At 59.9% G+C, this 57,671-nt stretch carries 45 protein-coding genes and 1 tRNA gene (1 of these 46 running past the window's edge); 25 read left to right on the top strand and 21 right to left on the bottom strand.

The annotated features are described in order from the left end of the window. From LBK75_09165 to LBK75_09135, 7 genes are all read right to left on the bottom strand, one after another. Positions 1 to 1,015, bottom strand: the 5' portion of a protein-coding gene (locus LBK75_09165) for an ABC transporter ATP-binding protein/permease (protein ID MDR1158450.1). The gene continues 710 nt to the left of window position 1, outside the view; the window shows 1,015 of its 1,725 coding nt (coding positions 1-1,015); its start codon is at positions 1,013 to 1,015; its stop codon lies off the left edge, out of view. Continuing rightward, positions 1,008 to 1,418, bottom strand: a complete 411-nt coding sequence (locus LBK75_09160; GenBank protein ID MDR1158449.1) for a YbaN family protein — start codon at positions 1,416 to 1,418, stop codon at positions 1,008 to 1,010. Before LBK75_09160 ends, LBK75_09165 begins: the two co-directional genes overlap by 8 nt. Positions 1,419 to 1,430: 12 nt before the next feature. Beyond that, on the bottom strand, positions 1,431 to 2,204 hold the full coding sequence (locus LBK75_09155; protein ID MDR1158448.1) for an ABC transporter ATP-binding protein: 774 nt from the start codon (positions 2,202 to 2,204) through the stop codon (positions 1,431 to 1,433). Continuing rightward, positions 2,194 to 3,183: an iron ABC transporter permease gene (locus LBK75_09150; GenBank protein ID MDR1158447.1), complete on the bottom strand. Its 990-nt coding sequence runs from the start codon at positions 3,181 to 3,183 to the stop codon at positions 2,194 to 2,196. Before LBK75_09150 ends, LBK75_09155 begins: the two co-directional genes overlap by 11 nt. After that, positions 3,180 to 4,187: an ABC transporter substrate-binding protein gene (locus tag LBK75_09145; GenBank protein ID MDR1158446.1), complete on the bottom strand. Its 1,008-nt coding sequence runs from the start codon at positions 4,185 to 4,187 to the stop codon at positions 3,180 to 3,182. The genes LBK75_09150 and LBK75_09145 overlap by 4 nt, the downstream gene beginning before the upstream one ends. Then, positions 4,184 to 5,233: a hypothetical protein gene (locus tag LBK75_09140; protein MDR1158445.1), complete on the bottom strand. Its 1,050-nt coding sequence runs from the start codon at positions 5,231 to 5,233 to the stop codon at positions 4,184 to 4,186. Before LBK75_09140 ends, LBK75_09145 begins: the two co-directional genes overlap by 4 nt. Before the next feature lie 87 nt (positions 5,234 to 5,320). Further along, a complete protein-coding gene (locus tag LBK75_09135; GenBank protein ID MDR1158444.1) occupies positions 5,321 to 6,151 on the bottom strand; it encodes a MarR family transcriptional regulator in 831 nt (276 codons plus the stop codon). Between the two features lie 696 nt (positions 6,152 to 6,847). On the opposite strand from LBK75_09135, the gene LBK75_09130 reads away from it, so the two are divergent. Next, positions 6,848 to 7,375, top strand: a complete 528-nt coding sequence (locus tag LBK75_09130) for a hypothetical protein (protein ID MDR1158443.1) — start codon at positions 6,848 to 6,850, stop codon at positions 7,373 to 7,375. Between the two features lie 131 nt (positions 7,376 to 7,506). Next, a complete protein-coding gene (locus tag LBK75_09125) occupies positions 7,507 to 12,759 on the top strand; it encodes an S-layer homology domain-containing protein (protein ID MDR1158442.1) in 5,253 nt (1,750 codons plus the stop codon). Positions 12,760 to 12,851: 92 nt separating this feature from the next. Here LBK75_09125 and LBK75_09120 read toward each other — a convergent pair whose 3' ends face one another. Genes LBK75_09120 through prfA form a run of 4 tightly spaced genes read right to left on the bottom strand, consistent with a single transcriptional unit; the run spans position 12,852 to position 16,996 of the window. Further along, complete coding sequence (locus tag LBK75_09120) at positions 12,852 to 14,249, bottom strand: aminopeptidase (GenBank protein ID MDR1158441.1); 1,398 nt, start codon at positions 14,247 to 14,249, stop codon at positions 12,852 to 12,854. Between the two features lie 22 nt (positions 14,250 to 14,271). Continuing rightward, positions 14,272 to 14,865, bottom strand: coding sequence for a dephospho-CoA kinase (gene coaE / locus LBK75_09115; GenBank protein ID MDR1158440.1), 594 nt, complete (start codon positions 14,863 to 14,865; stop codon positions 14,272 to 14,274). A 32-nt stretch (positions 14,866 to 14,897) separates the two neighbouring features. Then, entirely contained in the window at positions 14,898 to 15,926 is a 1,029-nt protein-coding gene (locus LBK75_09110; protein ID MDR1158439.1) for a threonylcarbamoyl-AMP synthase, read from the bottom strand. Then, positions 15,923 to 16,996, bottom strand: a complete 1,074-nt coding sequence (gene prfA / locus LBK75_09105; protein MDR1158438.1) for a peptide chain release factor 1 — start codon at positions 16,994 to 16,996, stop codon at positions 15,923 to 15,925. Before prfA ends, LBK75_09110 begins: the two co-directional genes overlap by 4 nt. Before the next feature lie 324 nt (positions 16,997 to 17,320). Between prfA and LBK75_09100 the strand changes: the two genes are divergently transcribed. The 3 genes from LBK75_09100 (at position 17,321) to LBK75_09090 (ending at position 19,406) form a co-directional block, all read left to right on the top strand. Continuing rightward, positions 17,321 to 17,409 (top strand) — tRNA-Ser (locus tag LBK75_09100). Beyond that, the gene (locus LBK75_09095) at positions 17,382 to 18,857 is read left to right on the top strand and encodes an AAA family ATPase (protein ID MDR1158437.1); all 1,476 of its coding nucleotides are present in this window, start codon (positions 17,382 to 17,384) and stop codon (positions 18,855 to 18,857) included. Before LBK75_09100 ends, LBK75_09095 begins: the two co-directional genes overlap by 28 nt. A 3-nt stretch (positions 18,858 to 18,860) precedes the next feature. Beyond that, on the top strand, positions 18,861 to 19,406 hold the full coding sequence (locus LBK75_09090; GenBank protein MDR1158436.1) for a DUF4276 family protein: 546 nt from the start codon (positions 18,861 to 18,863) through the stop codon (positions 19,404 to 19,406). On the opposite strand, the gene LBK75_09085 is transcribed toward LBK75_09090, so the two are convergent. Further along, positions 19,365 to 19,673, bottom strand: a complete 309-nt coding sequence (locus LBK75_09085) for a hypothetical protein (GenBank protein MDR1158435.1) — start codon at positions 19,671 to 19,673, stop codon at positions 19,365 to 19,367. The two genes, LBK75_09090 and LBK75_09085, sit on opposite strands and share 42 nt — an antisense overlap. Between LBK75_09085 and LBK75_09080 the strand changes: the two genes are divergently transcribed. Further along, positions 19,665 to 19,937, top strand: a complete 273-nt coding sequence (locus LBK75_09080) for a hypothetical protein (protein MDR1158434.1) — start codon at positions 19,665 to 19,667, stop codon at positions 19,935 to 19,937. The genes LBK75_09085 and LBK75_09080 overlap by 9 nt on opposite strands. Here the strand turns inward: LBK75_09080 and LBK75_09075 are convergent. Genes LBK75_09075 through LBK75_09060 form a run of 4 tightly spaced genes read right to left on the bottom strand, consistent with a single transcriptional unit; the run spans position 19,859 to position 22,854 of the window. Next, positions 19,859 to 20,143, bottom strand: coding sequence for a DUF1294 domain-containing protein (locus LBK75_09075; GenBank protein MDR1158433.1), 285 nt, complete (start codon positions 20,141 to 20,143; stop codon positions 19,859 to 19,861). The two genes, LBK75_09080 and LBK75_09075, sit on opposite strands and share 79 nt — an antisense overlap. Positions 20,144 to 20,157: 14 nt before the next feature. After that, the gene (locus tag LBK75_09070) at positions 20,158 to 21,348 is read right to left on the bottom strand and encodes an RtcB family protein (protein MDR1158432.1); all 1,191 of its coding nucleotides are present in this window, start codon (positions 21,346 to 21,348) and stop codon (positions 20,158 to 20,160) included. Beyond that, positions 21,345 to 21,524 (bottom strand): hypothetical protein, encoded by a 180-nt coding sequence (locus tag LBK75_09065; protein MDR1158431.1) that lies wholly within the window; start codon positions 21,522 to 21,524, stop codon positions 21,345 to 21,347. Before LBK75_09065 ends, LBK75_09070 begins: the two co-directional genes overlap by 4 nt. A 37-nt stretch (positions 21,525 to 21,561) precedes the next feature. Continuing rightward, positions 21,562 to 22,854, bottom strand: a complete 1,293-nt coding sequence (locus LBK75_09060) for an AAA family ATPase (protein ID MDR1158430.1) — start codon at positions 22,852 to 22,854, stop codon at positions 21,562 to 21,564. Between the two features lie 417 nt (positions 22,855 to 23,271). Here LBK75_09060 and LBK75_09055 point away from each other — a divergent pair, with 417 nt between their 5' ends. The 6 genes from LBK75_09055 (at position 23,272) to LBK75_09030 (ending at position 29,736) form a co-directional block, all read left to right on the top strand. Continuing rightward, positions 23,272 to 24,330 (top strand): Fic family protein, encoded by a 1,059-nt coding sequence (locus LBK75_09055; protein ID MDR1158429.1) that lies wholly within the window; start codon positions 23,272 to 23,274, stop codon positions 24,328 to 24,330. A gap of 197 nt (positions 24,331 to 24,527) precedes the next feature. After that, positions 24,528 to 25,403: a sce7726 family protein gene (locus LBK75_09050; GenBank protein MDR1158428.1), complete on the top strand. Its 876-nt coding sequence runs from the start codon at positions 24,528 to 24,530 to the stop codon at positions 25,401 to 25,403. 5 nt (positions 25,404 to 25,408) lie between these two features. Then, positions 25,409 to 26,341, top strand: coding sequence for a sce7725 family protein (locus LBK75_09045; protein MDR1158427.1), 933 nt, complete (start codon positions 25,409 to 25,411; stop codon positions 26,339 to 26,341). Next, a complete protein-coding gene (locus LBK75_09040; GenBank protein MDR1158426.1) occupies positions 26,338 to 27,471 on the top strand; it encodes an RES family NAD+ phosphorylase in 1,134 nt (377 codons plus the stop codon). Before LBK75_09045 ends, LBK75_09040 begins: the two co-directional genes overlap by 4 nt. A gap of 199 nt (positions 27,472 to 27,670) precedes the next feature. Then, complete coding sequence (locus LBK75_09035) at positions 27,671 to 29,155, top strand: hypothetical protein (protein ID MDR1158425.1); 1,485 nt, start codon at positions 27,671 to 27,673, stop codon at positions 29,153 to 29,155. Then, complete coding sequence (locus tag LBK75_09030; protein MDR1158424.1) at positions 29,152 to 29,736, top strand: DUF6320 domain-containing protein; 585 nt, start codon at positions 29,152 to 29,154, stop codon at positions 29,734 to 29,736. Before LBK75_09035 ends, LBK75_09030 begins: the two co-directional genes overlap by 4 nt. 186 nt (positions 29,737 to 29,922) lie before the next feature. On the opposite strand, the gene yfbR is transcribed toward LBK75_09030, so the two are convergent. Then, positions 29,923 to 30,510, bottom strand: a complete 588-nt coding sequence (gene yfbR / locus LBK75_09025; GenBank protein MDR1158423.1) for a 5'-deoxynucleotidase — start codon at positions 30,508 to 30,510, stop codon at positions 29,923 to 29,925. A gap of 166 nt (positions 30,511 to 30,676) precedes the next feature. Between yfbR and LBK75_09020 the strand changes: the two genes are divergently transcribed. Continuing rightward, a complete protein-coding gene (locus LBK75_09020; protein MDR1158422.1) occupies positions 30,677 to 31,861 on the top strand; it encodes an iron-containing alcohol dehydrogenase in 1,185 nt (394 codons plus the stop codon). A gap of 59 nt (positions 31,862 to 31,920) precedes the next feature. Here the strand turns inward: LBK75_09020 and LBK75_09015 are convergent, their stop codons facing one another. Further along, complete coding sequence (locus LBK75_09015; protein MDR1158421.1) at positions 31,921 to 36,060, bottom strand: glycoside hydrolase family 97 catalytic domain-containing protein; 4,140 nt, start codon at positions 36,058 to 36,060, stop codon at positions 31,921 to 31,923. A 191-nt stretch (positions 36,061 to 36,251) separates the two neighbouring features. Further along, entirely contained in the window at positions 36,252 to 37,454 is a 1,203-nt protein-coding gene (locus LBK75_09010; protein MDR1158420.1) for an MFS transporter, read from the bottom strand. A gap of 357 nt (positions 37,455 to 37,811) precedes the next feature. On the opposite strand from LBK75_09010, the gene LBK75_09005 reads away from it, so the two are divergent. The 7 genes from LBK75_09005 to LBK75_08975 all read left to right on the top strand — a co-directional run bounded on the left by LBK75_09005 (position 37,812) and on the right by LBK75_08975 (position 44,929). Continuing rightward, complete coding sequence (locus LBK75_09005) at positions 37,812 to 38,186, top strand: nuclear transport factor 2 family protein (protein MDR1158419.1); 375 nt, start codon at positions 37,812 to 37,814, stop codon at positions 38,184 to 38,186. 212 nt (positions 38,187 to 38,398) lie between these two features. Further along, on the top strand, positions 38,399 to 39,256 hold the full coding sequence (locus tag LBK75_09000) for a helix-turn-helix domain-containing protein (protein MDR1158418.1): 858 nt from the start codon (positions 38,399 to 38,401) through the stop codon (positions 39,254 to 39,256). 185 nt (positions 39,257 to 39,441) lie between these two features. Then, a complete protein-coding gene (locus LBK75_08995; GenBank protein MDR1158417.1) occupies positions 39,442 to 40,821 on the top strand; it encodes an aldehyde dehydrogenase family protein in 1,380 nt (459 codons plus the stop codon). A gap of 5 nt (positions 40,822 to 40,826) precedes the next feature. Continuing rightward, positions 40,827 to 41,747: a phosphate butyryltransferase gene (locus LBK75_08990; GenBank protein MDR1158416.1), complete on the top strand. Its 921-nt coding sequence runs from the start codon at positions 40,827 to 40,829 to the stop codon at positions 41,745 to 41,747. 134 nt (positions 41,748 to 41,881) lie between these two features. After that, positions 41,882 to 42,952, top strand: coding sequence for a butyrate kinase (gene buk / locus LBK75_08985; protein MDR1158415.1), 1,071 nt, complete (start codon positions 41,882 to 41,884; stop codon positions 42,950 to 42,952). 67 nt (positions 42,953 to 43,019) lie between these two features. Then, the gene (locus LBK75_08980; GenBank protein MDR1158414.1) at positions 43,020 to 43,922 is read left to right on the top strand and encodes an amidohydrolase family protein; all 903 of its coding nucleotides are present in this window, start codon (positions 43,020 to 43,022) and stop codon (positions 43,920 to 43,922) included. A gap of 95 nt (positions 43,923 to 44,017) precedes the next feature. Beyond that, positions 44,018 to 44,929 carry an amidohydrolase family protein gene (locus LBK75_08975; protein ID MDR1158413.1) on the top strand — a complete coding sequence of 304 codons (912 nt, stop codon included), beginning with the start codon at positions 44,018 to 44,020 and terminating at the stop codon, positions 44,927 to 44,929. 155 nt (positions 44,930 to 45,084) lie between these two features. Here LBK75_08975 and LBK75_08970 read toward each other — a convergent pair whose 3' ends face one another. Beyond that, entirely contained in the window at positions 45,085 to 46,152 is a 1,068-nt protein-coding gene (locus tag LBK75_08970; protein ID MDR1158412.1) for an ABC transporter substrate-binding protein, read from the bottom strand. Positions 46,153 to 46,478: 326 nt separating this feature from the next. Between LBK75_08970 and LBK75_08965 the strand changes: the two genes are divergently transcribed. From LBK75_08965 to LBK75_08950, 4 genes are all read left to right on the top strand, one after another. Then, complete coding sequence (locus LBK75_08965) at positions 46,479 to 47,783, top strand: S-layer homology domain-containing protein (GenBank protein MDR1158411.1); 1,305 nt, start codon at positions 46,479 to 46,481, stop codon at positions 47,781 to 47,783. 551 nt (positions 47,784 to 48,334) lie between these two features. Continuing rightward, positions 48,335 to 52,111, top strand: a complete 3,777-nt coding sequence (locus tag LBK75_08960) for a glycoside hydrolase family 3 C-terminal domain-containing protein (protein MDR1158410.1) — start codon at positions 48,335 to 48,337, stop codon at positions 52,109 to 52,111. A 104-nt stretch (positions 52,112 to 52,215) separates the two neighbouring features. Next, positions 52,216 to 53,640, top strand: a complete 1,425-nt coding sequence (locus LBK75_08955) for an S-layer homology domain-containing protein (protein MDR1158409.1) — start codon at positions 52,216 to 52,218, stop codon at positions 53,638 to 53,640. A 294-nt stretch (positions 53,641 to 53,934) separates the two neighbouring features. Then, the gene (locus tag LBK75_08950; GenBank protein ID MDR1158408.1) at positions 53,935 to 55,140 is read left to right on the top strand and encodes an XRE family transcriptional regulator; all 1,206 of its coding nucleotides are present in this window, start codon (positions 53,935 to 53,937) and stop codon (positions 55,138 to 55,140) included. Positions 55,141 to 55,764: 624 nt separating this feature from the next. Here the strand turns inward: LBK75_08950 and LBK75_08945 are convergent. Continuing rightward, entirely contained in the window at positions 55,765 to 56,817 is a 1,053-nt protein-coding gene (locus tag LBK75_08945) for a peptidyl-prolyl cis-trans isomerase (protein MDR1158407.1), read from the bottom strand. Positions 56,818 to 57,043: 226 nt separating this feature from the next. On the opposite strand from LBK75_08945, the gene LBK75_08940 reads away from it, so the two are divergent. Next, the coding region (locus LBK75_08940; GenBank protein MDR1158406.1) for a hypothetical protein at positions 57,044 to 57,671 on the top strand (628 nt) is incomplete at its 3' end.

Genomic DNA, 57,671 nt, shown 5'->3' with positions numbered 1-57,671 from the left:
CCGGGTCGTAGGAGAAGGATACGTCCCGCAGTGAGACCGTCAGGGGTCCCGGCGGCGGCGCCTCAGTCCCATTCGCCGGCAGCGGGGTGTCCAAGATCTGGAACATCCGGCCGGAGGCCGACAAACCGTTCATCGCGACGTGAAAGTAGGAGCCAAGCAGCCGCAGCGGCAAAAAGAACTCGGCGGACAGGAGGATCACGGTCAGCGCCCCCGGCAGGTCGAGGGTGCGGTTGGCGCAGCCGAGCACCGCGAGCAGCACGCCGAGCGCCGCGCCGCCGTAGGCGATGAGATCCATGACGGCGATCGAGCCCAGCTGCATCTGGAGCACCCGCATCGTGGAGCGGCGAAAGGTCTCCGCCTCCACTCGCATCCGCGCCTGCCGCGCGCCGTCCGCGCCGTAGACTTTCAGTGCCGTCATGCCCTGGAGGTTTTCGAGAAAGGCGTCGCCCAGCGTCACATAGGATTTCCAGTGCCGTCCCAGCATCTTCTTGGCCATCTGCCGGATCAGCGCGATGATCAGCGGGATCAGCGGGGTGCAGGCGAGCAAGATCCCTGCCACAGAGAGGCTGATCGGAGCGAGGAGACAAAACAGCGTTGGCGGCGCTAGCAGGCTGAAGAAGAACTGCGGGAGATATTTGCCAAAGTAGGCCTCAAGCTGGTCCACCCCTTCCGTCGCCGTTTGCAGGAGTTCGGCGGTGAAGAAGGTCTCGGCGTACGACGGGCCAAATGCGAGCAGTTTGTCGTAGAGCGCCTGCCGCAGTCGCCGCTTCACGCCGGCGGACGCCAAAAACGAGGCCCGGGCGGCCCCGAGGCCGCACAAGGCCCGCAGCCCTGCCGCCCCGGCGGCGGCGGCCAGCGGACTCCACATTCCAGCCGCCGGCGCCCGACCCAGGCACGCGGCGAGGGAAAACACCACCACCGCCCCCAACAGCAGCCCGGCCCATTGTAACAAAACATTGAGAAACACATACCGGTTCGCCCTCTCGGCAAACCGCATCAGGCGTCGGTCAAACATCGGTACCTCCACGGGAATTTTGATTTTTCGGGGTAGGAACCGTACGGATGCGGAAGAGAAAATAGTACCATTTGCCCAGCAAAACGACGGCGATGAGGACGCGGGCGTGCCAGATGGGGGCCAGCCAAATGGCGAGGAGCAGCATGGCGGTGACAGGGAGGCAGATGGCGAGTTTTGTGCGCATCGGCATGGTCTTGTCCTTGATGAAGGTCTCAAGGTGACGTCGGTAAAGGTTGGTGCCGAGAAACCAGTTGTGAAACCGGGTCGAGCCGCGCGCGAAACAAAAGGCCGTCAGCAGCAAAAAGGGCGTCGTTGGCAGCACGGGCAGCACCACGCCGAGCGCGCCAAGGCCGAGGGAGAGACATCCGAGCAGGATGCACAGCGGTTTGATGATCGTTTTCATATTCGTCCCTTCTCACACGGGCAGGACCCACATCCGGCCCTCCTGCGTGCGTACCTCCAGATGAATGCCGTAGAGCGCGAAGATGACGTCCCGATCGATGACGGCGGTGGGCGAGCCTTGGGCGAGCACGCGCCCGTCCTTCAGACCGATCACTTCGTCCGAGTACATGAGCGCCTGATTGATGTCATGCAGCACCATGACGATTGTGAGGCCATGCGCCGCGCCCAGCCGCCGCACGAGCCGCAGCGTCTCTACCTGGTGGCGCACGTCGAGAAACGTCGTCGGTTCGTCCAAAAACAAAAGCTTGGTGTCCTGAGCGAGCGCCATCGCGAGGAAGGCGCGCTGGCGCTGTCCGCCCGAGAGCGTGCCCAGCGCCTGACCGGCGATGTCCGCAACCCCGGTGGCCTCCATCGCCCAGTCGATCCGCGCCTCGTCCGCCTGGGTCCGGCCCCGCAGCGGGACGGCGTGCGGGGCCCGGCCGTACGCTACGAGCGCGCGCACGGGCAGGTCGTCCGGCGCGGCGCTGCTCTGGTGTACGACGGCGGCGCGCCGTGCGAAGTCCTTTAATTGTATCCCCGCGATGTCCCGCCCGTCAAGCAGTATGCGTCCGGCGTCCGGTCGCAGGTGCTTTGTCATCAGCAGCAGGAGGGTTGTCTTGCCGCAGGCGTTCGCGCCCATCAGCGTCGTGACCGTTCGCGGTTTCACGGCGAGCGAGACGCCGCGCAGCACCGGTGTGCGGCCGTAAGAGAAATGCAGGTCTTCGACGACCAGATGATCAGCGGCCAATTCGCTCCCTCCTTCGCAGCAGAACGATAAAAAACGGGCCGCCGGCGACACTCATGACCACCGCCGCCGGGATCTCGCGCGGTGCGGCGGCCAGCCGTCCCACCGTGTCCGCCAGCAGCAACGTGAAGGCGCCGAGCAGCAGGGCAAACGGCGTGAGGATCCGATGGTCCTGTCCGACGATCCGCCGCGCGATGTGCGGCGCCAACAGCGCGAGGAAGGGGACGACGCCGACGGACGCCGTGGCGGCGGCGGCGAGCCACACCGCCGCGCAGGAGACGACAATGCGCAAACGGTCCGCGCGCACGCCCAGCCCCCGCACGGTCCGGTCATCCAGCGCCATCAGGTTGCAGGCAGGGGCAAGCGCCAGCGCGGCGGTGAGGCCCGCGGCGGCATAGCCGGCCAGACGGGTCACGTCCGTCCACGAACGCTGGGTAAGGCCGCCGGCCGACACCGACACGCCGCCGGCGGCGGTCATGCCGTCCAGCACGGCGGTGAGCCCCGAGAACACCGCGCCGATCGCCACGCCGATGAGAAGGATGCGTACCGGGTCGAGCCCACCTTTCCACGAGAGGGCGTAGATCACCAGAAAGGCGAGTACCCCGCCCAAGAAGGCAAAGAGCGGCAACGAGAGATATAGCGCCGGAAAACATGCGGCGACCGCGGCCGCCGCAAACGCCGCACCGCCGGAGATGCCGATGAGTCCGGGGTCGGCCAGCGGATTTTTTAGCGCGGCCTGGAGCAAAAGCCCCGCGCCCGAAAGCATCGCGCCGGCCAGTAGGGCGACCAGAATGCGCGGGAAGCGCAGATCGTAGACCGCCGCTACACGCGCGTCATAGGCCTGAAACAGTCCGCGCAGCAGTTCACTCCAAGTGAGGCGAATGCTGCCGGATTTCATGGCCGCCAGCAGCAGTGCGGCCGTCATCGCGGCGAGGATCAGACAGGCGCACGCACCGGCGGCCTTGCGCAGGCCCGCCCTCATGGGGCCTCTGCCCCGTAGAAGAGGGCCTGCATCCGGGCGACCGCCTCCGGCCAGCGGAAGTTCGCGCTCATGCCGAACACCTCGCTGTCGAGGTCGTAGACGCGCCCTTCCCGCACGGCGCGGAAGTGACGCCAGATCTCGTTTTCCGAAAACTCTTTCGCGAACATCTCCGCCACTTGGTCCGGCAGCGCGTGGGCGGTGCGCAGGATGATGTCCGGGTCGAGCGCCAGCAGCGCCTCGGTGTTCCAGCTCACAAAGGAGTCCGCCGGGTCGGTCACGACATTGACGCCGCCGCCCATCTCCACCAGACTGCCGGCGTAGGAGTGGGGTGTGCACGAGACGTACGCGCCGGGCAGCCCCATCAGAATCAGCACCGTGGGACCCGCCCGATCCCCTTTCGCGGCCGCGAGATCCGCCAGCGAGGATTCATATTCCGTGACCATCGCCTGCGCCCGGTCCGCCTGTCCGTACTTCTTGCCCAGATAGACGGCGCTCTCGTAGAGCCCCGCGACGCTGCGGAGGTTCAAAAAAGTGGCGGGCAGCCCCGCGTTCTCATAGCCGGGCGCCAGGTCGCCCGCCAGGGTGTCGGGGCCGATGATCTCGGTGGGACGCAAGAGCCGGATGGTTTCCAGATCGGGGGCCATCGAAGTCCCCGTCTCGGCGACGTCTGCATAGCGCGCCGGCAGCCCTTCCAGTGCCGGGCGGCCGACGAGCGTGAGCCCCAGCCTGTCGCAGAGCTCCACCGCCGCGCGGGACGTGGCGACAAGTCGGTACGCCGGCGTGTCGGACGGCGCAATGTCCGGCGAGATCTCGGCGAATGCCGTATCCGATGCGGTCGGTGTGAGGACGACCGCCGGGGAGAGAGGTACCGCCCGGTCCGTGTCCGGCGTGACGGCCGGGTGCTGGTCCACACAGCCAGGCAGGAGCATGAGCCCCAGCGCCACAGACAACAATGAACAGATAACAGATAACATGGCCTCGCGCCCGCGTGTGTATTTTGTCATCGAGTTCGCCTCGCTTTCCGCAGGAGGAGTGAGGTCGCGGTCACCGCCGCAAAGACGACCAGCGCGATGAAGATGGCAAGGAACCCTGTGCCGGTTACTGTGTCCTTGGCGCCGGAGTCCGCCGGCGCGGCGGCGGGGACCGTTTCGTCCGGTGCGGCGGCTCCGGGATTGGCTCCGAGGTCGGTCCCAGTTCCGCCCGCCGGGTCTGTTCCACCGCCGAAGGCGAGTGCGGTTTCGCCGGCGGCCTCAGTGTTCTCAGTGTTCTCAGTGTTTCCGGTGTTTCCTGTGTCTCCGGCATTCCCGGAGACTCCGATGTCACCGGAGACCCCGGCGTCGCCGGGAGGGTCTGCTGGTCCGGCAGTATTCGGCGCGGACGTATCGGCTGGCGATGCGGACGCGTCGGGCACCGGGGTTCCGGCGCCGGTTCCGCCGGCCGCCGCCGTGTCCACTCCGTCCGGCGTGTTTGGGGTGTCCCCGGCGGAATTCGCGGCGGATGACGTCTCCACTCCCGCATCCGACGTGTCGGTCCCGGCGTCGGTCCGGCGCGGGGCGACAAAGTCGCCCGTCCCCTCGGTGAGGGCCGTGTCCAGGTTCATGTAGAATTTCACGTCCCGCCCCATCGGGACGACATACATCTCCCAGCACAGGTAGCTGTCGAGCGCGGGGATCTCAAAGCGGTAGTCCGCCGTGTCTTGGGCGGCGTCCTCCTGCATCACGGCGGGTGTGATGGCCGCGTAGGCCCCGCCCGGCGTCTGCTGCGCCGAGAGGCGGAAATCCCGCATGTTGCTCATGAGTTGCAGGCGCACCGTGACGAAGCAGCGTCCGTCCCGGATCTCCGCCAGTGCCTTTTCGTAGACGACGCTGCGGCACATTCCCTCGCCCAGCGCGGCGTTTTGTGTGCCGCCGTCGTCCGTACGGCCTGTGTCGGGGTTCAGGTAATGGGTGTGGGTCGCAGCCAGGTAAGTCCCGTCCGCCGCGGCCCGCGCGGGCACTGCGGCGGACACGCACAGCCACAGCGCCAGCAGACAGATCCGTCTCTTTTTCATGGAAAGCGTTCCCCCTGTTGTGTGGTTTGAAACCTGCCGACGGCCCGAAGGGGACCGGCAGGTTGTCGTCGCAATGATTAGAAAAAACTAACCTCCGGGCGAAAAGAGGTGCTCTTTGAGGTCGCTCTGTTTCAAAAACAGCACGAGATCCGCCTCGCTCTCGGGCATGCCGCAGGCCTCTGCCCGCGCCCGGATACGGACGCTTCCCTCCAGACCGCCGTCGCCGCGGCGCAGACGGATTGCGTCGCCAGGGATCAGCCAGCGTCCATTGTCCTCGCGCACTTCGTGCCAGGTATCCGTCTGATGGAAATAGAGGCGGTCGAGCTGCCCGCGGATCAGGCGGCCGGTCTCGCGGTTTTGGTAGCGGATGGTCCGAGATCGCAGTTCCAGCGCGCAGCATCGGTTGAAGAACAGCAGGCGGGCGGGCTTACGAAAGCCGATGTCGCCCATTGACGTCACCGGTTTTTCCGGCTGGAACACGGTAAAATTCACCCGGTACATGCCGTCCGGGATGTTGGACAGCGCCTCGTGTTTCGCAAACCGGACCCGGCGCGCGGCGTGACGGGCGATCTGGCGGCCGGCGGCGACCCCGGCCAGGTTCTCCGGCACGTGACAGAGGAAGAACAGTGCCAGCGCCCGTGCCTCGCGGTCCGTGTAACACATGTCCTCCCGGAGAAAGACGACGGAGTCCTCATACCGCTCCCACAGGGGCGCGATGGCTTTCTGCCCCGCTGCGGTGAGCCGGATCTCGTTTTCACCCTTGCACACGAGTTCCTTCTTCTCCAGCGCCGCGACGACGTCAAAGGCCGTGCTCCGGCTGACGTCAAAGTAGCCGGCCAGCGCGGCGAGCGTCCGGCTTTTGCCGGGCCGGTTGCGCAGGTACAGCAGATATTGATACTGCCTTGCCGTGATGGACATGTATCTCCTTTCACCTCCGAAAACCGTGGCCGTCTGTGTGACAAAGCCGTTTCTTCCCAGGGCTGCAATCCGTCCATTATCTTACCATCAATGCGTCAAAAAAGCAATGAAAAATGGCCTGAAAATATGGGGAGAAGCGGTGCGCAAAAAATTTTTTCGCACCCCGCGTTAGGCACGCCGAACGCCAAAATTGCTCTTGGGACAGAGGCGCCAAATACATGTGAACAAGCTGTGCCGCAATCGATTCAAAAAATTAATCGCAATTCAAAAATGGAAAAATATGTAATATAAAGAGCCTTGTCGTGCCATTTTGAACGCCCTTGACAAGCGCGAGGGTTTCTGCTATCATATGGACTGTAGTTAGAAACTACTAACCACAGAGGACCACCAGGTCATATCCTCGGTCCAGAGGATATCAAAGGGGCAATATGTTTACTTGGAAGTCAGAAAAATCGGCTGAAATAGCCTACAATATTAGTAAACGCTAACTAAATTCTCCCTATGGGCCGTCGTCTTCCCTTAAGCGCAGGTTGGATGGGAAAGAACGCGGCATGGTTGCTCACCATTGTTCGGCCGAACATGATGATAGAAGTTCTCTTTGGCAGATAACCGATTGGAGGGATACACGGCATTTGTCGGGGGGAAGAAACGATTGCCGGTCCCAACGGACCGGCGCCGGAGAAAGGAGCGTTTCAAATGAAAACCAAAAGCAGAGCCTATGCCCTTGCCCTCGCCGCGGTACTGGCGTTCAGCGTGTTCGCCATCTCCGCCAGCGCCCAAGTTGGCCAGTACGCTAATACCGCGCCCCTCGACGAAAACGATGACCCAGTCTACTTCTACTCGGCGAGCACCGGCAACGCCGCGCCGCACGGCAACAACGTCGTGGACAGCTACGACGTCGATCTGGATGACGACACAGCGACGATCTACTTCAAGCTGGGTCATGTGACGGTCACCAGACCGGGTGTGGGCGTCGTGTTTGATGACGACGTCATCGTGGAAGGATTTACGGTGGATGGTGGCAGCGTCGATTTCAACGTCAACCAGACGACAGGGGTCGGAACGGCGGTCATTTATGATCTGTCGGATTACTTTGAAACAGTGGGAGGTGTCACGGTGGCGAGGATTCCCGTCACCGTCGCGTTCTACTACCCCGGCGAGGATGATCATCCCGGTGGGCAGGACTTTATCTTGCAGTTGAACACCATCCCGGCGGCGGAGTAAGCCGCGCGCGCGTGCGGCGGTGAATTTGCAGAGAGGGGCGATGCCGGCGAAATTCGGCGGCGTCGCCCCTCTCGACCGGTTTTGTGGCAAAGTTGGTCATTTTTAGATTGATGAGAGGGACGTGTCAGCGTATGAAGAAGGATTTCGAGGCCCGCGGCGAGAAAAGGGCGGGGCGTTTGAGGCGCAGGGCGGCAGCCCTGCTTGCCGCATGCGTCATGTTGCTGTCCCTGTTACCGGCAGGCGTGTGGGCGGTTGAAGGAGAGGAAGGGGCGGAGGAGCTCGGTGCAGGATTGACGGACGGCGTATATACCGTGCCGTTGCATTTCTATGACGGTCAGTTCAGCATCGGGGAGAGAAAACTTGGTGCGAATGGAACGGCCCGTGTCCAGTTCAACAGACGCGCGCTGGTACGAAAAAACGGGGACGAATATGAGGTGACGCTGCTTTATAACTCTTACAGTGCCTACGACTTCATCCAGATTGTGAAGCCGGAGAAATTGGCGGAGGTGAAGGCGCTGCTGGCGGCGGAGAATGCCCCATATCCGAATTTCCAATATTTCCCGACCGGCGCGTTCAACTGCCCGGCGTACATCTTAGAGAGTTTGCGCGAGGGCGGAAGCCTGTACGAGAAAATATACATCCTACCCGGTTTCGACGAATACTACCGCACAGACGTGGCAAACACGTGGGCGGATGAAGCCCTCGATACGGGCTATCTCTCGTTCACGGTACCCAATTTGACGGATGAGGTGCTGATCAAAGCATATTCGCGCCTGTTGTCGGAGAACGCGGCATCCGGCGTCGAGTGCGCGCCTTATGCCCTGATCATGTGTTTTGAGCCGGGTTCGGCCCTTCGGCTGCCGGAGGCGCTTGTCCCGGAAGCCGGTACACACACCCTTGGATGGGCGTGGACGAACGTCAGACGGGGAAGACTCACGGCATTCACTGGGACTGTAGCCGTCAGCGCCACCTCAATCGTGCCGATGCCGGACATTTTTGAGGGTGCAGTAGCGGTTACCGCGGCGGAGGACGGGGCCCTGATGGCGGTCTTCACGCTGAAGGCCCCCGCGGGGCCTGAGAATACGGTGCTGACCATCGAAAAAGCTGTAGACCGGGGCGATTTCGAGACGGTCAAGACGGCCTCAGGCATCGGAGCTTATTGGTGCGAAGCGTACAACACCACCTTTGAGACGATATACGCCGCCGCAGGCGCGGAGAGCGACACACTCACCCTCACGTATGAGGACTTGGCATTCGGCGTCTATCTCCGCGTACTGACGGAGGCGAACAACAATGCGGCCCAACCGACGCGCACGGAGTATCTGCACGGGTGGCTCCGGCTTGACCCGGTGCAGGCTGTGCCGCTGGAGCTGCGCGACGAGGGGAGCGGGGTGACGCTGTCCTGCCTGTCGACCGACATCCCGGGCAGCAGCGTGTTCGCGGCGCCGGCGCGCACGGAGTACGCCGGTGTGCGCCACGTACTGCCGGACCGGTTCAGCGGATACACCGCGTTCGCGAGAGTGGGGGCGGACGGGCCTCACTATGCCTTCTACGCCATGTCGCTCACGAGCGGAGGGAACCCCGTGTCGCCCCAGCAGGAGGTGACGCTGCGCTTCCCGATCCCCGACGGGTGGGCGGCGAACCGCGTGACGCTCTACCGCTTCGGCGGCAGCAGTGGCACTAACAACCCCAAATTCACTTTGGACGCAGCGGCCGGCGCGGTGACTGTCGTCACGCGGGAATGGAAAGATTTAAACGCCGATTACCTGCTGCTTGAGAAGGGGATGCCGGACGACCTGCCGGCGGTGCTCACGGAGGACGGCCTCTACCGCGCGCGGGTGTTCAGCAAAAACGCGAATCAGGACGACGTCTCGATGAGCGCCTTTGTCATCCGGGACAACATCGGCTACATCGAGGTGAAGGGCGGCCAAAAAACATTGTATCTCACGCTGCAGTCCACCTCTGTCATGGGCCTGCCCGGGTGGCTGCGCCGGATGTTTTATTATGGTACCGCCGCGCCGGCGGAGGCGGAATACCTCGCGTACCACGCGACTGAGACAGGCAGTCTGAAAGTCGACGTCATTGCGGAACTCTTCGGCGACGTATACGACATCTGCTACCCCAAACGGATGGCGGTGCCCCTGGGGGAGATGACGGAAAATGGGTACTACCGCGTCGCCCTGAACATCCCGATGATGGACGGAATGTCCGGTTCGATCAGCGACGGGACCCGGATTTCCGCCGAGGCGCTGTGGATGATCCACGACGTGCAGCGGGTCGAGGGAGACAACCCGCTTGCCGGGTACGACAGAACCGTCATCCGCGCACAGCTCGACCGGGCCAGCCGGCTGCTGCGGGACCCCGCGCTGACCGGCGCCGCCAAGGCCGCGCTCGGCGGGGCTGTGGCGGCGGCTTGGGCGGTCTACGACGCGGCCGCGCCCACGTCTGCGGACATCAAAGCCGCCGCCGACACGCTGGCGGAGGCGGTCGCGCAGGCGGCTCTCACGTCGGAACCGCCTGCGGTTTTGACGCTGGATGGCGCGCTCGAAGCGGCCCGAGCCCTGCTGACAGGCGGCGACGGGTACCTTGAGACGTCGTACCGGGCGTTGGAACAGGCTGTGACGGCGGCGGAGACCGCCGCGACCGGGAATTTGACCGAAGAAGAGACCGCGGCGCAGGTCGCGGCGCTTGAGACCGCGCAGGCCGCGCTCGCGGCGACGGACGACCTGGCCGTCGCGTTTGCGGACGGCGACTACAGTCTCGCGGACAAGACGGCGCTCTGGCACTACAGCATGAATCAGGCGTCTATGGGGCACCCAGCCGTCGATCACGGGGCGTCCCACCTGGTGGTCGAGGACGGCAAAGCTTATGTGCACCTGTTCTTTGGGCCGATGGTGTTCGCAGGTACGAGCGGATATCTGGCGGAGATCGCCCGGTTTTCGGAGCGGTACATCGACGCCGAAGGCAACCTCGACGTCAACCGGTCCACACTTGTCCCCGCCGCCGTACACGCGGTGTACGAGGGCGTGACGGACGACTACGGCCCGACCAAAAAGGACGACCCGGACAGAGGCGTCTGGTACCCGAAGGAGATCAGCCTGGAGGTCGTGCCCGGAGAGGAATACACATATGTTTATGTGACGGTCCCGGTCATGGGCGACTCCGCAGACCAGCCCGCGCGTCTGCGGATCGACTGGAGCGGGTTTGCCCTGGGCGAGGCGCTTGACATGGCGGCGCTTGAGGCCGCGCTCGACGCGGCCCGCGGTGTGCGTGCCGCCGACTGTACCGCGGCCTCCTACGCCGCACTGACGGCGGGCATTGCGGCGGCTGAGGCGCTCTGGACCCAGCTTGGTGTGACGCAGGCCATGGTGGACGCCCGGGCCGCCGCGCTGGACGCGTCCCGCGCGGCCCTGCGCCCGGCTCTCACGCCGGAGCCGCCGGAGACCCTGGCCGACGGCGTCTATGAAGTGCCTTATACGATCCAAAACGCCTTCCTGAACCAGCCCTCGATGGCGGCCGAGGCCGTGGACGGCCCGGCGACGGTGATCGTCGCCGACGGGCGCGCCACCTATCTGCTGACGTTCAAGGCCCGTGTGACAGAGGGCGGTCTTCGCGGCCACCTGCTGACGCTCTGGAACATCCCCGGCGCCGAACTGCCCACGGGGGCGCCCGCGGACTACGAAAAAGACGAATACAAAGCCGCCGTCGTACAGATGACCGAGGACGAGGGACTAAACGGCCGTACGGACTACCCCAAAGTGTTTGCCATCACGCGCGACACCGCCGGCGAGCCGTACTTCTATGTCCGCGTGGACGTGGACGCGATGGGCGAGAGCCGCCAGGCCGCCAAGATCGTCCTCGACTGGGATGAGGCGCGCCCGACCGTCCTCCCGGACGAGAACGGAGACACACCCATTACGGGCGGCGGCAAGACGCAGACCCCGACGGCGCCCGCGGACGGGACCTACCGCGTGTCGGTGGCCCTTTGGCATCAACAGGCCGCGCAGGCGTCGATGGGCAACGATGCGTTCACGGGGCAGGGCCTCCTGACCGTGTCGGGCGGCGCCTACCGGCTCCAGGCGGTCACAGGCCCGGTCAACAACAGCGGCTACAGTTCCGCCCTCACGGACGTGCAGTACGACATCGGCGGCGGTTGGCGCGACGCACGCACGGTCGAAACCGGCCGTCACACGACGACGATGAAATTCGACGGCGTGGCCCACGAGCTCACCTATCTCAGCATCTTTGAGATCGACCTGAAAAACACGACGGACGTCTATGTCCCCGTCCGGCTGAAGGTGCCCTACACCCCGATGGACGAGGTGACGACGGACGGCTGGATGTATGCCCGGCTGCGGATCGACTGGAGTACGTTGAGCCGGAACACGAACGACGAGACCGTGCTGACGCCTGAGACGCCGCTCGTGGCGTCCGCCGTCGCCGTTGGTTTGACCGACGCGGCGACGGGGATCCGCCTGAAAGCGGCGGAGGGCGTGCTGCCGGCGGAGGCCGCGCTTGGTGTTGCGGCGGTCACATCTGGCACCGAGTACACGCGGGCTTCGAGCGTGCTCGCCGACACCGCGGCGCGCTTTGTCCTCTACGACATCGCCGTGCGCGCCGACGGCGCCGAGGTGCAGCCGGAGGGTGCGATCACCGTGCACATCCCGCTTCCGGACGGCTTTGACGGGCGCCGGGCCGCGCTCTACCGCATCAACGACGACGGCACCGCCACACTGGTTCGGGGCACTGCCCTGGACGGCATCTACACGGCGCCGCTCACGCGCCTCGGCCTCTATGCGCTCGCCGAAGGCCTTCAGGCCGTGCCCTCCCCCGTGGACGCGTTCGCGGACGCGGCGGAACACTGGGCCTACGAGTACATCCGGTACGTGGTGGAAAAATCGCTGTTTTATGGCGTCGGCGCGAACACCTTCGCGCCAGACCGCCCGATGACCCGCGCGATGTTTGTGACGGTGCTCGGCCGGCTCGCGGGCGCAGACCAGGCAGCCTACGCGGACAGCCCGTTTGACGATGTCGCGGAGGGCCGGTGGTATGCGCCCTATGTGGCGTGGGCCCGCGACAAAGGGATCGTCGACGGGGTGGGGGAAGACCGTTTCGCACCCGACCGCGCGGTTACGCGTCAGGAAATGACGACGATTCTGTACCGCTACACTCGTTTCGCGAGCGTCACGCTCCCGTCCGAGACCGCGGAGACCTTTGCGGACGTCGCGGACATCGGCGCGTGGGCGCGGGAAGGGGTGCAAGCCCTCACGGAGGCGGGGCTCATCCGGGGCGCCGGCGAGGGCCGTTTTGACCCCCAGCGCACCGCCACCCGCGCCGAAGCCGCCGCCCTCCTGGCCCGCCTCAGCGTCCACATCGGCTCATAAATAAGATTTTCTTCAGTTCCCAACACACGAAGAAAGCAGGGGCCGGCATACCGACCCCTGCTTTCTTTACGCGGCATATTTGGAAATAATTGTTAATTCATATACACCGTCAAAGCGGCGCGGTAGGTTTCGAAGAGGTCCAGTTTGGAGATGATCTCGAACGGGCTGTGCATCGAGAGCACCGGCACGCCGGCGTCCACAACTTCGATGTCGCGCTGCGCCATATAGACGGCCACCGTGCCGCCGCCGCCCTGATCCACCTTGCCCAGCTCGCCGAACTGGTAACGGATGCCGTCGCGCTCCAGCAGGCCGCGCAGCCGGCCGACGGTCTCCGCCGAGGCGTCGGAGGATCCGGCTTTGCCGCGCACGCCCGTGTATTTCATGAGACCGAGCCCGTAGTTCAGCCGGTGGGCGTTGGTCTTATCCGACACCTCCGGGTAGTTGGGGTCAAACGCGTTGCAAACGTCGGCCGACAGACAGAACGAGGACGCGAAGCACGCCCCGAGCGGTACGCCCTGCCCGGCGCACAGGTCGGTCATCAGGGTGTCGAAAGCGGCGCTGCGCATCCCGGTCACGCCCTCCGAGCCGATCTCCTCTTTGTCGGCCAGCAGGCAGACCGCCGTGTGTTCCGGGGCGCCCTCAAGGTCCAGCAGCGCGCGCAACGCGACGAAACCGCACACGCGGTCGTCGTGCCCGTACCCGCCGATCAGCGAGGCGTCCAGTCCCACGTCGCGGACGGGCAGTGCGGGCACGAGGGAGAGCTCCGCGGAAAGAAAATCCGCCTCTGTGACGCCGTATCGGCGGTGGAGCAGCTCCAACACCGCGAGTTTGACGCGCCCCTCCCCGGTCTCGGCGTCCGGGCGCGTGCCGACGAGCACATTGAGACCCTCGCCGGTGATGGCCTCCCGGAGGTTCTTTTTCATCTGCTCCCCGGCCAGATGAGGCAGCAGGTCGGTGATCGTGAAGACAGGGTCGTCCGGCGCGGCGCCGATGGACACCGGCACCACGGCGCCGTCCGTCTTGACGACGACGCCGTGCAGTTCCAGCGGCAGCGCCACCCACTGATACTTCTTGATACCGCCGTAGTAGTGGGTCTTCAGCAGGGCCGTTTCGCTGTCCTCGTAGAGGGGGCGGGGCTTCACATCCAGCCGCGGCGCGTCGATGTGCGCGGCCACGAGACGCACGCCCTCGTCCAACCCGCGCCGGCCCGCGATGATCAGCGTGACCGCCTTGTCCCGGTTGACCTGGTAGAATCTGTCGCCGGGGCGCACGGCGAGCCCCCGCCGGTAGGCGGAAAAGCCCCGCGCCTCGGCGCGGCGCACCGCCTCCGCAGCCGACAGCCGCTCGGTTTTCCCCACCGTCAGAAATTGTTTGTAATCCTCCCCCAGCGCCCGCACGCGGTCCCACTGGCCGTCCTCCAATGTGTCGAAACCGTTCTTTGGCTGATAAAACAGCGCCTCGCGGCGCGGACTCTTGCTTGTCTCAGACATACTCCGACCTCTTTTCGCAAAATTACCTGTTTCCGGTGAGCTGGCGGTAGAGAACCTCGGCGGCGCGGGCGAGGGCGGCCGGGTCCGCGTTGTTTTCGAGCACAAAGTCGCAGCGGACGCGGTAGTCCTCGTCGCGCCGCCCGGCGGCCGCGCGGGCCCGCGCGTAGGCGACGTCCACGCCGTCCCGCGCGACGATACGCGCCAACCGGGCCTCGAGCGGCGCCAGCACGCACACGAGCGCCGCGCAACGCGCGGCCAGCGGCCCGTCCAGCAGCGCCACGGCGTCCACGGCGGCCACCCGGTGCCCGCCGCGCCGCGCCGCCGCCAGCAACCGTTCGATCTCGCGGATGACGGCGCCGTGGGTGAGCGTCTCCAGAATCCGCCGTCGGTCCACGTCGGCGAACACGATGCGTCCCAGCGCTTTGCGGTCCAACCGGTCGCCGGAGAACGCCGCCGGGAACGCGCGCCGGATGGCCTCCTCCAGGGCCGTGTCCGTCTGTAACAGGCGGTGGTACACCTCGTCGGCGTCGATGCAATACGCGCCGAGGCCGGCCCACACGCCCATCACCGTGGTCTTTCCCGTACCGGACCCGCCGGTCAGCCCGATGACAATCATACGCGGCCGCCCTTCCTGTAAAATCGAGATGATTAAACGTCCAGCGCTTGAAAGCCGGCGGCTTTGCGCAGACGGTTTTGGACAGCGGCTTCCACACCGCCGCCCTCGGGGCAGCGGGCGAAGAGCTGCCGCGCGCCCAGGGCGTCGAGCCGGCGCAACGCGTCGAAGAGCGAACGGGCCAGCGAGAGCGGATCGGCTCGCGAACCGTAGCTCACCCGGGAGAGGCCCGCGAAGTCGTCCCACTCCTCGTCAAAGCAGAGCACGGCAGTGGGTCCGGACTGACGGCGGACGTAGTCCGCGGCCCGACTGACCGGGCCGCACAGGATGGTGAGCGGCGCGCGGGGGGCGTAGTGGCGGTATTTCATACCGGGTGCGCTGGGGGTTTCGCCGTCGGCCAGTGCCCCCTGTACCGCCGGGTCGATCATCAAGTTGGGGATCACGTCGCAGAGCGACTCCCGCGTGACGCCGCCCGGTCGGAGCAGTCTCGGCGGGTGGTGCGCCACACTTACCACGGTGGATTCGATGCCCCACTGGCAGGGGCCGCCGTCCAGAATGGCGTCGATCCGCCCTCCGAGGTCCGCTCGGACATGATCTGCCGTCGTGGGGCTGGGCCGGCCGGCCAGGTTGGCGGAGGGAGCGGCCAGCGGTGTTCCGGCGGCCCGGATGACCGCGCGGGTGGCCGGCAGGGCGGGCAGGCGGACCGCCACGGTGGGCAGTCCGGCCGTCACTACATCGGGCACGACGGCACGCCGGGGCAGCACCAGGGTGAGCGGACCCGGCCAGAAGCGCTGGGCCAGCGTCAGCGCGGCCGGTAGGATTTCCCGGCACAGCGCCGTCAGATCCTCGGGTTCGGCGATATGCACGATGAGGGGGTTGTCAGCCGGGCGGCCCTTGGCCTCGAAGACGCGCGCCACGGCGGCCGGGTCCAGGGCGTTGGCCGCGAGGCCGTACACCGTCTCAGTGGGTACCGCGACCAGCCGCCCCGCGCGCAGCAATCGGCCCGCGGAGGCGATGTCGTCCGGCGAAGAAGCCGTCAGAAGCATGGTGTGGATCCGACTCATGTTTCCTCCTGCGCGCGCAGTCTGTCCGCCTGGTCGGCGGTGATCAGCGCGTCCATGATCTCGTCCAGATCGCCCGCCAGGATGGCGTCAATTTTATAGAGCGTGAGACCGATGCGATGGTCCGTGACGCGCCCCTGGGGGAAGTTGTAGGTGCGGATGCGCTCGGAGCGGTCTCCCGTGCCCACCTGACTCTTGCGGTCGGAGGCGATGAGCGCCTCCTGTTCGGCCCGCTTGCGTTCGAGCAGCCGGGAACGGAGGATCTTCATAGCTTTGTCACGGTTTTTGTACTGGCTGCGTTCGTCCTGACACTCGACGACGAGGCCGGTCGGCAAATGGGTGATGCGGATGGCGCTCTCGGTCTTGTTGACGTGCTGTCCGCCGGCGCCGCTGGAGCGGAAAGTGTCGGTCTGCAGGTCGGCGGGATTTATCTCAAAATCCACCTCTTCGGCCTCCGGCAGCACCGCCACCGTGACGGTGGACGTGTGGATGCGGCCGGACGCCTCGGTGTCGGGCACCCGTTGCACGCGGTGGACGCCGCTCTCAAATTTTAGACGCGAATAAACGCCGACGCCTTCGATCATGAAGCAGATCTCTTTGACGCCACCGAGCTCGGTCTCATTCAGATTCAGGACTTCCGTCTTCCAGCGCCGCCGTTCGGCATACATGGTGTACATGCGCCACAGCGAGGCGGCAAACAGCGCCGCCTCCTCGCCGCCGGCGCCGCCGCGGATCTCGACGATGACGTTTTTGTCGTCGTTCGGGTCGCGGGGCAGCAGCAGCACGCGGATCTGTTCGAGCAGACGGACTCGCTCGACGCGCGTCTCGTCGAACTCCTCCTGGGCCAGCGTCCGCAGATCGGCGTCCTCGGCGCCGTCCAAGATCCCCCGCGCGTCGGCCGCCCGCCGCTCACAGGCGGCGTAGGCCCGGTAGGCCGCGACGACGGGGGCGATCTCTTTTTGTTCCTTCAGCAATTTTGTCATGCGCGGCCGGTCGGCAAAGACCGCCGGCGCGGTCAGCAGCCGCGAGAGCTCTTCATCGCGCTGCGCGAGCAGTTTCAGTTTTTCCAGCATAGGCCGCCCCTCGTAGGCGGGCAGCTCTCGCAAGCCGCTGCCGGTGGCAGCGCAGAGAGACGCCCGATTGTGATGTCCATACAGTATATCACGTCCAGCGCCGCAAGGGAAGGTTTTGTGCAGCTCCGTTCAAACCTTCGCCGTATCATCGGTGAGGACACGAAAGCCGCGACACGGTCTGAGGCAAGGGTGCGGTTGCTCGAAGCCGCCTCTGGGCGGCAGAGGAATTTCGCCCTTGATTTTATGACTGGCTGGGCGTATAATGAAATGCGGAGGCTCCGCGGACGCGGGAGAAAATCCCCGTCGCGGCGGCGTCTTGTATAGGGAGAGGTATCGAAGTGGTCATAACGGGGCTGACTCGAAATCAGTTTGGGAGCAATCCCACGTGGGTTCGAATCCCACCCTCTCCGCCACGGAGCCTGAAATTTCAACGATTTCAGGCTTTTTCTTTCTACCGTTTGTTGCCACGCTTTTTGTTTTTGCTGCTCAAGTTGCCCGTGCTGCCCCGAATTTTGTTGCCCGGCAAAAAAACTTATGCAATATTGTTCTCACTCTTTTGCCGGTAACTGTGACAGGTTGCGGATTTTTTACAGACATCGCGGCAGAGGCGTTGGCGATGTATCCGTTACCTGGTGTGGGACACTGGCAGGATGCTGTTTTTGAACAGGAGGGGCTCATCGTGCGCATTGAGAGCATTCACATCAAAAATTTTCGGGCGCTGCAAGATGTGAGTATAACAGGCATCTCTAATATGACAGTTGTCGTGGGGAAAAATGGTGTGGGGAAGTCCACCTTTTTTGACGTCTTTGGCTTCTTGCGCGATTGTCTTGAGCAAAATGTCCGAAAAGCGCTGGAGATGCGCGGCGGTTTTAAAGAAGTGGTGTCGAGAGGAAAAGAGAACGAGTCCATCTTGTTTGAAATCAAGTTTCGAGCGGAAAAAGACGAGCCACTTGTGACATATATATTGGAGCTGTCTCATTCAACGGGAAGACCCGTCGTGAGCAGAGAAATCTTGCAATACCGCCGCGGAAGTCGTGGCGCCCCTTGGCGCATGTTGGAATTTGCAAACGGAAGAGGGACAGCTGTTTCTGGGAAAGTTTCGTCGTATGAAGATGTAAAAAAAGCGGACCGACGGCGGGAACAGGCGCTGGATTCCGCCGACATATTGGCCATCAAAGGCCTGGGACAATTCTCTGATTTTGAAGCCATTGCAACCTTCAGAAAAATGGTGGAAAATTGGACAGTTTCGGATTTTCGGATTTCAGAGGCTAGGACTACCGAACAGAAATCAGTCTACAGCGAACATTTATCGCGAACGGGAGACAATCTCTCCCAAGTCGCAAAATTTATTTATGAGAATCACCCCGAAATATGGAAGGATATATTGCAGAAAATGCAGGAACGCATACCTGGCGTTGCGGGCATAGAGGCCACGACAACGGAAGACAATCGACTGTTGTTGAAGTTTAAAGATGGCGCGTTTAAAAGTCCATTTTTATCTGTATATACCTCCGATGGAACCATCAAAATGCTTGCCTATCTGGTCCTATTACATGACCCGCAGCCCAATCCCCTTCTTTGCATTGAAGAACCGGAAAATCAATTGTATCCGGAAATACTCGAAATACTCGCGGAAGAATTTCGCGAGTATTCAAAGCGGGGACAGATCTTTGTCTCCACGCATTCGCCAGACTTTCTGAATGCCGTTGCATTGTCGGAAGTAATCGTCTTAGAAAAAGCGGATGGGTACACCACGGCGCGGATGTTGAAAAAGGATGCGACACTTGCAAGGCTGGTTGAATATGGCGACAAATTGGGCTGGCTTTGGAAACAGGGTTACTTCGCGAAGAACGAGGTGTAATGTGTGAAGTATGTCTTTCTGACAGAAGAGAGGTCCATGTCAACATTTCTCAGCGCATTGTTCAAAAACATATTTCCGACGTTGAAGTTCCGAGTTGTACATCATGAAGGGAAAGATGACTTAAAAAAGTCGATCATAAACAAACTGAAAGCTCATTCCGATGCGAATATACGAGTCATCGTTCTCGTGGATCAAGATAGTTCTCCTGACTGCAAGAAATTGAAACAAAACATTGATGACTTGTGCAAAAAATCCGGGAAAGAAAATTATAAAATCCGAATTGTATGTCATGAATTGGAATCTTGGTATTTGGGCGATTTGGCATCAATAGATGTTGCATTTGGGACCAATCTTGCACGCGATAAAGGAAAGAAAAAATATCGAGAGCCAGATAAAATCGCCAATGCGAAACAGATGATTAAACGTATTACAAAACAAGCGGGACAGATATATATAGCATCCAAAATTGGTAGCGCCATGACACCAGAGTCGATAGCGGAAAATAAATCAAAGAGTTTTCAGAGTTTTTTGAATGCTCTTGATTTTTAGCGATGCCTTATCTGCTGCTTTTTCGATGACAGCGCCATGTTTTGGGTCGTTCCATGTATCTGCGCCCGGCAATAACTCTGGAATTCTACGGATCTGCCCCGCTTCGATATGCCGCCCGAGCTCCGCGAGAAAGAACTCCAAAAGTCCCTGCGCCAAGCTGTGAAGTTCCTCGTGGCCAACGGTCTTGTCGCTCCTGGAATAATCGGTGGTGGCTTTTTGAATATAGTGTGGTATACTGGTTTCCAGGAGGCGGTTCATTTGAAGCAACGATTCATTCCGCTTGAGAAGCAAGCCAAGCGCAAACAGCGGGCATACTACACGGCCCAACGCAAAGACTGGGGCGATGTAAATCCAATCACAAGGGCAACACCAAATCCGAAAGCGTATAACCGCAAAAAATCCGGGCAATGGTTTGAACACGAACCAAGCCCGGATTTTTATTTTTCCGATGTTTACAGTGCTGATGCGTACATAATGGCGATCACCGCGACCATTGTATTCAGCACCAAAAGCAGCGGCACGCCAATTTGAAACTTCAGATGCCTTGTTTTGTGGCGGAATATGTACATCCCGAGCAGTGCGCCAGGCCCGCCCATGAGCACCGTCATTGTCAGCAGTGTTTTCTCGCTGACGCGCCGGCCACCGCGTCTGGCTCTGCGTTTATCCCAGCCGTACAAGCAGAAAACCACCGCGTTCCAAATGGCGAGCGCGACGACACCGTATCCGATCCACGTCATAATCCACGCTCCCTCTATTCCGCCGCCTTGAAGTTATACAGCGGGTTGATGGTTTTGACGATCTCCGCCGTGTCGCCAATGTTCGCGATGATCTCATCCATGGGCTTATACGCGAAGGGCGACTCGTCGATGGTACTCTTGTTCACCGTGGAGGAGTAGATACCCTCCATCGACTTCTCAAACTGAGTCAGCGTGATAGCCTGTTTGGCCGCCGACCGGCTCATCAGACGTCCGGCACCGTGCGGCGCCGACTGGTTCCAGTCCGGGTTGCCCTTGCCGACGCAGATCAGGCTGCCGTCCCGCATATTCATCGGGATCAACACGCGTTCGCCGATCTTGGCGGAGATCGCGCCCTTGCGGAGGATCATGGTATCCAAGTCGATATAGTTGTGGACGGTGGTAAACTGCTCGTCAACCTTGAACTTCACTTCCTTGACAATATCACGGACGATAGCGTGGCGGTTCCAGTCGGCGTAGCGCTGGACGATGGCCATGTCGTGCAGATAATCGTCGAACAGCGCGCCCTCGCAGAAGGCAAGATTGCGGTCAACCTTGCGGACGCCCAGCTTTTTCAGTTCCGCCTGAATCTCGGTTTCGCGACCCTGCCGTTTGAGGTCGGCAATTAGGGCGTTCACGTCCTTGGCCTTGCGCTGAAGGTCTTTGGCGGCGGCGTTCTGATAATGCTCGGCCACCTGCTTGCCCAGATTCCGGCTGCCGGTGTGGACGACAAGATAGAGCCTGCCGTCGCCGTCGCGGTCAAGCTCAATAAAGTGGTTGCCGCCGCCCAGCGTGCCTAGGCTCAGCTCCGCCCGTTCAAGATTGACATGTTTCGCGCAACGCAGCTTGGATAAATCCATCTCGCCCATATACTGGTGCGGTGATTTACGCGTATCGAAGCCGGCTGGAATCAGGCGGTGGATTGCCTTGTCTAGTTGCTGCGGCTCCACGCGCTCGTCACGCAGAATCACCGTCTCCATGCCGCAGCCGATGTCCACGCCCACGAGGTTGGGCACAACCTTATCGCTGATTGTCATGGTCGTGCCGATAGTGCAGCCCGCGCCGGCGTGGGTGTCCGGCATGACGCGGATTTGGCTGCCGGCGACGAACCCCTGATTCAGCAGGTTGATGATCTGGGAAATCGCCTCGGATTCAATATTATCGGTAAACACCTTGGCGGTGTTATATTTGCCCTGCAGTTCGATCATTGCGATTCACCGTTGTCCTTGTCATCCATATAGGTATGCGGTTGCTCTTTATAATCAGCTACATAGTATCCTTCAATGGTGGTGTCGCCCTCCGCGCGCCGCAATTCCTCCGCATCTCGGATATTGCCTAAATTGCGGAGAACGTCAATATCGTCAAAGAGAAAAGGGTTCCGCATCGTTACACCTCCGCCAAGTGGTCGAATTCGACCACTTTCAAATCAGTTTCCTGGTGATGCAGGCAAGATACAGCGGGATATTGGTAATACAGCCGTCCTTGACATAGCCTCGCTTGGAGTAGCGGATCGCCATGCGGGGCCGGCGGTTCTTGATGTACGCCTTGAAGCTGGCGGCGGTTTTGTCCTCACCGCCTTTCACCTCCACCGGAATGACCTCCATGCCGTTCTGAATCAGGAAATCCACCTCGCCGCGTCCGTCCGCGAAGAAACGCGGCTCCACTTCAAACTGCCCGGCAAGCTGCTGCAGCACGAAGTTTTCCGTCAGCGGCCCTTTAAACTGATAATCGCTTTTCAAGAGGATAGCGGCATTGTCGACGCCAGCCATATGCTTCAAAAGCCCGGCGTCAAAGAGAAACAGCTTGAAATAGTTCGGTTGCTCAAAGGCTTTCAACGGATGCTCCGGCTTGGATACGTTGTAAACGCGGTTCAGCATACCCACTGACACCAGCCATTCGATAGCTTCCTCAAACTCCCGCGCCCTCGCGCCTTCTTTCAGGCTGCCATAGATGAATTTTTCATTGCCTTTGGCGAGCTGGGACACAATGCTGCGGAACACTAGCAGAATCCTGCCGCTGTTGATTTTGCCGTTGTGCTTGGAGAAGTCGTTCTCGTAGATGGTCACCAACTCGTTCTGAATCTGCCGGATGCGCTGCGGGTCTTTATAGCTTACCCATGACGCGACGCATTCGGGCAGACCGCCTATGATCAGGTAGTTGCTGTACGCTTCAAACAGCCAGTTGTGGAAAATCTCCTCAATGGGCTGATTTTTTTGGATTTGCGTAAAGTAGCCGTAGAGCGGTTCATCAACGGCGGCGAGAAACTCGTCAAAGGCCAGCGGATAGAGGTCAATCAGATTGACCTGACCCACCGGATAGGACTTCGGCTTGGCGAGCAATGTGCCAAGCAAACTCCCCGCCGCGACGACATGATACTCATTGGCCTGCTCCCTGAAATATTTCAGAGAGTTCAGCGCCGCTGAGCATTCCTGAATCTCGTCGAAGACGATGAGCGTTTCACCCGGCAGAATTTTTTCACCTTTCAGAAGCCCCAGCCGCTCAATGATGCGCTGCGGGCTTTTGTTGGTCTCAAAGATGGAAGACAGGTCGTCCTCCTCGTCAAAGTTAAAATAGACATAGCTTTGGTACTGCGTTTCCCCGAACTCGCGCATGAGCCAGGTCTTGCCGACCTGCCTCGCGCCTTTCAAAATCAACGGCTTGCGCTCCGGGTCGCGCTTCCATGCCAAAAGCTGTTCAAATGCGTTTCGTTTCATACAAAGCCCCTTTCATGTTGGGATAGAAATAGTATAACACGTTTTCTGCGGTTTTCAAAGAGTTATTTTACACGTTTTTGCAAACAATTATCCCGATCGATTACACACTATTGCAGAAAGGCGGGTGCAAACCTATGCCAACACGGTACATTCATTTTACCGAATCCCAAAAACAGGCGGCGAAGCAGACCGACCTCGCCGCCTTCCTCCAAAGGCGGGGGCATCCAGTTAAGGACGCCTCCGCCAACAGGAGAGGGTATAGGTTTACTACGTCTTCGGCAAATTTTTTGCATCTTTTTGTCGTATTTAATTGAGATGTTTTGAAAATGACGGGAAATAATCTTCGCCAAGGGCTTGCAATGTCCATCATATTTAGGTATAATGATGGAGTAAAATGATTCGTGAAGGAGATTGCCAATGAAAGTTTTTGATTATAAAGGCATCCCTGGGGCTCTGCTTACACCTGAGATTGTGGCGATGCTGTCCTCCATACATGAACACAAGGGAAAGCAGGAACTCTATGTCGAAGCTCACGCCGACGTTCTGACGACCTTGATGGAGATAGCGAAAATCCAAAGCACGGGCGCGTCTAACGCCATCGAGGGTATCCACACCACTGACAAAAGATTGGAGGAACTGGTCAGGGACAAGTCCGCGCCGCGCAACCGTACAGAGCAGGAAATCGCCGGATACCGCGATGTCCTCGCCGCCATACACGAGAGCTATGATTACATCTACCCGCGTCCGAACATCATCTTGCAACTGCACAAGCAGCTTTACTCGTTCTCCAAGAGCGCGATAGGAGGCTCTTACAAGAACTCTGACAACTTCATCGCCGAGACCGATGCCGAGGGAAACCAGAGCGTCCGTTTCCAGCCTGTACCGGCATTCCTGACCGCCTCTGCAATGGATGACCTATGCACCGCATTCATCGAGAGTCTGGGAAAAAGTGAATATGACCCGCTTCTTCTGATTCCGATGTTCGTACTGGATTTCCTTTGCATCCACCCGTTTAACGATGGCAACGGCAGGATAAGCAGGCTTCTCACCTTGCTGCTGTTCTACCGTGCCGGATACATCGTCGGGAAGTACATCAGCGTGGAAAAGCTCATTGAGGGAAGCAAGGACACCTATTATGAGGCTTTGCAGGACAGCTCCAACGGCTGGCATGAGAACAAGAATGACTACGCGCCTTTTGTCTGTTATTACCTTGGTGTCATAGAGAAATCCTATAACGAGTTTGAGGAGCGTATCGAATACCTTTCCGACAAGGGATTATCGAAGCCTGACCGTATCAAGGCGTTCATTGATCGCAAAATCGGCAAAGTCTCAAAGAAAGAGATTCTGGAAGTCTGCCCCGACATCAGCAAGGTCACTGTGGAGCGTACCTTGACGGCACTCGTCAAGAGCGGATACCTTGTCAAAATTGGCGGTGGCAGGTCAACGGCTTACGGGAAGACCGATAAGCAGGAATGAGATTGGAAGGACTAAGTATGATGACTTTACCGATGAAAGCAAAATGATGGCATATCACTGAGTTTGACGAAAGCATGGCGGAAAGCGTGCATATCAACTCGCGTGATAGTGATGATAATTTTTGCATTTTAGCGGATGAAATGGTTGCATTTTAGCGGATAGTGTGATATATTCATGAGGGGCGGTGATGTAGCGGCGTGGCGGACGACGGCAGAGCGATCCACCGCGTATTCACACGCGGCGTTGTAGGCGGCTTGCTTCGGAACGGTACGAACGCGGTGTTCGACTGCGTTGTGCATCGTTATATTGACGAACCGGAAAACAAAACATACGGGGCGCTTTTCAGCGAGATATACGCGCACCTCGGGCAGGAACAGCGCAACGAGTATTATTACATGAATACGCTGCTGAACAAGCTGCTTGCAGGCATTCACAGCGTCGCCACCACGACGGCCTTGTCGAAGGTGCGTGTCGGGCGGGCCGTCGCCGATTTCATTGTGATCAACGGCGAGGAGAAGATATACGCGCTGGAAGTGAAGTCCGAGCTTGACAACTTCGACAGACTGTATGACCAAGTGAGCAGCTACTACAAGGCATTCAGAAAAGTATCGATTTTGGTGTCGGTACGTGCACTGAAACGGGTTGAGCGAGTGCTTTCCGGGTTTGGCGCTATGGGCGAAGGTGTCGGCATCCATGTTTTGTCCGACCGCGACACCATTTTTAGCAAGGTCCATGGCAGAGAACCGAAGCCGTTTGACGACTGCCTTGACCACAGTTGCATTTTCAACCTTCTGCGCAAACGCGAGTATGAAAATGTGCTGCTGGCATACGGCGGTCATATACCGCAGGTCGCGCCGGTGTTTTACTACCGGGCCTGTCTTGCACAGTTTGGGCAGATCCCCATTCTCACTGCGCAAGCGTTGGCCTTTCAAGAACTCAAAAAACGAAATAAGATCACAAAAACTGCGTTTGAACGCATCCCGCCGGAACTCAAATCCGTTGTCTATTTTTCGGATTTGACAAAGAAACTGCCGGACATAGAGCAGCTCCTTCAAACAACTTACAGGGGGTGACAGGCATGTATTTTCCCTATCTCAGAGGGCGGCAATATGAACTGCTCGCGCTCAGGGACATGGCCAGAGACGGGCTGCTCAGCAAGTCTATAATCCCTGTGGTGGAGCCTGTGAGATTGACGACCACGTTTGATACCGTTCTGCGCACATTTGCCGACGTACAAAATAGGATGGCGCTCGTTTTCAATCCGGCTGTCGGTGAGTACGGAGGCAGCTGCCATTTCATAGACGCCTACTGCGCCAGAGGCGGCGTCGTCGGTCATGTCATGCCTGCTTTGCTGATGGGTTCCAATGTGTCTGTCGTCCTTTCAGCTATGGCGGCGCAAGGCGTGACGCGATCGAATATCATCACAATCCTCGACAAGCGGGATTTCCTGGGGCTCTATAAAGACCAGTTCTCAGACACTGCCCCGCAGTATACACTGTACCCGGATGAACGCCAGATCAAGCGCGCGGTGAAACGGGGGAAGGTTCTGTTTACAGACCGGTTTATCAAGCAGGATAAGAACGCCGATTATGCCAAGAATACGGACGAATTTTTTTCCGACGACCATCTGTTTTTTGAAGAGGAGGGTTGCGTCGGCTTCGGGGACTATTCCATTGTCGGTAATAAATATGATGAAAGCGGATTCGCGCCTACGGCAGTGGCCATTCACATCGTGTATTTTGCGAGTGACGACACATTGCGGATGCGTCATTTTGTTTCCGATTCCAATGTGGGAACGGAGGACGTGGCCGGGAAATATTACGAAGCTGTGACGAAGCTGGTCGGGTGGTATTATGATGGACACCAGGGGCAAAAGACCAGCGCCTTGTCGGCCTTTTTACATCATTATGAAAATGGCTATTACCCGGGGTTGCCCACCATCAAAAAACTTTCCGTCATGCATCACCTGGAACTTGTCGGTCAATACCTCGACGGAGGCACGGCGAGATGAATTGTTGTATTGAATGTTTCTGCGATGCGCATATACGGGCTGCCGTAGAGAACTGGGGGAAGATGGGGGATTGTGACTTCTGCGCTTCGAAGAATGCGGCGGTGTATGGTCTCGGTGCGACGCCCAACCCAATCGCCGAGATGATCATAGGACTAGTACAGACATACTCCGTTTCTGACAGTGAAGACGCGAAGCCTTTGAAGATTGCACTTTGCGACGACTGGGACATATTCAATGCCGAGCCGGAGCTGATACTGACGCTGGTGAAAAAGCTCTGTGAATCTGCCTATGCCGACGGCGATGATATTTTTACGAAACATGTGTTTATTCCACAGCTCGCGGATCGCGATTTTCTCCGCGAGTACGGCGTTGTGCGTGGGTACAGTTGGGGCGAATTCTCAAACTCCATCAAGTACGGCAACCGCTTTCACAGCGGGATGTTCAATGCCAGCGTATTCGCGTCGTTTTTGTCGATCGTCACGAAGATGTATCCTGCGAGGTCCCGGTTATACAGAGCGAGAATTTCCGCAGACAGAGGCGGTTTTTCCAAAGACGATATGGGTGCGCCGTCGAGAGACAAACGGAGCGCCGGACGAATTAACCCCGAGGGGATCGGCGTTTTATATCTGTCTTCGGACGTCAAAACCGTTCTCAACGAAGTGCGCGCCAGTGTGTTTGATTACGTCACCATCGGCACATTTCAAAACACGCGCGACATTCGGGTCGTCAATCTCTCCGGCGTCGCGCAGACGAGTCCGTTTTTGTACGAAGGTGAATTGGAACAATTCGCGGCCAATCGCAAGGTGTTTCAAGAGATCGCCGCCGAGATTGCGAAACCGCTGCGGCGAAGCGACAGCCCGCTGGAGTATCTGTCGACGCAGTACATCACCGAATTCATCAAGAGCGAGAATTACGACGGCGTCGAATACGCAAGCACGCTGAAACAGGGCGGGAACAATGTGGCTGTTTTCGATGAAACACTGTTCGATTGCGTGGACACTCAAACGGTGGAGGTTTCTAAAATTTTCTATGCGACAAACCCGCCGCTTGCGGACGGCTCTGTCGCGGCGGACGGTGCAGGGGAATCACCGCAAGCGGCCCCGCCGCTTTGGCCGGAGACGGCGCCCTGAAATGTTTTGGCGTTCGTAAAAATTGCACTTGTTTGCGCGGGCCGGACAAAAAAGCCCGCGGAAGACTTGACACAGTCCAAACGGCCGTGTTACAATTGCTCCATCTGATAGAGTAATGGGAAGCCCCATCCGGCGGGCTTCACGGACGGCGTCCCGCCGCCCGCAGGGGGCGCCCGAGACGCTGTGAGGAGGATGCTTCTTGTGGGAGATCCGACAGCAGGGCAGGTGGCAGGGGCTGCCGGAGGCGGACGCGGCCGTCATTGAGCAATATCTTGCGGACATCGAACGCCGGATCCGACTCTCGCCGAAGGAGACGGCGGCCATCGTCGAGGACATGGCGCGGCTCATCCGCTTCTATCTGGCGGAGGGGCTGACGGCGCAGGCGGCCACGGTGCGGATCGGCGGCGATATCCTGGGCGATTTTTACACCGAAGCCGCGCCGGAGGAGTGGTACCCGCTGGACAGCGCGGCCAAAGTCTACCCGCTGATGCTCACGCACGCGTCCATGTCGGTGTTTCGCGTCTCGGCCTATTTGTGCCGGCCGGTGGTGCCCTGTGTGCTGCAAGTCGCGCTGCTGTCCACGGTCAAGCGGTTCCCGCTGTTTGCCACCACGGTGCGCAAAGGGTTCTTCTGGCACTATATCGACGCGACGCGAGGCCGGTTTACCGTCAAAAAAGAGGACAACCTACCGTGCGTTCCCATCGACGTGAGCGGTGCGCGGGCGCTCAGTTTCCGGTTGCAATACTACGAAAGGCGCATCTCCCTGGAGGCCTTTCACATCCTGACGGACGGTACGGGCGCGCTGACATTTTTGAAGACGCTGGTGCGGGAGTATCTTCGTCTGCTCGGCCGGGAGATCCCCTACGACACGGACGTCCTGAGCGTCTCCGAGGCGCCGGACGGCGCCGAGCTGCAAAACGACTTTCCACTGGCCGACAAGGCGGACAAAGAGGGCTTCTGGGCCCGGCCCGCCGCGCAGATCCGGGGCTGGCGCACCGGCATCCAGCCCGCCCGGGTGCTGCATTTTCTCATGTCGTCCGGGAAACTGCGGGCGGTGTCGAAGGCGCACGGCACGACGGTGACAGGGTTTCTTGCCGCCGCGTTGTTCGTGGCGGCCGCGGCGGCGCTGCGCCGGCCGGGGCCGAAGCGCCGGCTGCACATACAGATCCCGGTAAACATGCGGCAGTTTTACCCGTCGAAATCGTTGCGCAATTTTTCCATGTATAGCATTTTGCAGTGTACATACGACGAGATCACGGACCTCAAAGCCGTGATCCCCATCGTGAAGGCGCGGTTGCGCGCGGGCACCGGCAAAGAGGCGATGGACCGCATGATGAACCTGACAAACGCCCTTGTCGCGCATCCCATCCTGTGTTTCCTGCCGCTTATGGTGAAGCGCCCCGTCTTTCGCCGGATCGTGAGTTTTTTTGACGCGCGCGCGCTGACGGCGACTTTGTCAAACCTCGGCATGGTGAGGACCGACTTCGGCGGCGAGGTCGATTTTTTTGAAATGGTGTTGTGCGCCAACCGCATCCACGGGGCGTGCTGCGCGATGGTGGGGTACGGAGACAAGAACGTCCTCTCCATCACAAAATCCACGCTGGAAGACACGTTGGAGAGAAAAATGTACGAGATTCTGGTCGAAAACGGAATCGACGTGGACATAGAGGGAGTGAGCCTATGACGGCCGGGTTTGAGATCAAACACACGCTCTACCCTCGGATGAAGATCAAACGCGTCACGCTGAACCGAGTGCGCGGATGGACCGCGCGTGCGCTGCTCGCGGCGCTTGTCGTATGCGGCATCGTCAACTTGGCGGTGGGTGGCCCGCCGTGGAGTTTCCTGGTGGCCGCGGGCGAATGCATCTTGTACCGCGCCTGCCTGGCCAAGGAGCCGATCGAGGCTACCTTGCTGCAAAAGCTGATGTCCGTGCTGTTTCCCGTCTGCGGGCTGCTGCTGCTGACGGACTGGTTCGGCGGCGGCGCCTCCGAGAAGGCGATGCCGCTGACATACCTGGGGGTACTCTGCCTCAGTGCCGGCATCTATTTTTTGGGGTTCAGGAAACAGCGCAAGAATCTGCTGCCGATGTTTCAGATGTTGGCCGTCGCTCTGGTCACGGTGGCCGTCGGTTTCTTTGCGCCCTGGGGGCTCAACTGGCCGCGGATCGTATTGCTCGGACTCACCGGGTCGCTCGTCATACTGGCGCTGGTGGGCTTTCGCCGACCCATCGTGTCCGAACTGAGGAGACGCTTCAGCGCGCGGTGAGCGGCGGCCGGAAAATCCCCAAGCGTCTTGCATCACATCCGGCACAACCGTTCCGGAGTGCGACGACACCACCGCATCTTGTGAAATCCGCAAGATGCGGTGGTGTCGTCGCATAAAGCGCCGCGAAGTGGGCACGCTTGTCAGAAAGATGATCAAGGTTATTTCCCGACGCCCCAATGGGGTCTTTCAGTTGTCCGTCAGTACGTCCAGAGAGAGACTGAAGGAGGGGGCGCAGTGGGTGAGGAACCAGTCGACCTCCGGGCGGCGCATCGCCTGCAGCTTGTCCAGAGACTGCCGGGCGGCCCGGGCGAATTCGTCGTTGCCGGCGCGCAGCTCCTCAAGACATTTGAGGTAAGCCGCCAGTTTGTCGGCGGCCCGCACAGTGTGCAGAAGCTCGTCCTCGCCGCTCTCCGAGACGAGGGGCCGATAGTGCGCGTGCAGCGCCTCCGGCAGCAGCGACAGCAGCCGGGCACAGGCGGAGGTCTCCACCCGCTGGTAGGCCGCCCGGATCTCCGGGTCGAAGTACTTGACCGGCGTTGGCAGGTCCCCCGTATAGATCTCGGCGGCATCGTGAAAGAGCGCCGCCTCCGCCGCGCGGGCCGGGTCGGCGGACGGCAGATGTAAGATCTCGCGCCGGATAAGCGCCAGCGCGTGGGCCAGTACGGCCGTCACAAAGCTGTGCTCTTGAAGATTCTCCGGCTGGGTGTTGCGCATGAGGCCCCAGCGGGCGATGTGGCGCATGCGTGCGATGAGGGCGTAAAAATGGTACGGCAAAGCCGCTCCTCCTGTTCCGATGTGGACTCGGCGCCTCGTCACGCCTGCCGGGTGCGGCGCCCAATGGGACCGTTAAACAGCCCTTTATCCATCATATCATGCGGCCTGGGTGGTGTAAAGCGCCCACGGCGCGAGCGGACACAACACAAGAAGGAGACAAAGGCCGATGACGGACATCACATTTCATCAAAAAGTCAAAGTGATCTATGGAGACGGCGCGGTCAGGTCGGCCGGCGCGGTCGTCCGCGCGATGGGAGGCAGCCGTGCGCTGGTTGTCTTCGACGACGGCGTGCGCGGCGCGGGGCTCCTCGGCAAACTGACCGCCGCGCTGGACGGCGCCGGCGTTGCCTATGTTCTCTTCGGTCGGGTGGAACCGGATCCGCCGGCTCATCTGGTGGACGAGGGCGCGCGGCTGTGCCGCGAGGCCGGCTGCGACGCCGTGATCGGTCTCGGCGGCGGGAGCAGTCTCGACACGGCCAAGGGCATCAATTTGCTGCGGTTCAACCGGGGTCCTATTCTGGCCCTGGCGTACGCCGAGCAGCCGCCGGCGCGCAGCCCGGGGCTGCTTTCCGTCCCCACCACCGCCGGTACGGGCAGCGAGACTTCGGACGGACTGATCATCACCGACACGGAGACGGGGACCAAGGTGCCCATCCTGGCGGTCGACGGCATGTCGGAGTACGCCCTGGTCGACCCGGGTCTCATGGCGGGCATGCCCCCCGTCCTCACCGCCCACACGGGGTTGGATGTGCTGGCGCACCTCTGTGAGACGGCCACCACCGTCCGCCGCAGCCCCTTCACGCTGCCCCTCGCGGAGGCGATGGCCGCGCGGGTGGTCGCCTGGCTGCCGGTGGCCGTGCGCGACGGCGCGCACCGCGAGGCCCGCGCGCAGATGGCGATCGCGTCCACGATGGCCGGCTGTCTGCTGGCCAACCACGGCGCCCATGTGGGGCATTCGATTGCCCACGTACTCGGCGCGCGTTTTCACATCCCCCACGGGGCCGCCTGCGCCTACGCGGAACCGTGGGTGCTGGCGTTCAACGCCCCCGCCGTGCCCGAGGAGACACGCCGTCTCGGCACACTGCTGGGCGCCTCGTTCACCGGGCGGGAAAGTCCGAAAGAGATCGGCGCGAAGACGCGCGACGCTTACCGCGCCTTCGGTGCGCGCCTGGGTCTGCGGCCGCTGGCGCGCTATCTACCGGAGTCCCCCGACATCGCCGCCCTGGCCGCCGCCGTGGCGGCCGAGCCCTTTGCCACGCTCAACCCGCGCCCCGTGGGAGAACCCGAGGCGGCGGGGCTGCTGGAGGCCATATGGTGCGATGCCAAAAACGGATCCGGCGCGACCCTGTGACAGGCCGCGCCGGATCCGTTTTTGATGTCAGTCGGTGGGTACCCGGCCGGCGGAGAGCGTCAGGGGATGGTGTGTCCGTCCGTCAGCGGACGGTATTCCGTATCCCAGACGAAGAGTTTGACCCTGTGGGCGGAGAGGGTTTCGCTGTCGACGGTGAAGACGACGTCGCCGGCGGTGTGAGCGCCGACGGCGGCGTCTTGGACGTCGCAGGAGGCTAGCCGGCCGGCTTCGTCGTACAGCGCCAGCAGGAGGTGCAGCGAGGCGGGCGCGGACATGTCGTTTAGGATCGACGCCGTAACGGTGAGGCCGCCGTCGCCGATCTCCCGTGTCTCGACGTCCACCGAGAGGCCGGCGGCCCGGACGGTGACCGTAAGCCGTGCCTTGACGCCTTTCGTATTCTTCACCGGCCCTTCCGTGTCGTCCAGCGCGCCCTCAAAGAGATACTGCCCGGGCGTGTCGGGATCGTAATCGGAGGAGATCCACGTCACCGGATAAACGCCGCCGCCACCGCCGGCCAAGAGGACGGGAACGGTCTCGGGCAGACCGAGCGCGTCCACGGGCGTGCCCTGGGCCGCCGAGAGCGCCAACGGTTCCGCCGCCAGCACATAGTCCTCCACAAACGACGTAAACGGGAGGACGACGCCGTTGTAAGTGAAATCCTCGAAGGTCACGGGGATGAGCGTTTCCGCGGAAAGCGTGGTGTTGCTGTTTGTCGCCATGACGCCGATCTCCAGGGCCTCCGCCGCCAGACCGTCGAAGGCGGCGTTTGTGAGCGCGCTGATCTGCGTCCAGTCGTCCTCCGCATTCACTTTATAGTAGGCCGTGAATTGGGAGCCGCTCTTCACAAGACGCAGATAGCTGGTCACATGGGTGGCGGAGCCCTTCACCTGCCGCTCGTTGTAGCCGCCGGTGTAGGAGAATAATTGGTAAATATTGGGAGATCCGTCGATGGCTAAACTGCTGTGGTAGCGCTTGATGGCGGCTACGATCCGGGTGGGGTTGGCGACGGGGCGGACCACCAGCGCAAATGACTGGTAATTTATTACAGGCACGCCCGTCACTCTCACGCTGATGTCGAAGTCGGCGTCCGCCGGGGGGCGGAGCACCATGTTGTTGGCCAGATCGGAGGGGCCGAAATCGCCCAGAGACGAGGTGATCGTGAGCGAAGTCGGCGTGTGGTAGACCGGCCCGCCGGCCAGCGGCCGGAGGACATGCCAGCCGTCTGTGGGGGCGTGGCCGAGCTGTAGCGTCACGCGGACCGTGGAGACGGCCTGCACATCGCCCATGGCTGCGCGCGCGGTGATGACCGCCAGACCGGGTGCGTGCGCGGTGACGAGCCCGGTGCTGGAGACGCTCGCCACCGCCTGATCGCTGGAGGACCAGAGCAGGTCGCTGGGGTCGTAAAAAGCGGGCGTCGTCACGGGGACGAAGCGGTAGGTGTCAAACTGCGCCACCGTCACAGTCTTGGGCAGCGAAAGGCTCTCGAAAGCGGTCGGCCGGATGAGTTTCAGCGCGCAACCGCCACCGTCGATCATGACCACGTCGATTGCATCGCCTTTCACGACGCTCCGGGTCTCCACATCCATGTCGTCCTTGCCGCCGCCGACTCTGTCTTTGTAAATCTCGGCCCGGTAGGCGACGCCCTCGTCGAGGAAGTCCAGCGCGAAGGTGACGGTCCGTTGCCCGTTGTTGTTGGCGGCGCCCACGTACCAGAGGCCGCCCCGACGCCGCGCGACGGCGGCGTATTCGTTCGGCCGTCCGCTGAGAAAGAGGGTCTCGTCCCAGGCGGACGGGAGATTTTTGAGGAACGGATAGGCCGGCGTCCGGCGGTAATTTGCGGCGTTATCCGCCATGCAGGGGATGCCGCTCTCCAGCAGAACGTTCAGCGCGAGCTGTTGGCTTGTCGTGATGTTGCTGCCGCTCACCGGGTAGATGCGCGGCGTGAAATCCGTGGGGCCGACAGCACTGCGGGTAAATGGCAGAATGGTGTCCTGCGCCCTGGAATTGCCGTTGGCCTCCTCGCCGCGCACGCCCTCGCGGTTCAGTGCGTTGGGGAAGGTGCGGATCTCGCCGGTCGGTTTGTTGGCGCCGTGGCAGTTGAGGATCAGGCGCAGCTCGGCGCAGAGCGCGTAGAGCTCGCTGTAGAGCTGTATTCTGTCCTGCGACTCCCGGTCGAAGAAATCGGCTTTGATGCCCACGATACCGTCGTTTGCCCACTGTGTCAGGTGTGCCTGGCGCTCCGCTTCCGTGTCGAAGTCGCTCACATGGACCCACACGAGGATGCCGACGCCCTTCTCTTTGGCGTAATCGAGGACATTCTCCTTGAAGTTTGCGGGGTAGCGCCCGTCGTAATTGCCCCGGCCGGCCGACTGCCAGCCCTCGTCGAGGATGAAGTACTGCCAGCCCATCTCGGCGGCGAGGTCGATGTAACGGCGAATCTCGGTCTGGTTGCTCTGGATGCCGGCCCCGCCGACCATCCAGGTCCAGACGGAGACGCCGGGCTTTACCCACTCTTCAAACTGATACTTTGGGTCGGGTGCGGGGCTCAGGTTCTCGGCCATCGTATTTTCTACAACATGACCCAGCGGCCCCGTGACGGCGAAGCGCCAGGGCGACTGAAACGGGGTTCGGCCCGTCGGCGCGCTCGACTGCTGCTGCGGCAAGCCGAGCTCCATCGTCGTCGAACCGGCCGCCGTATCGAGGACAGAGCCGCAGTACGGCTGTGTGATGAGGTCCGCCTCGCTGAGCAGCACCCAGGCGCCGCCGGACGTCTCGTAGAGCAGCGGCAGCGTCTGCTTGCCGTTTAGGTTTTCAATGGTGGTCTGCGCGTAGGTGCCCTCGTGAGAGAAACTGCCGCTGCCGTTCGGCATGGCGAACACGGTAGACCCGGCGGGCGCGGCAAAGGCGCTGGTCTCGTCCGTCAGCGTGATGTCTGCCTCCGCGCCGTCCGCCCGGGCGATGCGGTAGCGAAAGGCGACGCCATCGTCGTAGGCCCGGAAGATGACGTCGAAGTGCGCGTCGCCCTTGGCAAAACGCAACGTCATCTCCTGGGCGCGGTTTGTGTAGGTGGAGGCCTTGCCGGAGAGGACGTCATAGGTCTCGTCGATCGTGCGATCCTCTCGGCCCAGGAATGTGAGGCCATTGGAAAAATCACCCAAACTCGTCTTGAATCCGATGGGCGACGGCTCCACGACGATCTCGGTCTCCTGCACGGCGTAGTAAGACAAAATGCCGCTGTCGTCGAGCCGCGCACGCACGCCGCCGCGTCCGTTCGGGGCGTTCAGCGTCCAGGCTTCGGCGTATGCGATCACGCGGAGTGGGGCGGCGGCCGCCGTCTCCCGGCCGTTTACGACCGCGCGGTAACGGATGATTGCCTCCCCGGCCGCGTGGGCGGTGAGGGCGCCCGTTTCGCTCACGGTGACGACGGTTTCATTTGAAGAGGAAAAATGCTGCTCGCTCGGCGCGGCGTCCACCGGGGCGCCGGCCAGCGTTGAAAAACGGGGCACGGCGAGCGCCGTGCCGCCGGCCTCCAGCGTGGCCGGCAGGTACAACGAAGTGAGGAGACGGTCCGTGTCGTCGACGTACAGCCTGGGTTCTACCCAGATGCCGTGCGCGTGGCTGATCGAATTGCCGCCCTCCGCGACGCCCCGGGTCAGAAGCCGCAGTGTCTGGGCGCCTTCGGGGATCGCCACGTCCGCCGCGCCGCGCACGTCCCGGTCTGTCAGGTAGCCGACCCCGAGGATCGAGCTGTCCAGCAGCAGGGTATCGTCCGCATAGAGAAAGAACTGCACGCGGCCGTTGTTCGCGGCCCGGTCGGGGTCGTTGACGCCGTAAAAGGCAGTGAACCGGGTTGCGTGGAAGCCTTCGACGGCAAAGACCACCTCTGAATTGGCGTGCGCGGCAAAGCCGTACGCATAAGTGACCGTTTGGCCGTCTGGGTCCTTCAGTTTCAGAGCGCCGCGACCGTCCGGCGCCTCGTTGACGCGGTATCTGTCGTAGGTGTAGCTGGTGGAAACAGGCGTGAGCGTCTCGAGCTGCAGATACCCGGGGGCCGCGGCCGCCGGCGGGACCGGCAGCGGCGGGTACAGCCCAAACAGCAGCGCTACGGCGGCGACAAAGGCCGCCAATCGGCCGATCCGCAGACCACCCCGGCGGCCGGCCGAGCGCGGGGATGAGGTGCGCGCGTGAGAGGTAGACATCGTGCTTGCTCCCTTCTTCCGGCGCCTCTCCGTGTTCGTCACTGCCTTTGGCAGAAACGGGGGCGGCCTTTGGCCGCCCCCAGAGGCGCTCAGTTGATCTCTATCCCCTCTAAAATATCACGAAGTGGGGGTAAAGTCAAGCGGATTTTCGCATACAATCTGTGCAAATTACACATGCCAGACGCCCGGCGTCAGACGGCGGGGCGCGCCTCCGGCGCTGGGTTTGGGCAGGTTTTTGTGAGGTAGGCGCTCCAGACGATCTCCAGCGCCAGGATGATGCCGAAGAGAATGGCCGAGGTGGTGAACGCGCCTTTGGCGCCGAGCCCGCCCCAAAGTGCGGTGAGCGCATTGATGAGGATGGGAGAGAGGATGACGCCAAGCGTCATGAAACTCATTGAGATCGAGAGTGTGGGGGCTATCTGGTCGGAGGTGCAGAGGCGCCCGACCACATAGCTGCCGCCGCTGATCTGGACCCCGAAGAAGATGCCGAGCAACACGGCGGAGAGATAGATGAAGAAGATGCCGTGGAAAAGGGCGACGGCCAGCATGCCGGCCAGGCCGAAGAGGGAAGCCAAGGCGCCGACATAGAGCTTCACCCGGCGAATGAGCGGCTGGAACACGACGCCGACGCCCGCGCCGACGACGGTGGTGACAAACATCGCGAGACCGGAGACCGTGGCGTCGCCGAGGCTCTCCGCGCTGATGTACAGAGAGATGTTGAGCGGGAACGTGACGTAACAGACGAACATCAGCACGACGAGGATGCATTGGATCCAGCCCTTCACAGGCACGGGGACCTTTTTGGCGGCGCCGGCCGGGGGCGGGGGCGCCAGTTCACCTTTCGGCAGGCAGAAAAGTGCGACGAGGAACATGGGCACGGCCATCAGGTAGAGGTAGAAGATGTTGACCCAGCCTCTGACGGCCAGAGGGCCCGCGGCCAGCAGCAGCAGCGCGGAGGCGCCCGCGTTGAAGGTGGCGTTGAGACCGAGCAGGGTGTGCTGGCGGCGGTCTTCGAAGTGCTGCATGATCAGTGTGGTGATGAGCGGGAGCATGAAGCCCTGACCGGCGCCCACGAGGAAATTGCAGACGTACAAGACGGCCAGATGTCCGTGGATGAAGAGCGGCGTGAGACCGCCGACGATGATGCACGCGGCGCCGACAAGGAGCATGGACTTGATGCGGAATTTGTGCGTCAGGAAACCGACGAGGAGAGAGATAGGGAACCCGCCTATCATACCCATCTGCATGACGTACTGGATGGCAATCGGGCCGGCGGTGGGGAACGCGGCGTCGAGATCGGCCATGATGACGGAAACCATGTCGTTCATCTGAGCCAGGCAGGCCAGGGCCAGGATGGCGATGATTAGGGCGATGCTGCTTGTTTTCTTCTGCATGCGGCGACAATCCCTTCTGATTATTTTTATGCAATTTGCTTCCAACCGCAAGGAGGTATCCGCACTGAAAAACACACAATCTCACCGTTGTTTTTGTGTATTTTGTGCTATGCCCATAGTGTAGCATCAAAGATGGGGCTCTGATTGCAAAAAGCGGATATTTTCATCATATTTTAACGTAATCATATATAGAAAATGATGAAATCAAAGGGAAAACTGTAAAACACAGGGGATATAAATAAGATATTCCATGCGGTATTGGCACGCCGGCGGCTTCCGTTTTTTGCAATGCCCGCCGAAAACAGTGTGCTATGGTAGAGGAGGAGATGTTACGATAAACATAAGGAGGATATATGAATGAACAACCATGTAGAGACAAAAGCGATCCTGCAAGTAATCCAAAATTACAAAGAGGGCACGTACCGGGCGGATGTGGATCTGCTGAAGGACGTATTCCACGAGAAGGCCGTCATGAACGGGTACCTGGGGCCGAATGTGCTCCTGGCGGATCCCTCCGGCTTCATCGCCGACATTGGCGGTCTTCCGTCGATGGCTTCAAACAAAGACCCCTACCAGGCCGAGGTGGAGCATATTCACATCGAGGGCGGCGTTGCCTCGGTGACGCTGTCCGAGACAGGCTTTCGCAGCGAGGGGCGGCTCGTGGACTTCTTCCACTTGATCAAAACGGATGGGCGGTGGCGCATCATTTCGAAATTGTTTGCAACCGTCTGAGGAGGCAATGGCGAATTTTGGGAAATTTTGAACGTTTTGACTTGATTTTTAACGCCAGATCGGGTAAAATCATAGTGTAGAGGTCGGATCCTGAAGGCCGTCCGTGTATTGTCGCTCGGAGAGGACGATCGGCGAGGCAAGGGCGGACCTTTTTTCCATCACCGCGGGCAGCGTTTCCGGCCTGCGAGATTACAGAAAAAGAGTGACGACGAATGATTGTGGCAGATGTTCTTCGAGATCTTCAGGACAATTCGCCCCCCTTTCAGCCCCTTCTCAACATCCGAGTCCGAGATTACCGGGAGAAGGCGATCAACTGGAACGGCGTCGGTATTAAAAAGGGCGCGCTCTGTTATCAGTTTCGGTCCAGCCCGGATCCGGAACTGTGTCAGATTCGCATCCTGCCGGACGCGTGCTCGAATGTCTTTATCGAGTGCGGTTTTCAAAATCCCGACGCGATCTTCTCGGGGGCGTTCTTTGAGCCTAAGATGCTCACCGTCAAACCGGACACCGAGTATTTCGGGTTCAAACCGTACTCAAACCTCGGACTCAAGTGCGAGAAATTCAAACTGAGCGAACTCGCCGATTCTGCCGTATCCTTTTGCGAGGCCTACCCCATGACGGAGGAACTGCTGGCGCAGATGCGTGCAACCGGCGATTTTGAAGAACGGATTCGTCTGTTCTGCACGTTTGCCGACCGACATATGACAAACCACGACTACGATCCTACCTTCATCGATTACTTCACCGTAATGATCTGCTCCTCCAGGGGCAATGTCCTGTTTAACAACATGCGGCAGGTGACGGGCTACTCCGAGCGGTACTGCCGGGAGCGTTTCAAAGAAGTGCACGGCTGTTCTCCCAAACAGTACAGCGGCGTCATGCGCTTCCAAAGCGTGCTCAAGGATCTTCTGAAAGAGAAGGATGTCGGGGTCTCGTCCCTTGTGTTCAACAACGGGTATTTTGACCAGGCGCATCTGATACGGGACTTCAAGCGGTTTGCCATGATGCCGCCGGACAGGTTCCGCCGGACATTCCGTTCAGCCCGCGCGCGCGCGGCGGCCCTTTCGTGAGGACATGCACGGCTCCCAGCGCCCCGGAGGCAATGCGGACCGCTTTGGCCGCTTTTCCTCCGGGGCGTTTTCGATGGAGAGGCGCCCTGAGAGAGGCGCCTTTAAATACAATCGCGCATATACAAAGCGTGGTACGATGAAGGGGCCAGAATGATGCAAATACCACGAAAAGGAGCTAAAAAATTATGGATAACGAACAAATTGTTGCCGGTATGCTTCACAGGGCGCGTACGGCGCTTGCGGCCTTCTCCGTCTTTGATCAGGCGCGCGTCGACGCCTGCCTCAGGATGATGCTCCTCGCCTTCAAAGCGCATGCGGAGGCGCTCTCCCGCGAGGTTGTCGAGGAGACCGGCCTTGGGGACTACGCGTCGAAACTCGAGAAGAACACGACTTCCCCCGACGGCATCTGGTATGCGCTGAAAAGAAAGCGGTCGGTGGGCGTCATCGGCTCCGATCCTGAGAAGCGCCTGACCTACGTCGCTTCTCCCAAGGGCGTCCTCTGCTCGGTGGCGCCCACGACAAACCCAAACATCACGGTGCTCTTCAACGCGGCCTTCGCCCTCAAGGGGCGCAATGTGCTGATCGTGGCGCCGCACCCCCGGGCCAAGCGGACCACGCGCCACACCGTAGAGATCCTGACCCGCGCGCTGGCGGAGGCGGGCGCGCCCGAACACCTGATCCAGTGCGTCGAGGAACCCTCGATCGAGTGCACGCAGCTCCTGATGCGGCGCTGCGATGTGATCATCGCGACAGGCGGCGCTGCGATGGTGCAGGCGGCGTACTCAAGCGGCCGTCCGGCCTTCGGCGTAGGACCCGGCAATGTGCAGACCATCCTCGACAAAGACGTTGACTACGCGCAGGCCGCCGCCCAGATCGTCCTCGGGCGCAGCTTCGACAACGGCCTCATCTGCGCCGGGAACCAGTCCGTCATCCTGCCGCGGACGGACCAGGGCGAGGTCGTTGCGGCGCTGCAGGCCAGCGGAGCCCACTACGTTGAAGATCCGAACGAGGTGGAAAAATTCCGTACGGCGCTGTTTCCAAACGGCGGACCCATCAACCGGCGCCTTGTCGGTCAGAATGCCCAGGCCATCGCCCGGGAGGCCGGTGTGGAGATCCCGCCGGAGACCGCCGCCATCCTGCTGCTGGGAGATTCCGAACGGATCGGCGCGGCCGACCCGCTGTGCGGCGAAAAGATGTGCCCGGTGCTGGTGGCTTTTCCCTATGACACCTTTGAGCAGGCGGTGGAGATCGCGAAGACCAATTTGCGCTATGAGGGCGCGGGTCACACCGCCGTCGTCCATACAAACGACGAGAAAAAGGCCGAGTACTGCGGCACGCAGCTCCCTGTGAGCCGGCTGCTGGTGAATCAGCCCGGCATCTTTGCCGCAAACCCCGCGCTGGCCAACGGCTTCAACCCCACCAGTACGCTGGGCTGCGGTTCCTGGGGCAACAACTCGATCTCAGAGAACCTGACGTTTGAACATCTGATCAACATCTCGCGCATCGGCTGGATGCGCCGGGAAGAGGACATCCCCACCGTCGAACAAATTTGGGAGGAGGCGTGAGCGGCGTGACAATCAAATCGTTTTCAGAAGTGGCGCGGCGGGTAAAAGCCGCGCCGGCGCGGCGGACGGTAGCGCTTGTCTGCGCGGCGGACGAACACGCGCTGGCGGCGCTGTTCCAGGCGGAGGCGGAGGGGCTGCTGGGTTCGCTTCTCGTCGGCCGCGCCGCAGAGATCCGCGCCGCGGCCGAACGGCTGGGCCGCACGGTCTCCGACGATCGGATCCTCGATGCAGAGACCACGGACGCCGCCGCGCAGGCGGGGGTCGCGCTGATTCGTGAGGGCCGGGCGCAGGTTCTGATGAAAGGCCATATGGAGACCAGTGAACTGCTGCGCGCGGTGCTGCACAAGGAGGCGGGGCTCTCTCTCGGCGGTGTGATGTCGCACCTCTCGGTAAACGAGATCCCCGCGTACCACAAGCTGCTCATCACGACGGACGGCGGCATGCTGCCGTATCCGACGATGGAACAGAAGAAGCACATCATCGACAACGCCGTGCGCGTGATGCGCGCGTTGGGCAACGACACACCGAAGGTCGGGATCCTGGCCGCGGTGGAGAAGGTGAATCCGCGCATGCCCGAGACGGTGGAGGCGGCGGCGCTGAGAGAGATGAACCGGGACGGCGAGATCCGGCACTGCATTGTGGAAGGGCCGATCTCCCTGGATCTCGCCTTGGTGCGTGCGCGCGCCGAAACAAAAGGATATCGGAGCCCCTGTGCCGGCGACGCCGATATCCTTGTCGTGTCGAATATCCACACGGGCAACATCCTGGGCAAGAGTCTGGTGGAGATGGCCGGCGCCCGGATGGCCGGACTCGTAATGGGGGCGGTCTGCCCCATCATCGTCACATCGCGCGGTTCGTCCGCCGAGGAAAAATACAACGCGTTGGTGCTGGCCTGCGCCGTCGCCGACGGTACCCCGGCCGACTGATGCGGCAGGCGCGGCGGACACCGCGCGCATCACGAAGTGCTATAGTACCTTGTTGCCGCGAAGCGGCAACAAAAAACAAGAATTTGGGTTGTGGGTTGCAGGTGCAACCCACATTAGGAGAGGACAGGCGTCTTATGGAAAAGATTTTGGTGCTAAACCCGGGCTCCACCTCGACGAAGATCGCGGTCTACGACGGAGAGACGCCGCTGTTTACCGCCGCGCTCGAACACACCGCGGAGGCGCTCGCCCCCTTCCGGGAGATAGGGGATCAATACGCCTTCCGCCGGGATCTGGTGCGGGCGGAGATGGAGGCGCGCGGCGTGGACCGCCATGACCTGACGGCCGTCGTCGCCCGTGGCGGCCTGCTCCCGCCCGTCCGCGCCGGTGCATACGAGGTAAACGACGACATGGTCTGGCAGCTTTGTCACAAGCCCCAAAACAACCACGCCTCCAACCTGGCGGCGCCCATCGCAAAATCCATCGCAGACGAGGTCGGCGTCAAGGCCTACGTGTACGACCCGGTGACGGTGGACGAGCTCATCCCGCTGGTCCGTCTCACCGGGCTGCCGGAGATGCGCCGCAAAGGCATGGGCCACAACCTGAACATGCGGGCCACGGCGCTGCGCTACGCGAAACAAATCGGACGGCCGTACGGTGCGCTCACGGTGGTGGTGGCGCACTTGGGCGGGGGGATCACCCTCACGCTGCACCGCGAGGGCCGCATCATCGACATGATTTCGGACGACGAGGGTCCCTTTTCCCCCGAGCGCTCGGGGGGACTGCCGATCTTTCAGGTGATCGACATGATGGCCGAAAACGGCGGAGACAGGCGGGCCGGCATGGACCGCGTGCACCACAACGCCGGTCTGGCCGCCCACCTCGGTACCAAGGACGCCCGCGAAGTGGAAAAACGCATTGTCGCGGGCGACGCGCACGCGCAGCTCGTGTTTGAGGCCATGGCGCTGGAGGTGGCCAAGAACATCGCGAAACTGTCCGTCGTGGTGAACGGCCGGCTCGACGCCGTTCTTCTCACCGGCGGCCTCGCTCACTCGAAACGTCTGACGGGCTGGATAACGGCGCGCGTCGGTTTCCTCGCGCCGGTGGAGGTGATGGCGGGGGAAAACGAGATGGAGGCGCTCGCGCTCGGCGCACTGCGCGTCCTGCGCGGCGAAGAGACGGCCCACACCTTCCAAAAGGTCCTCTGATCCCAGCATGCCCGATCGCACACAAAATTATATGTAAAAATTTGGAATCTCGGAAGGAGGATCCCTTATGCGAAGGATCATCGACGCGCACGCGCACCTGGGAGACATTTTCCACGAAAATCGGAACATCAGTTTCAAGACGAACGTCAAGAAAGGCGACTATGAGGACCGTTTCATCGAGCTGGAGGAGTCTCTGTTTGAAAAGCCTCTCTTTACGGACGACCCGCGCGATCTGCAGCTTGTCATCGACGGCGGGCAGTTCCGCTGCCTGGAGGCCACGCTGGAGAACACCGTGCGCCAGTTGGACGAGTGCGAGATGGCCGGTATCGTGCTGCTGCCCGTGCTGCCGAACACGACCTTCGAGGAGTACCTGGCCGCCTCCAAGCTCGAGCCGCGCCTCATCCCCTTCACGGCCGCGGACATGACGCTGCCGCTGGACGAGATGACGGCCAAGCTGCGCCGTGATGTCGGCCGGGGCGCCAAGGGGCTGAAGCTCCACCCAATTTTGCAAAACGTTCACTTGATGGACGACCGCATGGTGGCCGCGGCGGAGGTGTTTGCCGAGGTGGATCTGCCGGTGGTGATCCATGTTGGCGAGGGGACGTACTATTCCGCGGACAAGAACTACCCCGTAAACTCCAAGTACGGCGCGATGGCGGACTTCTTCTCGTTCGCCCGGCTCCGGAAGGACCAGGTGTTGGTGGCCGCCCACTGCGCGGCCGACGCGGACGTCCTGATGGAGGGCTGCCGCGGTCTGGAGAACGTCTACGCCGACACCTCGTTCTGTTCGGTGGACCTGGCCCGCAAAGCCGTAAACATCATGGGAGCGGACCGCGTGATGTTCGGCACGGACTACCCCTTTGTCAATGAAAAATTCTGTGTCGAGGTCATCGACAGAGCCTTCGCGGACGACCCCGTCACAAAGGATAAGGTCTTCTACGGCAACATCGCGCGTCTGCTGCACCTGTGAGACGCTCGCCCGCCGGGCGCCGGAACGACAAAAGGGCGCCCCTCACCGCGCCGACCAGGCAGCGCCGGACGCGGCGCCCATCAGGAGGGAAAATCATGGCCAAACGCATTATCGATTCTCACGCCCACATCGGCGATATCTTCCACGGGAATAAGAACATCACATTCAAGACGAACATCCAAAAGGGTGACTACGAGGACCCGTTCATCGACTGCGAGCGCTCCGGCTACACGATCCCGTTGATTCCCAAGGAGGTCGAGGATCTGATACGCGCCGGCCAGTACCGCAGTTGGGAGTGGACGCTTGAGAACTTGACGAAGGAACTGGACGAACACCCGGAGGTGGTCGGCATTGTTATGCTGCCCATCTGGCCGAACCAGACCTTTGAGGAGTATCTGGCCGCGTCGAAGCTCGAACCCCGCATCATTCCGTTTACGACCTGTGTGTTTGACATGCCGGTGGGCGAGATGCAAGACAAGCTGCGCCGCGACGTCGCCCTCGGCGCCAAAGGGCTGAAGCTGCACCCGACGATCCAAAACGTCCCGCTGAGCGACCCGCGCGTAGACGCGGCCATGGCGGTGTTCCGCGAGGCCGATCTGCCGGTTCTCACGCACTGCGGCGACAACCCCTACTACACCTCGGACAGCCCCCACAGCCGCGTGAGCACACCGGCGTACAGCGAGGTCTCCCGCGTGGTGGACTTCTGTCGCCGGTGGGGTGACGTGAAGATCATCGTGGCGCATTGCTGCAGCGATGTGGAGGAGTTCTACCCGATGGTGCGGGGGCTTTCCCATGTATACACGGACACCTCAATGTGCTCCGCCGCACGGATGCGTCAGGGCGTCGAGCTGCTGGGCGAGGATAAGATCCTCTTCGGCACGGATGTGCCCTTCGGTTCCTTCCACTACTCCATCGCCGAACTGGACCGCGCCTTCCCCGACGCCCCCGAAGTCCTCGACAAAGTGGCCTGCGCCAACATGGCCACCCTGATGAAACTGGATTTTTGACCCCCAATTGGGAACCGATCATACCCGTAATGGAAAAGAATGGGCTTTCGGAATTCACATCCGCAAGCCCATTCTTTGCGAAGCGCTGAGGCGCCTCGGTCCAATTCTCGCATTCACCTTCCGAGCCATGCCATGGCTTGGAAGGTGGGCAGGCGCTATGCGCCGCCCTCCCAGTGGCGCGTGGCGTCGCTCTCGGGGATATCCGCCGGGACGAAATCGTTTGTGTAGATGTCTGTGGGGAGGATGTCCCCCGGTTCCCAGAGGTCAATCTCCTCGGAGATCTCAAACCACTTTTCGATGTAAGCGGGGTCTATGTTCTTGTTTTCGTCGAAGTAAAACGAACTGAGATCCGACGGGTCGAGGTCCAAAAAGTCAGCGACGATTGCCTTGGCCTCGTCGATGTTATTGTTGATCCAGACCCGCGCCCGGTACAGCGCGTTCACGAAGCCCTGCACCACGTCCGGGTGCTCTTGGATGAAATCCTCCCTGAATCCGCGTGTGGAGAGGCCGGCGCCGGGGCTTCCGAACATCTCCCAAGTGTTGAAGATCTCACGCACCTCACCGGTCGCCAGCGCGGCGCCCGCGTGGGGTGGATGGGAGGTGGTGATGTCGACCAGGCCCTGCACCAGCGACTGTTCCAGCGTACCGGCCTCCAGCGTCACAAACTCGGCGCCCTCCGGGTCGAGCCCCCGGGTCTTTAAATAATATTTCACATAGCCGTCCTCGCACGGGTTGATGCGGGTGATGGCCACCTTGTGCCCGACGGCCTCGTCCAGCGACTGAATCGGGCTGTCCTTTTGCACCAGGTAGCGCACATGCGTGTACTCCTCATGGTCGACGATACCGGTGGTCACGGCGATGGACTTCATACCGGCGAGCCGCGCCTGCGCCACCACCGGCGGATGGGACTGGACAAAGACGTCGACTTCGCCCTGGGTGAGGAGCTGGTGCTCCGTGACGCTCTTGTTCAGCGCGCCGATGTACTCGATTTGAATGCCCTCGTCACGAAAGAAACCCAGCGCGTCCGCCACGTTGAGTTCATTGAAGGCGGTGATCGTGATCATCCGGAGCGTGAACAGCTCGTCCCCGCCGTCGTCCTGCGCCACACCGCCCTGCGAGGCGGGCGGCGCGGCGTCGTCGGCCGTCTCCCCGGCCGCACACCCAGGCAGCGCCAGAAGCAGCGCCAAGGCCAGCAGCCACGCCCACAATTTGACATGTTTCATTGCATTCCCCCACTTTCCAAATACATATTAAGAATATATGTATTATATGTCTCTATCATACCGCATTTTGGCGAATCTGTCAAGAGGGGAAAAGGGAACAGTTCATTTTTGTCTTGTTTCCGGCCCCTAGTAGGCTGTGTCATCTAAAGGTTGTCAGCAAGCGGCGAGGATTTTTTTCGTCAGACAAGGCGGCGGGTCCCGCTGATACTGGCGTGTATCAGCGGGTTCCGCCAACGCTGTCTGGCGGGAAAAAGACCGGCGCTTGGTAAACATTTAGGTGACACAGTCTACTAGAATATTACATGTGCTGTTGGGAGGTAAACAAATTGAGGCAGAGATACCGGTTTTTCGCGTTGGCGTTGGTGCTGACGCTGCTCGCCGCGGTCGTACCCGGCGTGATCGCGCGCTCGTCCGCCGACGCGGACAGGGACGTACCGACGCGCACCGGGTCGATCGACGGGGAGATCTTGTTCACCCGGGAGGAATTTGTACGGCGCGCGGGCGGGGACACCCCGTTGGAGGGCATTGTGTTGATCGCGCTGCCGCCGCCCGAAATTGGGGCGCTCGTCTGCGACACCCGCACGATGATGGCGGGTGAAGCCGTTGTGGCAGACGCGCTGGACACACTGCGTTTTGTGCCCGCTGCGCTTGGTACGGCGGAGACGAGCTTTTCTTATCTGCCGGTGTTTGACGGGTATGCCCATGGGGCGCCCGTCACCGTGCGGCTGACCCTCGCGGCGCCCATAAACCGTCCGCCGGTGGCGGAGGATCTGACCCTCGTCACGTACAAGAACATTGCCGTCACACAGGCCTTCAAGGGGTCGGACCCCGACGGGGACGCTCTCCTTTACAAGGTCACGAAGAAGGCACGGCGCGGCGACGTGGAGGTCGGGACGGAGGATCTGTTCACGTACACGCCTTATCGAAACAAGACCGGCGCCGACACATTCTCTTATGTGGCTGTCGACACCCAGGGACACAACTCCGAGGAGGCCGTTGTCAATATCAAGATCGAGAAACCGAAGACAAAGACCACTTACGCCGACATGGAGGGGCATCCCGCCCACTTCGCGGCGATCCGGCTGTGTGAAGAGGGCGTATTTGTCGGTGAACAGATGGGGAATCTGCACTATTTCAGCCCCGAGTTGCCGGTCAGCCGCGGGGAGTTCATCACACTGGCCATGACGGCCGTTGGGGATCGGGCGGTGACGCCGGCGGCGGTGACGGGTTTCTCCGACGACGCGGTGACGCCCGCCTGGGTGAAGCCTTACGCTTCGGCGGCCATCAAGGCCGGGGTCATACACGGCGTGGGCTTGCCGGACGGGCGCAAGGCGCTGCGCGCGGACCGGCCGGTCACACGCGCGGAGGCGGCGGTGATTTTAGACAACATGCTGCGGCCGGCCGATGCGGGCCAGCCGGTGTTTGCCGACCGCGACGCAGCCCCCGCCTGGGCCCGGCAGGCCGCCGCCAATATGAATGCGACGGGCGTTCTCAGCGCTTTCCGCGACGGGACCATGCGGTTGTCGGAGACACTCACCCGCGCCGATGCCGCCGAGATGCTGTGGCATGCCATGGAGGTCAAAGAGGCCCAGAATCCCCCAAAAGGGCTTCTGAGCCGCGTCTTCGGATAAAAGAAAATCAAATCAGCCGCAGGCCCCCGGCCCGTCTTTAAGAAGGCGGGCCGGGGGCCTGCGGCATGTCCGGCTGACGACTGAGAGGATTTCTCAACTCAATCGATATTGAAGACGATTTTCGCGATTTTACAGTTGTAACGAGCGATTTCTGCAAGAAAAGAAAACGTTTCCGCCGCTCAAAAAACGCCGGAAACGCATACCTTTCCAGGTGGGCGCATTTGAGAGTTTTTTATGATTTTCCCTTGTAAAAATATGTTAAAAATTGGAAGTATTGCAGAAATTTTTCGAAAATCGTACAAAATAGTCTATTGACTTTGCTGAAATGTTGTAATATAGTAGAGCTGATATTTCTGAAAGCACTGTGTTATCTATACGCTGGAAAGGTATACCTTTATGAGTTGCGATGATGGAAAGGGGGAGATGCCGGCAAAAGGTCAAATAGCACCGTGGAAGGGGGTGTGTCGTCCAAAGGCGCGGTAAGATAGATCAATTTTTGATTCCGGCTACACCGGGTTAGGTCAGGAAAGAAGAAAGAAGGGGACAATTCCATGCAAAAGAACAATGTGAAAAAATTGTTGGCACTCGCTGTGACACTGATCATGATCATCAGTCTGTTTTCCGGCTTCGGCGTTGTATCTGCGGCGGACCCGCCGGAATTCCCGGCCATTTATCCGGAAAGCGCCATCAAACCCTTGGATTGGGACGACCCGAGATTGGATGCCCTGGCTTGGGGCGTCGTCAACGCCCTGACGACGGTGGAGCTCTACGATCTGCAGGGCGGTTCCAACACCACCCGCGGCCGTAACACCGGCGTCTGGGAAGACAGCTATACCTGGGGCACCGGTTATGTGCACATGGTCGGCGCCCTGGGCGTCCCGGTTATGCGCTTCTGGGACGGCCCCCAGGGCGTCGTCACCGTTGGACACTTCGATACAACGCTGCCCCCCTCCGAGCCCGCCGCGGCCGCCACGTGGGACAGGGACGCCATGTATAAGTACGGTACGTCCTACGGCCGGGACAACAAAGCCTCCTCGGCCAACGTCCAGCTGGGAAGCCAGATCGATGTGATCCGCTCCACGCACTTCAGCCGCAGCCGCGACACCCTGAGTGAGGATGCGTATCTCGGCGCCCAGTTGGCGGTTCAGTTCGTCAAGGGCATGGAGGACCAAAACGTCGCCGCCACGCTGAAACACGTGGCCGGGTACAACTTCAACACCGGCACAAACCGCGACGTCAGAGTCGACGAGCAGACCTTCCACGAAAACTGGATGGCGGCGCCCAGAGCGGCCATCGTGGAAGGCGGCGCCTCGGCCATCATGACCTCCTACAACAGGATCAACTTGCCCTTCTACGACACCTGGGCCGCGAACGACGCACCGAAATTCTACTCCAGTCAGGGCAACGCTTTTTACCCGCAGGTCGGTATACCCAATCCCAACGCAATCCAATCGGAGAAAGAATTTCCCGTCGGCTACCAAGCTGCCTGGGACACATATCTGCTGAAGGACACCCTGCGCAACATGTATGGTTACCAGGGCCTCACGATGACAGACTGGGGCGGAAACACGACGTTCTCCGGCTTCTCGGGCACCACCCTTGAGACCGGCACGATCTCCCGCAACACCCAGGCCAGATTTGAGGAGGCCATAGACTTGGGTTACGGTACCTTGGAAGACGTCAGGCTGAACGCCTATTACAACCTGAAGGCCATCGGCAAGCTCGGCTATCTGGGTCTCGTCCAGCTCGATGACAACGGCGTGGCCATCCGCGGTACGATCGCAGGCGGCCACAACTCCATCGAGCTCGCCCATCCGCTGGGCCAGGAGAGATATGACATTCTCTGGGAGAATGAAGCGCTCAACTTGGAGGTCGAGACCAAGGGCGCCGTCCTCCTGAAAAACGAGAACAACGCGCTGCCGCTGAAGGACGCCGCCGGCAAGAAAATCGCCGTGATCGGTCTCTCCGGCCAGTACGCTCTGACCAGCCACTACTCCGAAGCCTCCGCCGGCTGGGTGCAGGCCAAGTTCTCCCCACTGGAGAAAATTGATGAATTGATGCCGAACTCCGACGTCAAGGGCTACATCGGCGTCAACGACATCGTCGGCGAGCCCATCCCGGCCGATCTTCTGTGGTCCGAGATCGAGAGACCCACGCAGCCCCAGTACACCGGCGATTATGACGGCGTCACCGCCGGCGTCAATTTCACGGTCGGCGACGCGGCCACGGCCTCGGAAGCACTGACCAATACGGTCAGCAAGATCCTCCCGGATCTCAAAGTGCTTACCGGCACCAACGATTATAAGAACGGCCCCACCGGCAACGGCATTGTGAAGGGGCAGGCCGGCCGAGTCGTCACTTATCTGAAGGCGCCCGCCGACGGCATCTATGGGTTCAAAATCCTGAACATAGGCGGTACCCGTTACGGCGCCGTCAGCGACAGTCGAATCAGCCTGCTCGGCGACGACATGGAGGTCGAAAGTTCCACGGACATCACTTTCACGGCAGCCCCCAACTTCGGCCGCGGCAGCAGCATCCCCGCCGGATCGGGCTACGGCACGTCCAGCGACGTGGCCACCCGTGAGGGTCTGAATATCCCCGCAACCTTTACGAGCGTGACCCTGATCAAGGACCGTTGGTATAAGCTAGAGACTGGCATGTGGACCACCCTCAACGCCAAAGACGCGCAGTTTCAAGTGAACTGGCTGCCAGGTAACACGACCGACGCCTCCCGTGCGGCCGCTGTGGCCGCCGCCGGCGTACCTGGCACCGACGTGGTCTTCTTCGCTCATCAGAGAAGCAACGGCGGAAGCGCGGCCGCAGAAACCACCAATACACTTGCCGCCGTACAGGTGTCACTTCTGGAAGAGGTGTCCGCCGCCGCGCGCGCCGCGGGCAACAAAGTCATCTTCGTGGGCAACATCTCTCTGGCCGTTTCCATGCCGTGGATCGACAAAGTGGATGCCGTTTTGTGGATGTGGTTGGGCGGCGACACGATCGGCACAGCGACGGCCCAACTGTTGACCGGCGTCGTGAACCCCAGCGGCAAGACGACGATCACCTTCCCGACGGACTCGCAGCAGTCCCAATTCGGAAACGAATACAACCAAAACGCCAACGTCGCGTCTCCGGGTACTTACAGCGTGTACTTCGAAGGGATCTACGGCGGCTACAAATGGTATGATTGGCAGAAGAACGGGTCGGATGGGGTCTTATTTCCCTTCGGCTACGGTCTGTCCTACACCACATTTGGGTACTCCAACCTGAAAGTCGTCCCGACCCCCGGTGCGAAGTACGGCTACACCGTCTCGGTGGACGTCGAGAACACCGGCGATGTGGCCGGCGGAGAGGCTGTCCAGGTCTATCTGAGTGCGCCCAAGGACTATGTGATGCCCGCCCTCAACCGCAATCAGATCATAGAGGAAGTCCAGATCGCCAAGAAAGCGCTGGTACAGTTTGACAAGGTGTACCTCGATCCCGGCGAGAAACGTACCGTTACCATGGACGTGGGCTGGGAGCAGCTGATGTACTGGGATATCAACGCGCCGCTCGCCACGCAGTCTGACGGCACAAAGGGGAAGTGGCAGCCCGTACTTGGCGAGAGAACCTTTATGGTCGGCGGCTCTTCCGCCAATCTTCCTCTGTCCGCGACAGTCACGGTGGAAAAAGTGGTAGGCGAAGGTGAACTTGTCGCCGGTATCATCGCTCCGGCCGTTCTGGACACTGTTTCTTCCGGAGCGCTGAGCTACGGCGTTACCGTGAGCAATGTGCCCGGGACCAATGCCTTCGAGCTCACGGCCAAGTTCGACAGTGCCAAGCTCGACTATGTCGACAGCGTCATCAACATTCCGGATTCGTTCAGCCCATTCTTCCTGAAAGATCCGACTTACAACGCCGAAACCGGTGTATACAAGGCCGCCATTGTACTGCTGAAACAGGGGGTGGTCTGGTCGGTTGAAGATCCCGTCAAGATACTGACGGTGAACTTTAAGGCCAAAAGCGGTCTGACAAACAATGCTCAGGTCAAAGGAGAGCTCACATCGGTCCTGATACCCGAGGTGTCGCCGACCGAAGTGATCGCCGCTTATGCCGTGCTGAACCCGTCCAGCGCCACGGCCGTCGTCTCAAACCAATGGCGTTTTGACGTCAATGTTCCGGGCGGTGACGGCTACATTGACATCCTTGACCTTTCCTGGGTCATCAACAAATATTATCTGTATATGGCCGGCGACGCCGGCTGGGCTGACGCCCAAGCATTTGACGCCAACGCCGACGGCATCGTCAATCTGGCTGATATCTTGATCATCAGCTCCTATTTCGCCGCATAACCAAACAACCGACAGACACACGTCATTCAACATTCAGTTTCATATCCGCCGCCGTATATCCGCGGCGGCGGATATGAAACACTTTTGGAAAGCGAGAAATAATCATGAAGAAGATTCTCATTGCGCTCTTGATTGTCATTCTGACAACGGGTCTGTTGGCCACGACGGCGGCGGCGGCCGTGGTTGGCGTACTTGACTACAGTGTATCTTCGACAAGGATCAATATGACCGAAGCCGGAACCGGCAGTTTTGACATAACGGTGCCAGGTTCGGCGGCGCCGTATGCCGGCGTCGAATTTGAGATTCAACTGCCCAGCGGGGTCACGATCAGCTCGGTCAGTTACAGTTTGACGGACGCAGCCGAAAATCTTCCGATGACGCCTCCTGGCGGCCAGAAGCCGGATACGGTTTACTTTTCATGTTACGCGTTGGAAAATAAATTTACCGCCGCGCTGACATGTACGGTCAGCGTTGTTTACGAGGGTTCGGTTGAAACGGCTCTTGTTATCAAAGAAATCAAGCAATATACAAAAATCGGGGAAAAACCGGACGATCCTGTACATACGACTGAGGATCGCGTTTCGGATAAGGAGATCAGGGTCGCGCTGGTTCCATTTGGCGGCGGCACATCCGCAAGTTCCACAGATGCGACGCTTTTCAGTCTGACAGTCAGCCCCGGTACGTTGACCCCGGCTTTTGATCCGAATACAACTTCCTATACATCCTCCGTGGCCAACGGCGTGAGCGGCGTCACCGTAACGGCGGTTGCCAATCACGCAGGCGCGAAGGTGGCGGGTGCGGGTGCGCTCTCTCTGGCCGTGGGCGTGAACAGGCTCACGGTTACCGTGACCGCTGAAGACAATGTAACGAAAAAGGAGTACGTTATTACCATAACCCGCGGTTCGAGCGGCGGTTCGAGCGTCGTAAGCGGTACAGAGGATGTCGGCGACAACACGGCGCCGCTCGCGTCGCTCTTCCCGTTCACGGACGTCGCGGAGAGCGACTGGTTCTACGGCGATGTGTACTATATGTGGGAAAACGAATTGATGAACGGCATGTCGGTCACGCTGTTTAGCCCCGACAGGACACTTACCCGCGGCATGGTGGTCACCGTGTTGTATCGCATGGAAGGGAGGCCTGACGTTTCCGAATTGGGCAACCCCTTCCCCGATGTGGCTGCGGGAGAGTATTACACCGACGCGGTGATCTGGGCGGCGGCTGAAAAGATCGTACTCGGCTATCCGAACGGCAAATTCGGTCCCAATGAAAACGTCACGCGGGAACAACTCGCGACCATCATCCACCGCTATGAGAACGCCCTTAAAAAGATACCGGAGAACACAGCCGAAACGCGCGACTTTACCGACAAGGACAAGATCAGCGGCTATGCGCAAGAAAGCGTGAACGCGCTGGTTTTGCAGGATATCATCAGGGGCAGGTCAAACGACGCGTTCGACCCGCAGGGGACGGCGACCCGCGCCGAGTTCGCAGCGATGCTGCACAGGTTCTTAGTGGCCGTGAAACAATAGGACACCCGCACCTTGGTCATTCATATACACTTTCTCTCCTTTTTAGATATCCTTACTCGTACAGACCGAAGGCGCCGTTCAAAAATGAGCGGCGCCTTCACCGATTTATCCAGAGTATGCGCCTAGGGCTGAGAGAGGATGTATACTCCGCAGCCCCATCATTTGTGGCCTTTGTCAAATTCCTGATGAATCCTCTTGACAAATCAATATACCTTGTGTTATGATTGGCAATAACAGCGATTTGCGATTGTATAAAAGGCCAAAACGAAGAGAAAAAATCGGAGGCCGTCTGAAATGGATAACAAATATGAACTTAGACTATTTGATGAATCGCTGCTTTTGTTTGAAATGACAAGCGGAGCGTTTGAGGCGCTTGATGTCAGCCATATATCAGTTGTGCCGAAAAAGGCGGAATTGCTGCCGATGGATCTTCTCCCAGCTGAGCAGATCAACCCCGATACGCTCGGCGACTGGCTGAGACGGCGCGTCATACCCAAAAATAGAGCATTTGTTGAGGAGATTTTACAATCGCTTGGTTTGTCCGCCGATAACCCAAAGGGCATCATTGATGTCTGCAAAGGGCTGTCGCTGAATGATAGCTACTGGGTTGTTCCGCAAGGGTTTGACGGCACATTTGCGGACTGTAATCTCTATGAAAATCGTTTTTCGGAGATGCTCTCGCTTGTGGCGTATACGGGCGCTCCTCACGGCGACGTGGTGTTCACGACATCCCCTGAACTGACCACGGATGGAATGCTTCCAAAAGCGTGGCGGTTCATTGACAGAGATGGTATTTATCTGTACAAGGGAGGTACGTCAGGAGCATCCAACACAGGTAAGGAACCCTACAGTGAGTACTATGCTTGCCAGATCGCCGAGCATATGGGTATCCATGCGGTTCACTATGATTTGGAGAACTGGAAAGAAATTCTCGCTTCAAAGTGTAAGCTATTTACTGATATCGACACGGCATATGTGCCGATCTATCGTATCGTAAAAAATAGTAGTTTGGCCGCTGTTGTGCGATACTATGACCGGCAAGGTCAGACATTTGCCGACAGCATACGAGACATGCTCGTTTTTGATGCGCTCATATACAATGAGGATAGGCACTTCAACAATTTTGGCGTTCTTCGAGACAATCATTCCGGTAAAGTGATCGCGCCCGCGCCAGTGTTTGACAATGGCAATGCGCTGTTCAACTTTGCCTCGAAGGACAGTTATGCTGACTTAGATAAGTACGCTTTGACGAGATCACCTCATCCCGCTTGCGGGGCGAAATTCGAGAGCATTTGTGCGTCGGCTATGACACCGCGTCAAGCGGCCATGCTGCGTAAAATGCTGGGATTCACTTTTGCGCGCCACCCGAAAATCAATCTCCCTGAAGACAACCTTAGTGCAATTGAACGTCACATGCAAAAACGGGCGTCACAGCTACTTAGCCTTGGCAGTATCCAATCTGTTGTCCCCGATGATACGCTACGGTCTGACCCAGTGTAGGGCAATGGAATATTCTGCAACCTAGAGCCCCCGGCGCTCGTCTCCCGGGAGTGGATTGGAGGCCTGAGCTTGAGACACTCCGTCGTCGAGGCCTCTGACGGGGCGCGGAAGCAAATAAGAAAATACGTACCCTGCCGGCAGTCGGGGCGGTTAAACCACTATATATAGGAGTGCGCAACCAGATATAGTAGAAAAAAGTGAGAATAAACAATAAAAAACAGAACAGACTGTTATTTTATGGATAATAGTCTGTTCTGTTTTTTTGAGAAAAATAGAAGACATTGAAGTCTATACCGACTGTGGCAGAAAGGGTTGCCGAGATTGAGCGCATCTGGAAAGGTATACCTTTTAGAAAGCGTTGATATAAGATCAAAACTTATGATTTTTCCTTATTATATCCCAAATTAATATAAAAGTCAAGGCCCTATTTGTTTGAATTTTGTAAGTTTTGGTCAATCCGAGGAAGACCGGATGGGTACATTGGATGTGTCCAGAAATGTATACCTTTATGAGCCGGAGTCGTATCGCCGCAAATTGCTTTGCACAAACAGCGGGCTTGTTGTTCAAGCGCGATCACACACAGCAGGCACTTTTGTATTGTCACGAATGTCGATGCTACGAGCGTCAGCGCCGGCGCGGTGATTCTTGGCCTTCCGGATAGGAAATAGGATATTTGTCGATGATACTTTGGATATCTAAATTTTCTTTTGCGTAACGGCTCCACGACTTCCAGAGCGGGTCTCCCTTTGCCACAAAATATACCAGCTCATATCCGTTTTTCGTGTCGAGAACGCTATAGTCGCCCGGCACACGCACGTTGTCGAATACCCAGGACTCCACTTCGTCAAATGACGCGGCGCTGTAATTCTGCGGCGACAGGTTGGTGTACAGACCTCCATACTCGATGTCCCCCTCGTCTGTTGAATACTGCCCCACCAAGTCGATAAACGATTCCTCGGATTTGTCGCCGTTTTCGAACTTTTCCAGGACGTCCAACGCGATTTGCTTGTTGGTGAAATTGATGAGTCGCAGGGACACCTCGTGACAGTCGGGGAGTATGACTTCGTTTTTGTGCTCTTCATAAAACGCTTCAAGCTCTTGGTCGGTGGCGGTCATGTTTTCACGTATGTAGCTCTCATAGGATTTGCCGGTTAAACTCCGCTCCAAGATGGCATATACCTCCTCGTGAGACATGGCGACCCCGTACTTATCCTCATATGCCTTTTCTTCTGTGATGCCTTCCTGTTCGATGTAGACATTCAGGCTTTCAAAGTATGCATTGATACTCTCTGTTTCTTGTTCGTCTATTGCGTATCCATTGACCTTCGACTCAAGATACATCGCGACAATGCTTTGCAAGTCTTTTATCGTGTTCTCTGTAAACATCTCCTCCATCGTGAGCTCGGAGTCTTGGTAAAACTGTTCGGCCAGTGGAAGATTGGGGTCAAATCCACTTGCTTGTCCCTCTTCGCTGTTGTAATACGTATTGATTCCAGAGACGACATGGAAGTTAAATTCGGCGTAATAGATCGGTTCTTCGCCGACGTAGAAGGCCACGGAATCCTTCGTGATCTCCGGTTCCGGCGTACTTGACGGGCTCGGCTCCGGTGGATTGTCACACGCGGTCAGCGCCAGATAGAAACAAGCACATAGGGCAATTAAACGGTATTTTTTCACAAGATACAACCCCTATCATTTGTTGTTTTTAATCATTATAATTGTTTTTGATTCCCTTGTCAACCCATATTTTGCGCTCGGTAAGACTCGCATCATGAAAGCAACACCCCGCCTCTGAGACGCGGGCGCGGGGTTGGGGAGGTGAAACAAAAATGTAGCATTTGTCGCGCTTTGGCATTTTCACAGATGGGCTAGAAGACATTCCATGAAGAGAAGAGGGGTATTCGTGAAAAAATTTTTTAGCAATCTTATGGCTGCCCTGGTCGCCATCATGGCGGTCAACCTGTTTTTGCCTGTGGCGAGCGCGGACGCGCTCTCTTATTCGTTGGATCCGGTCACCGTGAACCTGGATGCCGCTCAAAGCGGCCGCTTTCAAATCACCGTTCAGCCGGACGCGCCGTTCGGCGGTGTTGACTTCCTGGTGTCGTTGCCATCGGAGGTGGAAATCACAAGCGTTTCGTACAGTGTCTCCGGAATAAGCCCCTCTCCCGGCGAGAGGGAGGGCGGTATCTATTTTGGCATTTCAAGTCTGATGAATGCTTATACCGATCCACTGGTCTGTACGGTCAATATCAAGTATACCGGTACGGGTACGGCGCCGTCCGACATTGTCATTTTTTTGGTCAGGCTGACCAAATATACCGGGGAAATTGGCGTGATTGACACAGCTATCGTCCCACCCTTTGGGGCCAATCTAGTCACCGCGGTTCCCAATTCCGGTTCAAATCCTCCCAGCCCTGTTCCGGCTGTCACCGGCGTAACGGTCACGCCCGGTACGGCCAGCGTCACGAGAGGGACGACGCAGCAGTTCACCGCGTCCGTGGCCGCGGTGGGCGGCGCGGCGGAGACAGTGA

The organism is Oscillospiraceae bacterium (assembly GCA_031265355.1).
Classification (GTDB): Bacteria; Bacillota; Clostridia; order Oscillospirales; family UBA929; genus JAIRTA01.
Note: the sequence above shows the minus strand (reverse complement) of the source record. Positions and strands in the feature narration are given on the sequence as shown.

What these genes read in the sequence shown, in the direction of transcription:
- LBK75_09000 (MDR1158418.1), top strand. Translation starts at nt 38,399, where the DNA reads ATGATTGTGGCAGATGTTCTTCGAGATCTTCAGGACAATTCGCCCCCC.
- LBK75_09065 (MDR1158431.1), bottom strand. Translation starts at nt 21,524, where the DNA reads ATGCGGAACCCTTTTCTCTTTGACGATATTGACGTTCTCCGCAATTTA.
- LBK75_09005 (MDR1158419.1), top strand. Translation starts at nt 37,812, where the DNA reads ATGAACAACCATGTAGAGACAAAAGCGATCCTGCAAGTAATCCAAAAT.
- LBK75_09135 (MDR1158444.1), bottom strand. Translation starts at nt 6,151, where the DNA reads ATGTCCATCACGGCAAGGCAGTATCAATATCTGCTGTACCTGCGCAAC.
- LBK75_09020 (MDR1158422.1), top strand. Translation starts at nt 30,677, where the DNA reads ATGACGGACATCACATTTCATCAAAAAGTCAAAGTGATCTATGGAGAC.
- LBK75_08980 (MDR1158414.1), top strand. Translation starts at nt 43,020, where the DNA reads ATGCGAAGGATCATCGACGCGCACGCGCACCTGGGAGACATTTTCCAC.
- LBK75_09120 (MDR1158441.1), bottom strand. Translation starts at nt 14,249, where the DNA reads ATGTCTGAGACAAGCAAGAGTCCGCGCCGCGAGGCGCTGTTTTATCAG.
- LBK75_09060 (MDR1158430.1), bottom strand. Translation starts at nt 22,854, where the DNA reads ATGAAACGAAACGCATTTGAACAGCTTTTGGCATGGAAGCGCGACCCG.
- LBK75_09150 (MDR1158447.1), bottom strand. Translation starts at nt 3,183, where the DNA reads ATGAGGGCGGGCCTGCGCAAGGCCGCCGGTGCGTGCGCCTGTCTGATC.
- LBK75_09030 (MDR1158424.1), top strand. Translation starts at nt 29,152, where the DNA reads ATGACGGCCGGGTTTGAGATCAAACACACGCTCTACCCTCGGATGAAG.
- LBK75_08955 (MDR1158409.1), top strand. Translation starts at nt 52,216, where the DNA reads ATGAAGAAGATTCTCATTGCGCTCTTGATTGTCATTCTGACAACGGGT.
- LBK75_08970 (MDR1158412.1), bottom strand. Translation starts at nt 46,152, where the DNA reads ATGAAACATGTCAAATTGTGGGCGTGGCTGCTGGCCTTGGCGCTGCTT.
- LBK75_09015 (MDR1158421.1), bottom strand. Translation starts at nt 36,060, where the DNA reads ATGTCTACCTCTCACGCGCGCACCTCATCCCCGCGCTCGGCCGGCCGC.
- LBK75_09055 (MDR1158429.1), top strand. Translation starts at nt 23,272, where the DNA reads ATGAAAGTTTTTGATTATAAAGGCATCCCTGGGGCTCTGCTTACACCT.
- buk (MDR1158415.1), top strand. Translation starts at nt 41,882, where the DNA reads ATGGAAAAGATTTTGGTGCTAAACCCGGGCTCCACCTCGACGAAGATC.
- LBK75_08960 (MDR1158410.1), top strand. Translation starts at nt 48,335, where the DNA reads ATGCAAAAGAACAATGTGAAAAAATTGTTGGCACTCGCTGTGACACTG.
- LBK75_09075 (MDR1158433.1), bottom strand. Translation starts at nt 20,143, where the DNA reads ATGACGTGGATCGGATACGGTGTCGTCGCGCTCGCCATTTGGAACGCG.
- coaE (MDR1158440.1), bottom strand. Translation starts at nt 14,865, where the DNA reads ATGATTGTCATCGGGCTGACCGGCGGGTCCGGTACGGGAAAGACCACG.
- LBK75_08950 (MDR1158408.1), top strand. Translation starts at nt 53,935, where the DNA reads ATGGATAACAAATATGAACTTAGACTATTTGATGAATCGCTGCTTTTG.
- LBK75_08995 (MDR1158417.1), top strand. Translation starts at nt 39,442, where the DNA reads ATGGATAACGAACAAATTGTTGCCGGTATGCTTCACAGGGCGCGTACG.
- LBK75_09125 (MDR1158442.1), top strand. Translation starts at nt 7,507, where the DNA reads ATGAAGAAGGATTTCGAGGCCCGCGGCGAGAAAAGGGCGGGGCGTTTG.
- LBK75_09040 (MDR1158426.1), top strand. Translation starts at nt 26,338, where the DNA reads ATGAATTGTTGTATTGAATGTTTCTGCGATGCGCATATACGGGCTGCC.
- LBK75_09130 (MDR1158443.1), top strand. Translation starts at nt 6,848, where the DNA reads ATGAAAACCAAAAGCAGAGCCTATGCCCTTGCCCTCGCCGCGGTACTG.
- LBK75_09010 (MDR1158420.1), bottom strand. Translation starts at nt 37,454, where the DNA reads ATGCAGAAGAAAACAAGCAGCATCGCCCTAATCATCGCCATCCTGGCC.
- LBK75_09070 (MDR1158432.1), bottom strand. Translation starts at nt 21,348, where the DNA reads ATGATCGAACTGCAGGGCAAATATAACACCGCCAAGGTGTTTACCGAT.
- LBK75_09140 (MDR1158445.1), bottom strand. Translation starts at nt 5,233, where the DNA reads ATGAAAAAGAGACGGATCTGTCTGCTGGCGCTGTGGCTGTGCGTGTCC.
- prfA (MDR1158438.1), bottom strand. Translation starts at nt 16,996, where the DNA reads ATGCTGGAAAAACTGAAACTGCTCGCGCAGCGCGATGAAGAGCTCTCG.
- LBK75_09045 (MDR1158427.1), top strand. Translation starts at nt 25,409, where the DNA reads ATGTATTTTCCCTATCTCAGAGGGCGGCAATATGAACTGCTCGCGCTC.
- LBK75_09160 (MDR1158449.1), bottom strand. Translation starts at nt 1,418, where the DNA reads ATGAAAACGATCATCAAACCGCTGTGCATCCTGCTCGGATGTCTCTCC.
- LBK75_08975 (MDR1158413.1), top strand. Translation starts at nt 44,018, where the DNA reads ATGGCCAAACGCATTATCGATTCTCACGCCCACATCGGCGATATCTTC.
- LBK75_09145 (MDR1158446.1), bottom strand. Translation starts at nt 4,187, where the DNA reads ATGACAAAATACACACGCGGGCGCGAGGCCATGTTATCTGTTATCTGT.
- LBK75_09110 (MDR1158439.1), bottom strand. Translation starts at nt 15,926, where the DNA reads ATGAGTCGGATCCACACCATGCTTCTGACGGCTTCTTCGCCGGACGAC.